Here is a 57,671-nt window from a genome sequence, read left to right as displayed (position 1 = left end):
TCGCTTGATTCTCCGGCTGCAGAACCTGCTGTTCCATGCCAGTGGCCATCTGGACAGCACCAGCCAGGCGATGCTCGCCCAGGTGATCGATGCACGCAGCAAAGCCGACTACCAGGCCAATGGTCGCGACCTGCGGTTGCTTTCCGCCCTTCTGACCAGTGGCGGAGCTGATACCAACGAACAACCAACAACACTCGCAGGCATCGTCTTCATCGAGGATCGAATCGGCAATACCACCGTGCTCTATCGGCCCGACCATCCCAGCAACCCGCTGTGTCAGTTCCCGGACCTGGAATCCGCGCGCCTGAGCCTGTTCGAGAGCAGCATCGACAACCGCGAGCGCGACTACCTGGCCAACCGGGCACTGCAAGGCAACCCTGCCGCCCATCGCTCGCGCCTGAACCAGGCGCACACCCATCGTTTCGACGGCATCATCGGCATCGGCGTCGAATGGCCTGCCACCAAGTCCCTTGCCGAGCTGCAACTGGACAGCCACATGGGGCAGTTACTGCAGGCCCATCGCAACACCTCGCGCTCCAACCTCGACCTGCACATCGAAAACCTCGCCGCGCAGGCCGGCAAACTACTGCTCGGATTCAAGATTGCCCTGGGCGTGATACCTGTCCTGGGGCTGCCGGTAAGCCTTTATGATCTCTACGATGCCTCTGCCGAACTGGTCAAAGCCATTTCCGAAGGTGGCACCCGCGACGTGCTCGATGCACTGCAGGCTGTGCTGGTAAGTGTGATCGACGTCGGCATGGACCTGCTCGGTAGCGGTGGCGGTATCAGCACTGCCGGGTTGCGTAAGGCGGCGACACGCTACCAACTGCGACAGCCCATGCCGCTCGACCTGAACAGCGCTCGGGAGCGTTTGGCGGGATTGCGTAGCTATCAGATGAACAAGCCAATTTCCCTCGATGGGCTGTCCGTCACCAGCGAAGGCCGTTATCGAGGTGTCTATCGCACCTCCCAAGGCACTTTCATCCAGTCCCATGGCCAGGCGTACAGGGTGCAATGGGATGAAACCAGTCACACCTGGGAGCTTTCAGGCAACACCGCAAACCGCTTCAGACGGGCCATAGCCCTGGACGAAAAGGGCAATTGGGATACCCACTTCGCCCTGTACGGCGTGCACCGTCTAGGCGGCGGCTCAGGTGGGGGCCAGGCGCTGGGGCACCTGGCCGCTACCCTCGACCCTCTCTGGCCCGCCGCCGTGAGGGAGCGCCTGCCACACTGGTGGAGGGACCTGGCCTACCAGCGGCATAACCGACTGCGCGACAGTATTGCCGGCGACCTGATCAGACTCCAGAACAAAAGCGACGCCATAAACCAGCGCATGAAGCGCTCGTTCACCGTTCAAGATGCCAACGACCCCAGCGTGACCCGCGAGCTGCAAGGCTGCCTCAGTGACGCCAAACGCATCCATGCCGACTGCATGGTGTTCAGCCAGGTATCGTCCCGCCGGCTCCGCAGCAATGCCCTGGCCCAAGCCAATGACCTAGCGATACTGACCTGCGATAGCTACAACCGCCTCGGCCAGATGGCACAGTTGCGCCTCGATGCCGCCCTGGACGATATAGACAAGCTCCGGCACCTGGCTCATGAAAAGTCCTTGGGGCTGCAGGCGGGCATGGGTAACGCCCGCTTCCTGGCCACTATCGAGGAAATACTTGCCCTGCGCGCCAGAATGGCAAGCACCCGTGCCCAGGCGTTGAAGGAAGTCGACGACATTCGCCACCAGGTCGAGGGGATGCGTGAATGGCGCCGCAAGTTCAAGCAGACCGGCGAGCGTCGTGAGGTGTTCAAACACATCGACAGTGAACTGGGGACCTTCACCGATCACATGCTGGACTACATGGAAATCGGCCAGTTGATGGGGTTGTTGACCAAGCCGGTGCGCTCACTGGACGGCGGCTGGATCAACCTGCAATACCTCATGCGCAACCCTCGAGCCGATCTGGACAGGGCGCTCTATGCCCTGCATCAGTTGGCCAACGCCCGGGCCAGCACCCGGCAACGCAGTGCCATCCTGACCGGTTCTTTCGAACAGATTCAGCAGTTCAGGAACCGACTGCGCTATTGGCAGGCCAGTTATGCCGAACATTTCGACCTGCCCTCGGTAGCCCGGTTCGAAAACGCCCTGGCCTCTTATGAGCGCTACTTCAAGGGCCTCAGGCAGGATGCTCCGCCACCCGCCGCAATGAGCAGGAAGGGCAAGAGCCAGCCACGGGTGTTCGAGACCTCGGAGCATCAATTCCTGATCGGCGAACCTGATCTGCAGCAGAGCAACACCTACCGCATCACCGGCGTGAACGGACGCACCGAGATCTATCGGCAGGATGCCTCAGGCAAATTCACCCTGACCAACCCTGATACCGGCGGCCAACCCCTGATACGCCAGGCAACCGTGACGGAGCTGCAAACCGAAGCTCAGCGGCACCTGGACGATCTCGCTGCGTTCACCCACAAGATAGAACGCTACGCAAGCCAGGGCATGGACGGCGCCAGCCTGGACGACCTGATGCAATTCAAGGCCGGCGATCTGGAAGGCTTCGCCACCCGGATCGGCCGTGAGTTCCCCCAGGATCCCTTGCTGGCAAGGCTGCGCAGCGCCTCGGCACGGTTGCTCGAACGCGGCAGGCAATTGCGCATCGACCGCATCATGCAGACCCTCGAGCCAAACGGTGGGCAACTGGACTACCTGGTGGAGCAGAATGCCGTAAGCATCGAGAAACACGGTGCACTGGTCGAACTCAGGCGCACCGCCGAAGGCCGCCGTGACTTCCTCCAGGAGTTCATCGTGCTCGACAAGCGCCAGGTGCCCGCGCGCGCCCTGTGGTACGCCCACGTGCATTTCAACAAAGAAGCGCCAACGTTCGAGGACTTCGTCAAGGCGCACCTCAAGACCCCCGGCCAGCGCTACCTTGGTCGCGAATGGCAAGGCAGCCACGTCGAAATTATCTGGCGTGGCGACCTGACCCGAGCACAGGCAGTGAAACACCTTTCGGCATACTTCTAAACCGCATTCGGGCACCCTCCGGGGTGCCCTTCCGCCATCTGCGCATCTCAGCGTCGACAGGCCCCTCAACATGAGGGAAACTCAACAGCACTTCACGCCAACCCCGTTATTGCTCACGGAGCCTTTCGTGCTGGAAATCCGCCACCTGAAAACCCTTCATGCCCTGCGCGAAGCCGACAGCCTCGTGGAGGCCGCCGAACGCCTGCACCTGACCCAGTCGGCGTTGTCGCACCAGTTCAAGGAGCTGGAAGAGCGCCTGGGCCTGCCGTTGTTCGTGCGCAAGACCAAACCCATCCGCTTCACCAGCGCCGGCCTGCGGCTGCTGCAATTGGCCGACGCCACCCTGCCGCTGCTGCGCGGCGCCGAACGTGACATCGCGCGCCTGGCCGGCGGCACCGCCGGGCGCCTGCACATGGCCATCGAATGCCACAGCTGCTTCCAGTGGCTGATGCCGACCATCGACCAGTTCCGCGACGCCTGGCCGGAAGTCGAGCTGGACCTGGCCTCGGGCTTCGCCTTCGCCCCGTTGCCAGCACTGGCCCGAGGCGACCTGGACCTGGTGGTGACCTCCGACCCGGTGGACCTGTCCGGTATCACCTACGTGCCCCTGTTCACCTACGAAGCCATGCTCGCCGTGGCCAACCAGCATCCGCTGGCCGGCAAACCCTATATCGTGCCCCAGGACCTGCTCGACCAGACCCTGATCACCTACCCGGTGGAACGCGACCGCCTGGACATCTTCACCCGCTTCCTCGAGCCGGCCGACATCGAGCCGGCCGCAGTGCGCACGTCGGAACTGACGGTGATGATGATGCAGCTGGTGGCCAGCGGCCGCGGCGTGTGCGGCATGCCGCACTGGGCGCTGCACGAGTACAGCTCGCGGGGCTACGTGAAAGGCAAGCGCCTGGGCGAGAAGGGGCTGTTCGCCACGCTCTACGCGGCGGTGCGCACCGATATGCTCGATGCACCGTACATGCGCGACTTCCTCCTGACCGCCAAGGATACTTCGTTCGCCACCCTGGACGGGGTCAGCGCAGTGCGTTGAGGCCTTCGCGCCACAGCGGCAGGATCAGGTCGCGGGTCAGGGGCGCCAGGTTCAGGTCGGGCGCCTGGTTCGCGGCCAGCCACAGCACTTCCTCGATTTCCGCCGCCGGGGCCACGGCCTCGGCGCTGTCGACACGGAACAGCTCGGCCTGGACGACGAAACCCGGTTCGTTGGCTGCGGGCGCGCTGAAGCTGCCCAGATGCACGGCCTGGCCAGGGTCGACTTGCAGCCCCAACTCTTCGTGCAGCTCACGCACCAGCGCCTGGGCGGGCGATTCGCCCGCATCGATCTTGCCGCCCGGCTGCATGAATGCCTGGGTGCCACGCTTGCGCACCAGCAGCGTGCGGCCTTGCGGGTCGATCAACAGGGCCGCGGCGATGCGGATAGTCTTGGACATGAGGGGCTCCTGGACGAACAAGGGCGCAGAGGATAACGCACATCACCCGCGAAGGGGCCGGAACAGGCAGACGAACGGCCCCTTGCCAATCCGCCCTCGCCCCGCCATAACCAACTCATGAACTTGCCAGCCCACCCGCACCCGGTGCTCGAGCTGTTCCACCCGGCCGTCGCCACCTGGTTCCGCCAGCGTTTCACCACGGTCACCGAAGCCCAGGCCGGCGCCTGGCCGTTGATCCACGGCGGCCAGTCGATGCTGCTCGCCGCGCCGACCGGCTCGGGCAAGACCCTGAGCGCCTTCCTCGCCGTGCTTGACGAACTGTTCCGCCAGGGCTTGGCGAACGACGGCGAACTGCCAGCCAACACCCAGGTGGTGTATGTCTCGCCGCTCAAGGCGCTGTCCAACGACATTCACCTGAACCTCGAGGCGCCTCTCGCCGGCATCACCGGGAGCCTTGAACAGCTTGGCCTGAAGGTGCCGCGTATCACCACCGCCGTGCGCACCGGCGACACCCCGCAGAAGGAGCGCGCCGCCATGCGCAAGCGGGCGCCGCACATCCTGGTGACCACGCCGGAGTCGCTGTACGTGCTCCTGGGCTCTGAGTCCGGCCGCCATGGCCTGGCCAGCGTGCACACGGTGATCGTCGACGAGATCCACGCCCTGGCCGGCAACAAGCGCGGCTGCCACCTGGCGTTGAGCCTGGAACGCCTGCAGGCCCTGGCCGGGCGGCCATTGCGGCGTATCGGGCTGTCCGCCACCCAGCGCCCGGTGGAGCGTGTGGCCGAGTTCCTGGTCGGGCACCAACGCCCCTGCGCCATCGTCGATATCGGCCATGCCCGTCATCGCGACCTGGCCCTGGAGGTGCCGCCGGTACCACTCGGTGCGGTGATGGCCACTGACGTCTGGAGCCTGGTCTACGACCGCCTCGCCACCCTCGCCCGCGAGCACCGCACTACCCTGGTGTTCGTCAACACCCGGCGCCTGGCCGAGCGCCTGACCCGCCATCTTGGTGAGCGCCTGGGCAACGACGCGGTGGCCGCGCACCACGGCAGCCTGGCCAAGGAGCATCGCCTGGCCGCCGAACAACGGCTCAAGGCCGGTGAGTTGCAGGTGCTTGTGGCCACCGCCTCGCTGGAACTGGGTATCGATATCGGCGAAGTCGACCTGGTCTGCCAGATCGCCTCGCCCGGCTCGATTGCAGCCCTGCTGCAAAGGGTCGGGCGTTCCGGCCACCAGGTCGACGGCGTACCCAAGGGGCGCCTGTTCCCCACCTCGCGCGACGACCTGATCGAGTGTGTGGCGCTGCTAGACTGCGTGCGCCAGGGTGAACTGGATGCGCTGCATGTTCCGCACGCGCCACTGGATGTACTGGCCCAGCAGATCGTCGCCGAAGTCAGCAATCAACCCTGGGGCGAGGTGGCGCTATTCGACCTGCTGCGCCAGGCCACACCTTATGCCGACCTCGACGAACGCCATTATCAAGCGCTGCTGCGCATGCTCGCCGAAGGCTACAACGGGCGCCAGGGCGTGCGCAGCGCCTACCTGCACCGCGACGCGGTGAGCGGCGCGCTGCGCGGGCGCCGAGGCAGCCAGCTGACCGCGCTGACCAGCGGCGGCACCATTCCGGAGACTGCCGACTACGCGGTGCTGCTGGAACCCCAGGCGCTGAACATCGGCAGCGTCAACGAGGACTTCGCGATAGAGAGCATTGCCGGCGATATCTTCCAGTTGGGCAATGCGTCCTACCGCATCCTGCGGGTCGAACCCGGGCGTGTGCGGGTGGAGGATGCCCATGGCCTGCCGCCGACCATCCCCTTCTGGCTGGGCGAGGCGCCCGGGCGAAGCGATGAACTGTCCGCCGCGGTGGCACGCCTGCAGGCGCGAATCGACGCGCAGCTGCAACACGGCGATCTCGACCAGGTGCTCGCCTGGTTGCAAACCGACTATGCGCTGGACGAAGACTGTGCCCGCCAACTGCTCGACTACCTGGGCCGCACCTGGCAGGTGCTGGGCGCCCTGCCCTCGCAGCAGACCCTGGTGATGGAGCGCTTCTTCGACGAGTCTGGCGGCACCCAACTGATCATCCACTCGCCCTACGGCAGCCGTATCAATCGCGCCTGGGGCCTGGCCTTGCGCAAGCGCTTCTGCCGCGCCTTCAACTTCGAATTGCAAGCGGCGGCCAGCGAGGACGCCATCGTGCTGTCGCTGTCCACCAGCCACAGCTTCGCGCTGGATGAAGTGTGGCGCTACCTGAACAGCCGCACGGCAGAACCGATCCTGGTCCAGGCCCTGCTCGACGCCCCGCTGTTCGGTGTGCGCTGGCGTTGGAACGCCTCGGTGGCCCTGGCCCTGCCGCGCTACGTGGGCGGGCGCAAGGTGGCGCCACAGATCCAGCGAATGAAGAGCGAGGACCTGGTGGCCGCGGTGTTCCCCGATCAGATCGCCTGCCTGGAGAATATCGTTGGCGAACGGCAGATCCCCGATCACCCACTGGTCGAACAGACCCTCGACGACTGCCTGCACGAAGCCATGGACAGCGATGGCTGGCTGGCCCTGCTGCGGCGCATGGAGGCCGGCCAGGTGCGCCTGCTCAGCCGCGACCTGCCGGCCCCCTCGCCGCTGGCCTCGGCGATCCTCAACGCGCGCCCCTACACCTTCCTCGACGACGCCCCGCTGGAAGAGCGGCGCACCCAGGCGGTGCTCAACCGGCGCTGGAACGAAGTGAGCAGCAGCGACGACCTCGGCGCGCTGGACGCCGACGCCATCACCGCCGTGCAGGCCGAGGCCTGGCCGCAACCGACCAACGCCGATGAAATGCATGAGGCGCTGATGAGCCTGGGGGGCATCACCCAAATCGAGGTACAGGCCAACCCTGGATGGGACGTCTTGCTGGACGCGCTCAGCGCGAGCGGACGCGCCTGCCGCTTGCAACACCTGTGGTTTGCCCGCGAACGGCAGAGCCAGCTCATGGCGCTATGTCCCACCGCCCAACCTGAACCCTGCCTGCCACTGCTACCAGGCTTTGATCAGCACTGCACGCCAGACAGCGCATTGACTGAGCTGCTGCGCGCGCGCCTGAGCGGTTTCGGCCCGCTGACCCTGGCACAGATCAGTTCACCCCTGGGGCTGGCACCCGGCGACTGCGAGCAAGCCCTCGCTCGCCTGGAAGGCGAAGGCTACGTGTTGCGCGGTCACTTCAGCCCTGGCCAAGGCGAACTGCAATGGTGCGAGCGGCACCTGCTCGCACGTATCCACCGCTACACGGTCAAGCGCCTGCGCCGGGAAATCGAACCCGTGAGCCTGCAGGACTTCATGCGGTTTCTGTTCGACTGGCAGCACCTGGCGGGTGAAAACCGTCTGCGCGGCCCCCAGGCAATCGCTGAAGTGCTCGGCCAACTGCAGGGCTACCCGTGCGCCGCCGGGGCCTGGGAAGCCGAACTGCTGCCGGCGCGGATCAAGGACTACAGCCCGAACTGGCTGGACGATGCCTGCCGCAGCGGCCTGTGGGCGTGGAGCCGGCTGGCGGCCACCGCCTCGGCCACCACCCTGGGCAGCACGCCGCTGGTGCTGTTGCCACGCGAGCACCTCGCGCTGTGGCGCAGCCTGGCCCCGACGGCCGATCCCGAACAACTGGGTTCACGGGCGCGGCGGGTCCTGCAAACCTTGCAGGAACAAGGCGCGCTGTTTTTCGACGAACTGACCCATGAGGCTCACCTGCTGCCCAGCGAGCTGGAGGCGGCCCTGCAGGAACTGGTCGGAGCCGGGCTGGCCAGCGCCGATGGTTTCAGTGGCCTGCGCAGCCTGATCACCCCGGCGGCCAAGCGCGGCCAGCGCAACAGCCGTCGCGGGCGCCAACCCGTGTCCAGCAGCATGGCCCATGCCGGGCGCTGGGCCTTGTTGCGCCGGGGTGCAGCCAGCGTGGACGAAGGCCAGCGCCTTGAACATGTGGCGCGTAGCCTGCTGCGCCGCTATGGGGTGGTGTGCTGGCGTTTGCTGGAGCGTGAAAGCGATGTGCTGCCGCCCTGGCGTGAGTTGCTGCGCTGCTATCACCGGCTGGAGGCACGCGGCGAAATTCGCGGCGGGCGCTTCATTGCCGGGCTGGCGGGCGAGCAGTTCGCCTTGCCGGAGGCAGTGGGGTTGTTGCGGCAAGTGCGCAGGCGGGCATTGGATGGCGCGCTGGTGGTGGTCAGTGCCTGCGACCCGTTGAACCTGGTCGGCGGTCTGTTGCCGGGGAGCAAGGTGCCAGCGGTGGGAGGCAACCGCTTGCTCTATCGAGATGGTGTGGCGGTGGCCAGCCGGGTAGCGGGCCTATACCAGTATCTGGTCGAAGCGCCGGCAACCGAGCAAGCGCAATGGCATCAACACCTGCTGCGCCAGGCGCCGCCCCTGTAGGAGCGGCTTCAGCCGCGATCACCCGCGAAGCGGGTGTCACACCGTGCCGCCTGTTTCGCGGCTAAAAGCCGCTCCTACAGGTTCAGCGCGAATGATTTTCGATACCCGAATTTTCATATTCGCGCCCGCCCCGAAACTGGCAATGCGTCGACCAACCGGGCTATGGTCGGGCCTTGCCAGGCCCTGAGCCTGACCGAGCCATCCGCAAGGAACCCGTATGAGCCTGTCACTTCTCAGTCGCTACGCCTTCTTCGCCGCCTGCGTGCTGTTCACCCTCGCCAGCCTGCCATTCCTCGAGCACGACTGGCTGTGGCCCTTCACCCTGGCCACTGGGGTGCTCAGCCTGATCGGCGTGTTCGACCTGCTGCAACAGCGCCACGCGGTACGCCGCAACTACCCGATCCTCGGCAATATCCGCTACCTGGTCGAAGGCATCCGCCCGGAAATCCGCCAGTACCTGCTGGAAGCCGACAGCGATGCCCTGCCCTTCTCCCGCGCCCAGCGCTCGCTGGTGTACGCCCGGGCCAAGAACGAAGCCTCGGACAAGCCCTTCGGCACGCTGATCGATGTGTACGAGTCAGGCTTCGAATTCATCGGCCACTCCATGCGCCCGGCGCCACTGGCCGACCCGGCAAGCTTCCGCGTCACCGTCGGCGGCCCGCAGTGCACCCAGCCATACTCGGCGTCGATCTTCAATATCTCGGCGATGAGCTTCGGCTCGCTCAGCGCCAATGCCATCCGCGCCCTCAACCAGGGCGCCAAGCTGGGCAACTTCCACCACGACACCGGCGAAGGCAGCATCAGCCCCTACCACCGTGAACACGAGGGCGACCTGGTGTGGGAGCTGGGCAGCGGCTACTTCGGTTGCCGTACGCCGGACGGGCGCTTCGACCCCGAGCGCTTCGCCGCCCAGGCGCAGACCCCGCAAGTGCGCATGATCGAAATCAAGATGAGCCAGGGCGCGAAACCCGGCCATGGCGGCATCCTGCCCAAGCACAAGGTCACCCGGGAAATCGCCGAAACCCGTGGCGTGATGATGGGTGAGGACTGCATTTCACCCTCGCGTCACAGTGCCTTCTCCACGCCAATCGAAATGATGCAGTTCATCGCCCAACTGCGCGAACTGTCCGGCGGCAAGCCGGTGGGCTTCAAGTTCTGCCTGGGGCACCCGTGGGAATTCATGGGCATCGCCAAGGCCATGCTGGAGACCGGCATCCTGCCCGACTTCATCGTCGTCGACGGCAAGGAAGGCGGCACCGGCGCCGCGCCGGTGGAGTTCACCGACCATATCGGCGTGCCGCTGCGCGAGGGCCTGTTGTTCGTGCACAACACCCTGGTGGGCCTGAACCTGCGCGACAAGATCAAGCTGGGCGCCAGCGGCAAGATCGTCAGCGCCTTCGACATCGCCAGCGTGCTGGCCATCGGCGCCGACTGGGCCAACTCGGCGCGTGGTTTCATGTTCGCCATCGGCTGCATCCAGTCGCAAAGCTGCCACACCAACAAGTGCCCGACCGGCGTCGCCACCCAGGATGCCCTGCGCCAGCGCGCGCTGGTGGTGCCGGACAAGGCCCAGCGGGTATTGAACTTTCACCACAACACCTTGCGCGCCTTGGCCGAGATGCTGGCCGCGGCGGGCCTGGAACATCCGGCGCAGCTGGAGGCCAAGCACCTGGTGCGGCGAATCTCGGCGACCGAGATCAAGCTGTTCTCGCAGATGCATGTGTTCCTCAAGCCGGGGGAGTTGCTGACCGGCGAGGTGAACGGGCAGTTCTATTCGCGGATGTGGCAGTTGGCGCGGGCCGACAGTTTCGAACCGCATAGCGAAGCGGCGGCCTGATGGATCCCGGGGCCGCTTTGCGGCCCTTTCGCGGCACAAGGCCGCTCCTACAGGGGGATACGTGAACCCTGTAGGAGCGGCCTTGTGCCGCGAAAGGGCTGCGCAGCAGCCCCAACACTTTCAGATCAGACGCTGCTCGCCACACCCTGTGCCTCTCTCGGCGCCAGTCGGAAGCTGTAGTACAGCGCCGTGAGCAGCACCAGGAACGCCGGGCCGATGTACAAGGCCACGCGGGTATCCTCGAAGTACGCCATCAAGCCCACCACCAGCACCAGGAACGCCAGCGCCAGGTACGAGCTCAGCGGCCACAGCCACATGCGGTATTTCAGCGCGTTGCGCTCGGCAGTGGACAGCCCGGCGCGGAACTTCAGCTGCGCCAGCAGGATCATCACCCAGGTCCAGATCGCGCCGAAGGTGGCGATCGAGGTCACCCAGACGAACACCTTCTCCGGCACCAGGTAGTTGGCCAGCACGCCCAGCAGCAGCGCGCCGATCGACAGCAGCAGCGCGTTGCGCGGCACGCCGCTCTTCGAGGTGCGGGCAAAGGCGGCCGGGGCCTGGCCATTTTGCGCCAGGCTGTAGAGCATGCGCCCGGTGCTGAAGATGCCACCGTTGCACGACGACAGCGCGGCGGTGATCACCACGAAGTTGATGATGCCTGCGGCGGTCTTGATCCCCAGGCGCTCGAAAGTCATGACGAAAGGGCTGCCCTGGCTGCCGATCTCGTTCCAGGGGTAGATCGACAGGATCACGAACAGCGCGCCCACGTAGAACAGCAGGATGCGCCAGAACACCGAGCCGATCGCCTGGGGGATGGTCTTCTGCGGGTTGCGCGCTTCGCCGGCGGTCAGGCCGATCATCTCCACGCCCAGGTAGGCGAACATCACCATCTGCAGCGACATCAGCACGCCGGTCACGCCATTGGGCATGAAGCCGCCGTTGCTCCACAGGTTGGAGATGCCCATGGCCACGCCGTCGTTACCGAAGCCGAAGGCGATGATGCCGATGCCTCCGAGCACCATGGCGATGATGGTGACGATCTTGATCAGGGCGAACCAGAACTCGAACTCGCCGAACGCCTTGACCGCGATCAGGTTGATCGCGCCCATGCTGCCCAGGGCCATCAACGCCCAGATCCAGCGCGGCACGTCGGGGAACCAGATGCCCATGTAGATGGCCACCGCGGTGATTTCGGCGACGCAGGTCACCAGCCACAGGAACCAGTAGTTCCAGCCGGTGAGAAAGCCCGCCAGCGGGCCGAGGTAGTCTTGCGCATAGCGGCTGAAAGAGCCGGCGACTGGGTTGTGCACCGCCATCTCGCCGAGGGCGCGCATGATCACCAGGATGGCCAGGCCACCGATGATGTAGGAAAGCATGATGGCGGGGCCGGCCATTTCGATGGCCTTGGCCGAACCGAGGAACAGGCCGACGCCGATACAGGCACCGAGGGCCATCAGGCGGATGTGCCGTTCGCCCAGTTCACGCTTGAGCGGGCCGCCCTGGGCGGACTCGCCATGGGCAGGATGGTTGCCGACTGGCATAGCAATACAACCTCATTTTGTTATTGGATTTGACCTTCGTGCGGCACCGGCCACGCCGATAGGCGGGGCGTCGTCTTGCCGGGCGGCCTTGTGGGCCGGCCCGCCCACCGTGCGCGTCAGGCGCCGGCTGGGCGAAGGGGGCGAGCAGTATAGGAAGCCATTTGCAGGGCTTTTCACTATATACAGCAGGAAATTTGGCGAGATTCCTCGGGCCAAAAGCCTCGAACGGAGTGGCATCTTCGTCTCGTTCCACCCATTCGCAGGAATGGGGCCGATACCATAGCAATATTGCCGAAGAATGGAAGTCACACCAAAGGCGCATGTCTGCACTGTTTTTTCGAGGCTTCCTACAAATTTTTCACCAACTCCGGCCATTGTCTAAGCTTCAGACAAGCAAGACGAAAATACCTGGCCGGACTCAAGACTATGGGCGCACTGTGGCAATCGGAACCAACCGGAACGGAAGCACCCAAGGCACCCCAGGCTGAAGCCCCATCGCAAAAATCCCCCCGCCAGCGCCGCCTGTGGTGGCGGCTGATCCTGCTCATCCTGATCGTGGCCATGGTGGCCGTGGGTTTCGCCGCCTGGGACGAAATCCAGACCTCGCGCCTGCAATCGCGCGAATTCAGCAAACTGGCCAGCACCCTCACCTACCAGCTCGAGCCCGGCCCCAGCGATGCCATCGTCTACCCCGGCGACGGCCCGTTCGACAAGCGCCTGGGCTACAGCGCGCTGGGCGAATTCCTGCCGCGCCTGCTCAAGCGCGACTACCTGATCAACCAGCAGGTGCGTTTCTCGCCCGCCTTGATGAACTACACCGACCATGGGCTGTTCGTGCCCTACGTGGAGAAGATCCAGGCCGGCCTGTCGATCACCGACTGCCGTGGCGACATGCTCTACCAATACAACTACCCCCAGCACCTGTACCCGAACTTCGCCGCGATCCCCCCCGTCATGGTCAACAGCCTGCTGTTCATCGAGAACCGCGAACTGCTCGACCCCAAGGACCCGCAGAACAACCCGGCGGTGGACTGGCCGCGCTTCGCCAAGGCCGCCTACAGCCAGGTGGCCAAATACCTGGCGTTGCCTGGCCAGTCGGCCGGTGGCAGCACCCTGGCGACGCAGCTGGAAAAATACCGCCACTCGCCCGATGGGCTGACCGTGTCCGGCGCCGAGAAGATTCGCCAGATGATCTCCGCCAGCGTGCGCGCCTACCAGGGCGGGCCAGACACCACCGAAGCGCGTGAACGCATCGTGCGCGACTACCTCAACAGCGTGCCGCTGTCGGCGGTGCCCGGGCATGGCGAGGTGCACGGCATGGCCGAAGGCCTGCGGGTGTGGTACGGCGCCGATTTCGACCAGGTCAACCAGGCGCTGGTGGCCACCACCACCGACGAGAAGAGCATGGCCGAGCGTGGCCTGGCCCTGCGCCAGGTACTGTCGCTGATGATCGCCCAGCGCCGCCCCTCGCATTACCTGTCCAAGGGCCGCATCGAGCTGGCCGAGCTCACCGATTCGCACATCCGCGTGCTGGCCGCCAACGGCATCATCGACCGCCCGCTGGCCGACGCGGCGTTGGCCAGCAAGGCGATCTACCGCGACTGGGTGGCCCAGCCGACCATCGTGCCGATCATCACCAACAAGGGCATCAGCCTGGCGCGCAACCGCATGGCGGCCATGCTCAACCGCCCGCTGTACGACCTCGACCGCCTCGACCTGTCGGCCACCAGCACGCTGCAGGCCGACCTGAACGTGCAGGTCAGCCAGTACCTGAAGAACCTCGCCGACCCGGCGTTCGCCGGGCAGATGGGGCTGATCGGCGAACGCCTGCTGACCAGCAAGACCACCGACCAGGTGAGCTACAGCTTCACCCTGTTCGAGCGCACCGCCGATGGCTCGCGGGTGCGGGTGCAGACCGACAGCACCAACCAGCCCTTCGACATCAACGAAGGCAGCAAACTGGAGCTGGGCTCCACCGCCAAGCTGCGGGTGCTCACCACCTACCTGGAAATCATCGCCGAACTGCACGACAAGTACGCTGGCAAACCCGCCGCCGAATTGAAGAAAGTGCCAGTGGCTGAACTCGACCGCATCACCCAGTGGTCGCTGGAATGGCTGATGCAGAACAGCAAGAACCAGAGCCTGGACGCCATGCTCGACGCGGCGCTGGAGCGCAAGTACTCGGCCAACACTGGCGAAGCGTTCTTCACCGGCGGTGGCATGCATGTGTTCAACAACTTTCGCAAGGAAGACAACAACCGCAACCCGACCCTCAAGGATGCGTTGCGCGAATCGATCAACCTGCCGTTCATCCGCCTGATGCGCGACCTGGTGCGCTACGTCACCTACCAGCAGCCGTTCAACCGCGAACCGCTGCTCAGGGATGACAGCGACCCACGGCGCCAGGAGTACCTGGCCCGCTTCGCCGATCGCGAAGGCACCAACTACATGATGCGGTTCTGGAAGAAGTACCAGCGCAAGACCTCCCAGCAACGCCTGGACACCTTCCTCGACAGCCTGCGCGTGACCCCGCAGCGCCTGGCCGCCGTGCACCGCTACCTGTTCCCCGAGGCCGGCCAGGAGACCTTCAACGCCTTCGTGCGCGCCCACAGCAAGGGTGACAAGCTGGCCATGGCCAAGCTCACCGACAGCCGCCTGGTGGAGATGTACGAGGCCTACGGCCCGGGCAAGTACGACCTGCCCGACCAGGGCTACATCGCCAAGGTCCACCCACTGGACCTGTGGATGCTCGGCTACCTGCTGAAGAACCCCGGCGCTTCGCTCAAGGATACCCTCAACGCCAGCCGCTTCGAGCGCCAGGAGGTGTACAGCTGGCTGTTCAAGAGCCGCCACCAGGGCGCCCGCGACAGCCGTATCCGCACCATGGTCGAGATCGAGGCGTTCACCGACATCCACCAGCGCTGGAAGCGCGTGGGCTACCCGTTCGACCACCTGGTGCCATCGCTGGCCACCGCCATCGGCAGCTCCGGCGACCGCCCCGCCGCCCTGTCCGAACTGGTCGGGATCATCCAGAACGACGGTGTGCGCCTGCCGACGCTGCGCATCGACACCCTGCACTTCGCCCAGGGCACCCCGTATGAAACCCAGCTGATCAGCGACCCGGACCGTGGCCAGCGGATTCTTCCGGTCGAGGTTGCCCGTGCGCTCAAGGGCGCCATGTCGCAAGTGGTCGACGCAGGTACCGCGCGGCGTATCTCCGGCAGCTTCAAGCTGCACGACGGCACGCCGCTGGTGATGGGCGGCAAGACCGGTACCGGCGACAACCGCATCGAGAGCTTCGGCGCCGGTGGCCGGCTGATCGGTTCGCGCTCGCTGAACCGTACCGCGACCTTCGTGTTCTACCTGGGCGACAACCACTTCGGCACCCTCACTGCCTTCGTCCCGGGCCGCAGCGCCGAGGCCTTCACCTTTACCTCGGCCTTGCCGGTGCAGGTGCTCAAGGGCATGGCGCCGATCCTCATGCCTTACCTGGAGCCCGGCAACCCCAATGCCTGCAAGGCCCCGCAGGTGGCAGCGGCACAACCTTGAGCCATGCCCTTGTAGGAGCCGGCTTGCCGGCGAACCGTTGCATGCCTTGGAATGCGATGGGGCGGTTCGCCAGCAAAGCTGGCTCCTACAGGGGGGTTGCGACCCGGCAGTCTAAATCGAACAGCTTTTTAGATGATAATCATCCGCATTTTAGGATTTGTCTTTAGATATATCTTGAGTAATATCTTGCGATATATCGAAACAGACAGAGCCCCAACATCATGCGCGACCATGCCCCGCACGATCCCTTCGAACGCCGCCCCGGCCGGGGCGAGCGCGGCCCGCGGGTATTCGCCCCCGGCGACCTGAAACTGCTGATGCTGTCGATGCTGGCCGACCAACCCGGCCACGGCTACGACCTGATCCGCCAGATCGAAAACCTCTTCGACGGCAGCTACAGCCCCAGCCCCGGGGTGATCTACCCGACCCTCAGCTACCTCGAGGAAGCCGAGCTGGTCACCGGCCAGGTCCAGGGCAGCAAGCGCCTCTACGCCATCACCGACGCCGGCCGCGCGGCCCTCGCCGAGCAGGCCGTGGCCCTCGACGGTGTGCGCATGCGCATCGAAGTCAGCAAACGCGCCCTGCGCGGCCATGACCGCCCGCCGGAAATCCACGAAGCCGTGGGCAACCTGCGCCACGCCCTGCACATGCACAGCGGCCGCTGGACGCCTGAAGAAATCGAGCGGGTCCGCACCCTGCTCAACGACACCGCCAAGGCCATCGCCTCCGGGCCGGCCGCGACCGTTACGGAGAACACCCCATGAGCGACACCATCCACCGCGTCAACCATGAAATCCGCCAACGCCGCCTGCAGGTGCTGCGGGTCACCGACCTTACCCCGCGCATGCGCCGGATCACCCTCGGCGGGCCGGAGCTGGCGGGCTTTACCAGCGTCGGCAGTGACGATCACATCAAGCTACTGTTCGCCACCACGCCTGAAGAGCAACTGGCCATCGACGCTCGCAGCCTTGGCCGCGACGGCGGCGCCCGGCCGACCATGCGCGAGTACACGCCACGGCGCATCGACCTGGCGGGCAATGAACTGGACATCGACTTCGTCCTGCATGGCGACGGCCCCGCCTCCACTTGGGCTGCTCAGGCAGCCCCCGGGCAGACCCTCGACATCGCCGGCCCGCGAGCCTCGATGGTGGTGCCGGACATTTTCGACAGCTACCTGTTGATCGGTGATGAAACGGCGATCCCGGCGATAGCCCGGCGCCTGGAAGAATTGCCTGCGGGCCGCCAGGTGCTGGCGGTGATCCAGATCGAGGATGAGCAGGAACGCCAACCGCTGGTGAGCCAGTCTCAGGTCGAGGTGATCTGGGTGCGCCGGCACGAGGAAGACGTGCTGGAGCGGGTGCGCCACCTGGCGCTGCCACAAGGCCGGCTGTATGGCTGGGTAGCACTGGAGAAGGCGCTGACCCGCCAGGCCAAGGCATTGCTGCTGGACAAAGGCGTGCCGGAAGACACCCTCAAGGCCGCCGCGTATTGGCGAGCGGATGGCACCGCCGACGACGAGTAGACACCTCGCCCACCTGTAGGAGCCAGCCTTGCTGGCGAACCGGACGCCGCGAATCCAGCGGTTCGCCAGCAAGGCTGGTCCTACAGGTGATCGATGCGCCGCCAGCGATCCAGCCCCAGCAACACCAGCCCGATCCCCCAGAACCCCGCCAGCACCGCCAGGGCGTTGAGCAGCACCTGCCCATACCCCAATCGCGCCACATCGACGAATGGATAGGGATAGACGCCTATCTCATGCCCGCGCAGCAACACGAACGCAAAATACGATGACGGATACAACGCCCATGCCGCCAGGTGCCAAAGACGCAATCGCCTCTTGGGCACTTCGAACCACCAGTAGAGGACAAACACCACCGGCATCACGTCATGCAGCAGTTCGTCCGCCAGCCACTGCCAGCCTTCGGGCTGCCACAGGTGCCTCAGCAGCAGACTGTAGGCCAGCGCCACCAGCACGATGCTGGCGGCCACGCATGAACTGACCGGCGCCGAGAGGAAAAACCGCCTGGCCGCCGATTCGCGGCCGAACGCGGCATGGCTCAGCACCGTGGCCACCAGGGTGTTGCTCAGGACGGTGAAATAACAGAACAGGTTGACCAGCCCGCCCACCAGGCTGGCCTGTTCCTGCCAACGCGCCACCAGCACCAGGTACAGCTGGATCGTCAGCCCCGCCCAGCCCAGGACAGCCGCCAGCGTCAACCAAGGGCGGCGCGGCATCAGCCTTTGCGCTGCAATTTCACGTACAACTGCTCGACTTTCTCGCGCGCCCAGGGCGTCTTGCGCAGGAAGGTCAGGCTCGACTTGATGGTCGGGTCGCTCTTGAAGCAACGGATGTCGATGCGCTCGGCCAGGCCCTGCCATTGGTAGTGCGCCACCAGCTCGGTGAGGATCTGCTCCAGGGTCTTGCCGTGCAGCGCGTTGTGTTGGGCCGTGCTCATGCCAATGCTCCAGGTTCGGGAAGGTGCGCACATTACACAAGTGTAGGAGCGGATTCATCCGCGATGCGCCGCACAAGCGGCGCTCGATCGCGCAGGCAGCACAGACCGTCGGCGAACGCATCGCGGATAAATCCGCGCCTACAGGCAAAAACCACTGGCGGTCCCGAAAAGCATTATGCTGAAATAGATACGTTATAAAGTAACAACAACGTTATCTGCCAAGGAACGTCACTCCCCATGCTGTGCTCCCCTCTGCGCCTCTCCCCCCTCGCCGTCGCGCTCTGGTTGGCCTCCACGTCCAGCCAGGCCATCGAACTGCAACCCCAGGTCATCACTGCCAACCCCCTGGGCAATGCCCAACTGGCCGCACCGAGCACCGTTCTCGAAGGCGACGACCTGCTGCAACAGCAGCACGGCAGCCTCGGTGAAACCCTCAACAAACAACCCGGCGTCGCCTCCACCTGGTTCGGCCCCGGCGCCAGCCGCCCGGTGATCCGTGGCCTGGACGGCGACCGCATTCGCATCCTGCGCAATGGCGTGGGCGCCCTCGATGCCTCGTCGCTCTCCTACGACCACGCCGTGCCGTTGGACCCGGTCAACGTCGAACGGGTCGAAATCGTCCGCGGCCCGGCCGCCTTGCTCTACGGCGGCAACGCCATCGGCGGCGTGGTGAACACCTTCGACAACCGCATTCCCGATTCGCCCATCGACGGTATCCACGGTGCCGGTGAACTACGCTACGGCGGCGCCGACACCACCCGCAGCAGCGCCGGCAAGCTGGAAGCCGGCAACGGCGCGTTCGCCCTGCATCTGGATGCCAACAGCCGCCAGTTCAACGACCTGCGCATCCCCGGTCATGCCCGCAGTTCGAAAGTGCGCGACGCCGACGACCCCGGCAGCAAGCACCGTCTGGAGAACAGTGACGGGCGCCAGGACGGCGGCGCAATCGGCGGTTCCTATCACTGGGAGCATGGCTACACCGGCCTGTCCTACAGCCGCTACGACAGCAACTACGGTTCGGTGGCCGAACCCGGCGTGCGCCTGGACATGCAGCAGGACCATTACGGTTTCGCCTCGGAACTGCGCGACCTCGACGGCCCCTTCAGCTCGGTCAAGGTCGATGCCGGCTACACCGACTACCAGCACCGCGAGATCGAGAGCGGCGAGGTGCACACCACCTTCAAGAACAAAGGCTACGAGGCCCGTATCGAAGCTCGCCACCAACCGCTCGGCCCGGTCGAAGGCGTGATCGGCGCCCAGGTCAGCCGCAACGAGTTCTCCGCCCTGGGTGAGGAAGCGTTCGTCCCGCACACCGATACCGACAGCCTGGCGCTGTTCCTGCTCGAGCAATGGCAGGCCACCGAACGCCTGAACCTGAGCCTGGGCGCGCGCCTGGAGCACACCCGCGTCGACCCGGACGCCAAGGGCAACGAGACCTTCGCCGGTGCCGACAGCGCCAGCAGTTTCAACGCCTTCAGCCTCTCGTCCGGCGCGGTGTACCAGCTCGATTCGGTGTGGGCGCTGGCAGCCAACCTGGGTTACACCGAACGCGCCCCGACCTTCTACGAGCTGTACGCCAACGGCGCCCACGTCGCCACCGGTGCCTACGAAGTGGGTGACCCGAACCTCAACAAAGAGAAGGCGATCTCCGGCGACCTGGCCCTGCGCTTCGACAACGGCACCCACAAGGGCAGTGTCGGCGTGTTCTACAGCCACTTCCGCAACTACATCGGCCTGATCGGCACCGGCAACCTGCGTGGCGGGCATGACCATGATCATGCTGATGAAGACCATGATCACGACCATGATCATGACCACGGGGAGTTCCCCGAGTACGCCTATCAAGGTGTGCGCGCGCGCTTCTACGGCATCGAGGCGCAAGACCGCTGGCAACTGCTGGAGAACCGCTATGGCCGCTTCGCCCTGGAATTGTCCGGCGACTACACCCGAGCCAAGAACCTCGACAGCGGCGAGCCGCTGCCACGTATCGCGCCGCTGCGCCTGAACAGCGGGCTGGTGTGGGAGCTGGATCGCTGGCAGGCGCGGGTCGACGTGCAACATGCCTCCGCGCAGCACCGCAAGCCGGCCAACGAGACCAGCACCGAGGGCTACACCACCCTGGGCGCCAGCGTCGGTTATCGCTTCGAGGTCGGCCAGAGCCAGTGGCTGGCGTTCGTGCGTGGGGAGAACCTGACGGACCAGACGGTGCGCTATGCCAGCTCGATCCTGCGGGATATTGCGCCGGCGCCGGGGCGCAGTGTCGAGGTCGGGTTGCGTACGACGTTCTGACCGGTAGGGGCCGGCTTGCCGGCGAACACAGGCAACGTGCTGCATGGCACCGGCCCTGCCGGTGTTCGCCGGCAAGCCGGCTCCTACGGGGGCTAGCACGCAATCACAGGGGACTCACCTGGCATTTCTGCCAGTTTTGCAAAGCCGGGCCGCTCCCTAGAATCCAGGCAATGTCGTTTTCTGGATGCCATTGCCTTGGAGGTGCCCTGTGCCTGAACAGTCTGCTTCGGTTCCAGAGGAAAGCCGCGCGCCCTTCTACACGCCGCCGACCCTCCCCAAAGGCGGCGGCACGGTCTCGGTGGGCGGCGGCATGCTGTCTGCCGGCGGCCCCGACGGCAGCGCCGGCTGGCAACTGCCGCTACCGTCCCCTGCCGGGCGGAGCCTGTCGGCCGCGTTGACCCTGCAATACTCCTCCGGCGGTGGCAACAGCGCGTTCGGCGCAGGCTGGGAATGCCCGTTGCCGGCGGTGTTCGTGATGACCCGGTTTGGTTTCCCCAAGTACGACGGCAATGACCGCATGGTGGGGCCATCAGGTGAGGAAATACTGAAAAGCGGTGAAGCCGCCGACGACGCACTGCTCAAACGCTCCGGCATTGCCGGTCAATACAACGGCACTTCATGGCGCGCACGTACCTTCAGCCAGGCAGAACGCCTGGAGCATTGGGTACCCAAAGCCACCCCGACTCACCCTGGCTTCTGGCTTCACGTTCTGCCAGACAACAGCCTGTCGCTCTATGGCTGGTCGCCATCGGCCCGCCTGCAAGAGACCGAAGAGCCAGGTAACCCTACCCCGAGGCGCGTCGCAGGCTGGTATATCGAAGAGACCCTCTCCTCCAGCAGCGACGACCATCTTGTGTACCGCTACCGCAATGAGGATGAAGAAGGCTGCAGTACGGAGGAAAAGCAGGCCCATCCGAGGGTCGCCAATGTTTATCCGGATACGGTCTACGCCAGATATTTCAACAACGTCTCGAAGACACTGCTGATCCCCACGGGTGCCTTCAAGGAGGGCGATTTCCTGGAGTTTGCCCAGTTCTATTACGGTGAATTCGAAACCGGCCCGGGCAACCCACCTCCCCCTCCACGGACTGGAGACCAGAAAATCGAATGGCCGGTTCGTGAGGATCCCCATTCATTCTGGCGTTATGGTTTTAACGTGCGTCTGCGTCGCCGTTGCCAAGATGTGTTGCTCTGGCGTCGCACGAATATCTTCAATGGCGATACTGACACTACACCTGAATGGGTCAGCCACCTTCACCTGAGCCATGACAGCAGCCCGCTGACCAGCCTCCTCGAATCCGCTGAACAAATCACCCACGATCCACGTTTTCGGATGCCGCCCCTCGAATTCTGGATGAGCCGCCCCGGCCGGAAAATCAGGAATCGGCAGGCAAACGACGTAAAGGCCAACGACTGGGAACCACTGCCGTCCCTGGACGGTTTCTGGCAACCCAACTGGCAGATGGCCGATCTGTATGGCGAAGGCATCCCCGGCATGCTGTACCTCGACAACGGCGCCTGGCATTACCGGGAACCGCAACGCCTGGACAACCCCGCCGGAAAGGACCTTGTCACCTGGGGCAAGGCCATGCCACTGGCGTTTCCCCTCCAAGGCAGCGACGGCATGTTGGCCGACCTGGACAGCGATGGCCAGCCGGAGTGGCTGGTCATCACAAACAGTCTGAGAGGCAGTTTCACGCTGGCGCCGGACGGTACCTGGGGCACGCTGGTGCCACTGGCGGGGCTGCCGGGGGAATATGCGCATCCGCTGGCGCGAAGGGCAGACCTCACCGGTAACAGCCAGGACGACGTCGTCCTGCTGAGGGCGCTGGGGCCCAGGACCGTTCGCCTGTACCCGGCAAACGGCACCAAAGGCTGGATGGCCGCGCTGAACGAGGAATATCAAGGCAGTGAACCGTTACCCTCGCTGGACGACTCCGAACATCAGCTGGTCGCCTTCGCCGACCCGGCAGGCAGCGGTCAACAGCATCTGGTAAGAATCACCGGCAACGGCGTTACCCTATGGCCGTCCTTGGGTCATGGCCGATTCGACAACGCGCTGAGGATCGACGGCTTCGCCGTCGAAAACTTCAACGCCTCGAGGGTATTCCTGGCCGACACCGATGGTTCCGGCACCACGGATATCCTCTACATGTCACCCGACGGTATCCAGGTGTTCGTCAGCCAGTGTGGCAACCAATACAGCAAAGGTGTTTTCATTCCTGCCCCGGTAGGCGTGGTACTGGATGAGACCTGCCAGCTACAGGTCGCCGACATCCATGGGCAGGGCACCGCCGACCTGTTGTTGACCCGGCTGCACGGTGGCGAGGGCAACCAACCGCAAAGCTGGCTGTACCGCTTCAACGACCATCGCCCCTGGTTACTGGGCAAGGTGTCCGACAATGCCGGTACCTGCACCCACCTGAGATACCGCAGCTCCGCACAGGCCTGGCTCGACCATAAGGCCGATGTGCTCGCCCGCACCGGGCGAGCGCCCGTGAGCTATCTGCCCTTCCCTGTGCACACAGTCAGCCGGGTGACGACAATCAACGAAATCACGGGGCTAAGCCTTGGCAGCGAAACGACTTACCTCGGTGGCGTATGGGATGGCCAGGAGCGCGAATTCGCCGGTTTCTCTCGGCTGATCCAACGCGACACCAACGAACAGGCACAGCTGGCGTCGGCAGACCTGTCACCGACCAGCCGCACCTGCACCTGGTTCCATACCGGGATCGAGGCACGCGATCTTGTCACGCAAGGTGCCTTTGTCGACATAGACGCACACTTCCCCCAGGAGCCGGTTCGCTTTACCCACTGGACCGGTGGCAGTGAACAGCCCTTGGAGCCAACGCCTTCGATACGCCCTTGGTTGTATCGCGCCGTGCGCGGCCAGGTACGGCGCATCGAAGTGTATGGCGAAGACAGCAGCGAGCAGGCCGACAAGCCCTATAGCGTTGTCACCAATCGCCTTCAAGTGCGCCTGCACGACACAGCCGACGCCGAACGCCCGGCAGCCTTGGTGACACCCGTTGAGATACTGACCTTCGCCTGCGAACGCATCACCGAGGACCCGGTGGTAAACCAAGCCATCGTCCTCGAGCAGGATGAGTACGGGAATGTTCTGCAGAGTGCCGCCATCAACTACCCTCGGCTGCTGTCTCCTGCCGCGCTGGCGGAGGAAGATACGGCGCGGCGCATCTACCCGAAAGCACTGCCCGAGGGGCTGATCACCGCCAGTTGCGATGACCAGCAGTACGGCTGCTGGATAAACCTTACCCGTGCAACCGTGCACAACCTGACGGCAGACGGTGACTGGGCGATCGGGCTTCCAGGCTCGACCCGATCGGATGCCGTGCTCATCCCCAGTTCCGAAATTCCAAAGGGTGGATACTCGATCGGGAATTGGCCGGACTTGCCATCGAAGTACGCCGACCGTTTCACGCTGACCGGCTATCAGAAAGTCCTCTGGCGAAAGACCGACGGCAGCGGCATCTCCGGCACCCCATCAGTTCCGGCGCTGGTGGCCTACACCCGCACGGCGATGTTGGACGAGGCCTCGGTCGAGGCCTTGCAACCCACGTTCGAACTCACCCTGCAGCAACTGGTCACGGACGCACTGAATACCCCGAATGCGGACCCAGCCGTCCTGACCCGCGTGCACCAGCGGGTGCCGACACCAGACGCGGAAACACTCTATGCCGTGTTGATGCTCTACCTGTCGCAGCGCAGCCCGCTGGATACGGAGGCCTGCCAGGTACTACGCGGCGCTTTGAAGCAGATCATCTCGGTTGCAAGCTTGTGCCAGAAGTTGAAGGACGCCACCGCGGGCACATTCTCCGAGGCATTGCGCACATCGCTGAGCCAGCAGAGCCGTGTACCGGATGCGGAGCTTGCGGGAGTAATGCTTTGGTATGCCCAACAACAGGAAGTACCTGAGAATGACCTGAAAACGCTCTATCTCACGTTGGCCAGTACGATGCCCGAGACTGTGTTCTGGCGCTGCGTCCTGTTCGGTTGCCAGTCGCAAGGTCCGTACCCTGCCGCCCACCTCCCCACTCGGGAATGGCTGGACGGTGTTCGGTCGGTGCTTGACGGCCAAGTGCAGGAGGAATCGCTTGAGGACTTGCTGAAACGGGGCGGCTACATCGCAATGCGCCGGCCAGCGGATGCACCAGAGCTGGATGAACCTCATGACCCAGCAGGCCTGGGTGCCCCCGGCATCCCGTTCGAACCCGCGATCGCAGGGGCCTATGCCGGACACCACGGCATCACCCTGTACCACGACGAAGCGCATTTCTGGTTGCCGAAAACCGTCCAGGAAAATACCGTCACCGGCCCTGTTCAGCTGGCGTACACCGCACATGACATTGCCGTGAACAAGGTGACCGACGCGGCTGGCCTGAGCAGTGAAGTGAAAGCCTATGACTGGCGATTCCTGACCCCCATCGAAATCCTCGATGCCAACGACAACACCAGCAAAGTCGCGCTGGATACGATGGGGCGGGTCAGGCATACGCGTTTTCATGGCACCGAGACCGCAGCCGGCGAGACGGTACCGAAAAATGCAGGCTACGACCCTGATCGCCCATTCGAGCCACCACTCACCGTCGAAGACGCCGTGAAACTGAACGACAGCAAGAACGTGCCTGTGGCGCAGGCATTCACGGTCATCGCCGACAGCTGGATGCCCCTGAAACTGCTGGCGGACGGCTCCCGTTCCGATCAGCGCTGCAGCGAGCGGGAGTGGCAACGCGACGCCGAGCGCCTGCAACGCGACGGTATCGTTGCACAGCCAACGATGGAAGGCCGTGCGCCCCCCCACGTCATTCAGATCCAGACCGATCGCTACGACGATGACCCACAGCAACAGGTGCGCGTGCAAGTGATGTTGAACGGCGGCGGGCAAGTACTGCAAACCGCCATCCGCAACCCGGAAGGTGAAGCCTTCGTTTTCGATACCGAAACGGGTGGGCTGAAGACGGACGACGATGGCAACGCACTGATCGAGCACGCGGCTGTCCGCTGGGCGGTGACCGGCAAGACCGAGTTCGACAACAAGGGCCAACCCGTGCGCGTCTGGCTGCCTTTCTATCTCAACGACTGGCATTGGGTGAGCAATGACAGCGCCCGCAAGAACAACGAAGGCATCTATGCCGATACTCACATCTACGACGCACTGGGCCGGGAATGCAAAGTCGTGCGAGCGGCCGGCGAAGCGGTTGACGGTGAATGGGCGAACTACGAGCAACGCGTGCAGGCCTACCCCTGGTTCACGGTCGCGGAGGATGAGAACGACACCTGGAAGGATGTGATCGAGCGGGCAAAGCGCAAGCGCGGCCAGTGACAACTGGAGCCGGGGGAACGGGCAGGGGCTGACCTGGAGAGAGCAGCCCTTGCCCGACTTGCCACTGACTGTTACCGCAGAAGCAACAATCCCCTGCGACATTTTGTCTTTTTTTCTTACAACTTCCCCTATATCCTCCCCGCCGCAAGCTGAATCGCTTCACCGACCACCTTTCGCAGCCATTCCCTTTTCGAAGACCCGCGTTTCGTCGCGCTTGCCGTTTCCTCAACAATCAAAAGATAGCGCTATCTCATGTTGCAACTGCCCAAGACCCGCTACTCCGGCCTCGCCCTAGCCACCCTGCTCGGCGGCCTCTCAACCACCACCACCGCCAACGAACTGTTCGCCAAGGATTCCCCCTGGATGCTCGGCGACTGGGGTGGCACCCGCAGCGAGCTGCTGGAGAAAGGCTACGACTTCACCCTCGGCTACACCGGCGAGATGGGCAGCAACCTGCACGGCGGCTACAGCCACGACCGCGCCGCGCGCTACAGCGACCAGTTCACCTTCGGCGTGAACATGGACCTGCAGAAGATCCTCGGCTGGCAGGACACCGAGTTCCAGCTCACCGTCACCGAGCGCCATGGCGACAACATCAGTAACGACCGCATCAACGACCCACGCGTCGGCGGCTTCACCTCGGCCCAGGAAGTCTGGGGCCGTGGCGAAACCTGGCGGCTGACGCAGATGTGGATCAAGCAGAAATACTTCGACGGCGCGCTGGATGTGAAATTCGGCCGCTTCGGCGAGGGCGAGGACTTCAACAGCTTCCCCTGCGACTTCCAGAACCTGGCCTTCTGCGGCTCGCAGGTGGGCAACTGGGTCGGTGGCATCTGGTACAACTGGCCGGTCAGCCAGTGGGCCCTGCGCGTGCGCTACAACCTGAACGACGAACTCTACGCCCAGGTCGGCGTGTACGAGCAGAACCCCTCCAACCTCGAAAGCAACAACGGCTTCAAGCTCAGCGGCAGCGGCACGCAAGGCGCGGTCATGCCGGTGGAACTGGTGTGGAGCCCGCGCCTCAACGGCCTGAAAGGGGAATATCGCGCCGGCTACTACTACAGTAATGCCAAGGCACAGGATGTACTCAAGGACAGCCACGGCACGCCAGCCGCCATCAGCGGCGCCGCCTATCGCAGCAGCTCGAGCAAGCACGGCCTGTGGCTGGGCGCCCAGCAGCAGGTGACCTCGCAGGCCAGCGACCAGTCCCGCGGCCTGAGCCTGTTCGCCAACGCCACGGTGCACGACAAGAAGACCAATGCCATCGACAACTATGTTCAGGCAGGTGTGGTTTACAAAGGGCCGTTCGATGCCCGCGCCAAGGACGACATCGGTTTCGCCCTGGCCCGCGTGCACGTCAACCCTGGCTACCGCAAGAACGCCCGCCTCATCAACCAGGCCAACGGCCTGGACGACTACGACAACCCCGGCTTCCAGCCCGTGCAAGACACCGAGTACAGCGCCGAACTCTACTACGGCATCCACCTGGCCGACTGGCTCACGGTGCGCCCGAACCTGCAGTACATCCGCCACCCGGGCGGCGTGTCGCACGTCGACGACGCGCTGATCGGTGGCCTGAAGATCCAGAGCACTTTCTAACCCGACCCTTCCACACTACGGAGAACAGACGATGAGCACTGACGGTGCCAAGAATGGAACCCGCTGGCTACCGCGCCTGATGGGCGTGCTGCTGTTGCTGATGGGCCTGGCCCTGCTGGCCGGCGGCATCAAGCTGAGCCAGCTGGGCGGTTCGCTTTACTACCTGATCGCCGGGATCGGCTTCGCCCTGTCCGGCATCCTGTTGCTGGCCAAGCGCCGCATCGCCCTGGGCCTATACGGCCTGGTGCTGCTGGGCAGCACCGTGTGGGCGCTGTGGGAAGTCGGCCTGGACTGGTGGCAACTGGTGCCGCGCCTGGCCATCTGGTTCGCCATCGGCGTGGTCCTGCTGCTGCCGTGGGCCCGTCGCCCGCTGCAAGGCCCGGCTTCGAAAATCAACACCGCCCTGCTCAGCGTGGCCGTGGTGGCCTCCGGCGCGACCGCGGTCGCCAGCCAGTTCACCCACCCGGGCGAAATCCGTGGCGCGTTCAGCCGCGACGACAGCGAGATGGGCAGCGCCGCGCCGGCCATGCCGGACGGTGAATGGCAGGCCTATGGCCGCACCGAACATGGCGACCGCTACTCGCCGCTGCGCCAGATCACCCCACAGAACGCCTACCGCCTGGAAGAAGCCTGGCGCATCCGCACCGGCGACCTGCCGAGCGAAAACGACCCGGTGGAGCTGACCAACCAGAACACCCCGCTGAAGGTCAACGGCATGCTCTATGCCTGCACTGCCCACAGCCGGCTGCTGGCCCTGGACCCGGACACCGGCGTCGAGATCTGGCGCTACGACCCACAGGTCAAGAGCCCCTCCGGCACCTTCAAGGGCTTTGCCCACATGACCTGCCGCGGTGTCTCGTACTACGACGAGAACAGCTACGTCAGCCGTGACGGCAGCCCGGCACCGAAGGTGTCCGACGCCGGCCAGGCCGTGGCCCAGGCCTGTCCGCGCCGCCTCTACCTGCCCACCGCCGACGCCCGCCTGATCGCCATCAACGCCGACAACGGCAAGGTCTGCGAAGGCTTCGCCAACCAGGGCGTGATCGACCTGACCCGCGGCATCGGCCCGTTCACCGCCGGTGGCTACTACTCCACCTCGCCGGCCGCGATCACTCGCAGCCTGGTGATCATCGGCGGCCACGTCACCGACAACGAGTCGACCAACGAGCCGTCCGGCGTGATCCGCGCCTACGATGTGCACGATGGCCACCTGGTGTGGAACTGGGACAGCAACAACCCGGACGACACCAAGCCCCTGGCCGACGGTAAGCTGTACAGCCGCAACTCGGCCAACATGTGGTCGATCGCCAGCGTCGATGAAGACCTCGGCATGATCTACCTGCCGCTGGGCAACCAGACGCCGGACCAGTGGGGCGCCGACCGCACCCCGGGCGCCGAGAAGTACAGCGCCGGCATCGTCGCCCTGGACCTGGCCACCGGCAAGGCGCGCTGGAACTACCAGTTCACCCACCACGACCTGTGGGACATGGACGTCGGCAGCCAGCCCACCCTGGTCCACCTGAAGACCGACGACGGCGTCAAGCCGGCGGTCATCGTGCCGACCAAGCAGGGCAGCCTGTACGTGCTCGACCGTCGTGACGGCACGCCGATCGTGCCGATCCGCGAGATCCCGGTACCGCAAGGCGCCGTGAAAGGCGACCACACCGCGCCGACCCAGGCCCGCTCCGACCTCAACCTGCTTGGCCCCGAGCTGACCGAGCAGGCCATGTGGGGCGCCACGCCGTTCGACCAGATGCTTTGCCGCATCCAGTTCCGCGGCCTGCGCTACGAAGGCCAGTACACCCCGCCGTCCGAACAGGGCAGCCTGGTCTACCCGGGCAACGTCGGCGTGTTCAACTGGGGCAGCGTGTCGGTCGACCCGGTGCGCCAGCTGCTGTTCACCTCGCCGAACTACATGGCCTTCGTGTCGAAGATGATCCCCCGCGAGCAGGTGGCCGAGGGCAGCAAGCGCGAAAGCGAGACCAGCGGCGTGCAACCAAACGCCGGCGCGCCGTACGCGGTGACCATGCACCCGTTCATGTCGCCGATCGGCATCCCGTGCCAGGCGCCAGCCTGGGGTTATGTGGCGGCCATCGACCTGTTCACCAACAAGGTGGTGTGGAAGCACAAGAACGGCACCACCCGTGACAGCACCCCGGTGCCGATCGGCATGCCGGTGGGCGTGCCCAGCATGGGCGGCTCGATCGTCACCGCCGGTGGCGTCGGCTTCCTCAGCGGAACCCTGGACCAGTACCTGCGCGCCTATGATGTGAAGAACGGCCAGGAGCTGTGGAAAGGCCGCCTGCCGGCAGGCGGCCAGGCCACGCCAATGACCTACACCGGCAAGGACGGCAAGCAGTATGTGCTGGTGACCGCTGGCGGCCACGGCTCGCTGGGCACCCGCATGGGCGACTACATCATCGCCTACAAGCTGGCTGAGTAAGCCCGCCTGAGCGGTGGTGCCCGCACCACCGTTTCAACGAACGAGGCCGCTGCCAGTCCCCTGGCAGCGGCCTCGTTGCGTTTCGGGCCGCAGGTGCACTCAACCGCGCGACTCGACCCCCAGCTCATCCCACACCGACTCCGCCAGGTGGAACGTGGCATTGGCTGCGGGAATCCCGCAGTAGATCGCGCTCTGCATGATCACTTCCTTGATCTCTTCCCGCGTCACGCCGTTGTTGGCCGCCGCGCGCAGGTGCAGCTTGAGTTCGTCGTTGCGGTTCATGCCGATCAGCATGGCGATGGTGATCAGGCTGCGGGTATGCCGGGGCAGCCCGGGGCGGGTCCAGATGTCACCCCAGGCATGGCGGGTGATCATCTCCTGGAACTCGCCATTGAAGTCGTTGAGCTTCTCCAGGCTGCGGTCGACATGGGCATCGCCCAGCACCGCGCGGCGCACCTTCATGCCTGCTTCGTAGCGTTGCTTCTCGTCCACGGTCGGCTCCTCAGCGGCTCAGCAGGAAATCGAGCACGCGGCGGCTGAACGGCGCGCCGACCTCGACGTTGGACAGGTGCGCCGCCGGGAACTCGACGTACTCGGCACCCAGGATACCGGCCTGCATGAAACGACCATGTTCGGGGGTGGTGACCGCATCGGCAGTGCCGGCGACGATCAAGGTTGGTACCTGGATATGGTTGAGCTGGTCACGCAGGTCGGTATCGCGCACCGCGCCACAGTTGGCCGCGTAGCCTTCGGGCGAAGTCTGCGCCAGCATCTGGCAGATGCGCTGGGCCTGCTCCGGCTCGGCTGCGGCGAAGGCCGGGGTGAACCAGCGGGCGATCGAGGCATCGCGCAATTCGCCCATGGCCTGCCGGCCGCCCTTGAGCACCGTGTCGATACGGGTGTTCCACACCTCGTCGCTGCCAATCTTCGCCGCCGTGTTGCACAGGGTCAGGCTGAGCAGGCGCTGGCCGGCGTTGATCGCCAGCCACTGGCCGATCAGGCCGCCCATGGACAGGCCGACGAAATGGGCTGTTTCGATATCCAAGGCATCGAGCAGGGCCAGCACATCACCACCCAATTGTTCGATGGTGTAGGGGCCAGCGGTCACCAACGACTCGCCATGGCCCCGGGTGTCGTAGCGCAGCACGCGAAAATGCTCACTCCACGCCGCGACCTGCGCATCCCACATGCGCAGATCGGTGCCCAGCGAGTTGGACAGCACCAGCACCGGGGCATCGGCCGGGCCGTCGAGTTGGTAATGCAGTACGCCATCGGCCAGTTGCACGTGCGCCACAGCGGTCTCCTTTCAGGCGGTGAAACGTTGATGTTCGGCCACGGCGCGCGCCACCCAGACGCGGGCCTGGCCAAGGTAATGAGTGGGGTCGAGCAAGCGGTCGAGTTCATCGGCAGACAATTCGGCGCTGACCTGCGGCTCATCGCCGAGCACGGCACGCAGGTGGCGTTGCTCGGCCACCGCGCGCTGGCAGCACTGCTCCAGCAGGTGATGGGCACGGTCACGGCCCAGGCGCTGGGCCAGGACGATGCTGACCGCCTCGGCCAGCACCAGGCCCTGGGTGAGATCAAGGTTGCGGCGCATGCGCGCGGCATCCACCTGCATGCCCTCGGCGATCACCTGGGCCTGGCGCAGGGCGCCGGAGACCAGGCAACAGATTTCCGGCAGGGTTTCCCACTCGGCATGCCACAGGCCCAGGCTGCGCTCATGCTCCTGGGGCATGGCGGCGAACAGCGTCGAGACCAGCCCCGGCACGCGGGTGGCGGCACCGATCAGTACCGCCGCGCCCACCGGGTTGCGCTTGTGCGGCATGGTCGAGGAGCCGCCCTTGCCTGGGGCTGAAGGTTCGAACAGCTCGCCCGCCTCGGTCTGCATCAGCAGGCTGACATCGCGCCCGAACTTGCCCAGGCTGCCGGCGACCAAACCCAGCACCGAGGCGAACTCCACCAGGCGGTCGCGCTGGGTGTGCCAGGGTTGCTCGGGCACGGTCAATTCAAGCTGTTCGGCCAGCGCCTCGGTCACCGACAGGGCCTTGCTGCCCAATGCCGCCAGGCTGCCGGAGGCGCCGCCGAACTGCAGCACCAGCAGGCGCGGGCGCAGTTCCTTGAGGCGCTGGCGATGACGAGTCAGGGCGCCGAGCACGCCAGCCAATTTCATCCCCAGCGTCACCGGTGTGGCGTGCTGCAACCAGGTACGCCCCACCAGCGGCGTGTCGGCATGCTGCAAGGCCTGGCGGGCCAAGCTACCGGCCAACTTGGCGAGATCGCTTTCGATCAGCGCCAAGGCATCGCGCAGTTGCAGTACCAGGCCGCTGTCCATCGCATCCTGGCTGGTGGCGCCCAGGTGCACATAGCGCTCGGCCTCGGGCACGCCGCTGGCGACCACCTTGCCCAGCGCCTTGACCAGCGGGATCGCCGAGTTGCCGGCGATGGCGATGGCCTGCGCCAGGGCCGGCACCTCGTAGCGCTCGGCCTTGCAGGCCGCCTCGATGGCCATCACCGCCGTGTGCGGCACCAACCCGACGGCCGCCTCGGCCCGAGCCAGCGCGGCCTCGAAGTCGAGCATGCCTTGCAGCCTTCCGCGATCGGAGAAGATCTCGCGCATGGCCGGCGCGGTGAAGTAGGCATCGAACAGCTGGTTGCTCATGCAATGTCCTTAGTGATCGTGGTGCAGGTACGCCGCCTGCTTCGGCAGGCGCAGGCTGAACAGGAAGGCGATCGCCATCATGGCGGTCACATACCAGTAGAAGGTGTTCTCCATGCCCATGTTTTTCAAGTTCAGGGCCACATACTCGGCCGAGCCGCCGAACACCGCGTTGGCCACCGCATAGGCCAGCCCGACGCCCAGGGCGCGCACCTGCGGCGGGAACATCTCGGCCTTCACCAGGCCGCTGATGGAGGTATAGAAACTGACGATGCACAGCGCCAGGGTCACCAGCACGAAGGCCATGAACGGGCTGGTGACAGTCTTCAGCGCCATCAGCAGCGGCACGGTGAAAATCGTCCCCAGGGCGCCGAACAGCAGCATCGAGTTACGTCGGCCGATACGGTCCGAGAGCATGCCGAACACCGGCTGCAGGATCATGAACAGGAACAGTGCGCCGGTCATCACGAAGCTGGCGCTCTTGGCGTTCATCCCGGCCGTGTTGACCAGGTACTTCTGCATGTAGGTGGTGAAGGTGTAGAAGATCAGCGAGCCACCGGCGGTGTAGCCGAGCACCGTGATGAAGGCGGCAGCGTGATGACGGAACAGACCACTGATGGTGCCCGCCTCCTTGTCCTGGCGGTTTTCAGCGCTGCTGGTCTCTTTCAGCGAACGGCGCAGCATCAGCGAGATCAGCGCGGCGATGGCGCCGACCACGAAGGGGATGCGCCAGCCATAGGCACGCAATTCTTCCTCGGTCAGCAGCTGTTGCAGGATCACCACCACCAGCACCGCCAGCAACTGCCCACCGATCAGGGTGACGTACTGGAACGAGGCGAAGAAACCACGCTGCCCGCGCAAGGCCACTTCGCTCATGTAGGTGGCGGTGGTGCCATATTCGCCGCCCACCGACAGCCCCTGGATCAGCCGCGCCAACAGCAGCAGGGCCGGCGCCCAGGCGCCGATGCTGGCGTAGGTGGGCAGGCAGGCGATGATCAGCGAGCCGAAGCACATCATCAGCACCGAAGTCATCAGCGAATTCTTGCGCCCATGGCGGTCGGCCAGGCGGCCGAAGATCCAGCCGCCGATGGGGCGCATCAGGAAGCCGGCGGCGAACACCCCGGCGGTGTTGAGCAATTGGACGGTGGGGTCATCGGAGGGGAAGAAGGCCGGGGCGAAGTAGATCGCGCAGAAGGCGTAGACATAGAAGTCGAACCATTCCACCAAGTTGCCCGACGAGGCGCCAACGATGGCGAAGATGCGCTTGCTGCGTTCTTCGCCGGTGTAATAGCTGGAAGTCATGGTGTTATTTACTCCTGGGGGGTCACTGCAAAGTCTAGACATACCCAGTAACAATCTTGTTCCACTTCAAGGTACAGGTCCCTTTGTAGGAGCGGCCTTGTGCCGCGAAAGGGGTGCAAGGCAGCCCCGGCAATCTTGAAGGGATCTTCAGATCCTGGGGCTGCTACGCAGCCCTTTCGCGGCACAAGGCCGCTCCTACAGGGGAGCGTGCCGTGTTCGAGATCACACCCGCTCGATGGCCAGCGCCAACCCTTGGCCAACCCCGACGCACATGGTCGCCAACCCTTTACGACCACCGCTCTTCTCCAACTGATGCAACGCCGTCAGTACCAGCCGCGCCCCGCTCATCCCCAGCGGATGCCCCAGGGCAATCGCGCCACCGTTGGGGTTCACCTGCGGCGCATCATCCGCCACCCCCAGCTCGCGCAGCACCGCCAGGCCCTGGCTGGCAAACGCTTCGTTCAACTCGATGACATCGAAATCCGCCACTGCCACGCCCAGGCGCTCGGTCAGCTTGCGTACCGCCGGCACCGGGCCGATCCCCATCACCCGAGGCGCCACACCGGCACTGGCCATGCCCAGCACCCGAGCACGCGGGGTCAGACCGTGCTTCTTCACGGCCTCGGCCGACGCGAGGATCAAGGCCGCCGCACCGTCGTTGACCCCCGAGGCATTGCCCGCCGTGACAGTCTTGTCCGGGCCATTCACCGGCTTGAGCTTGTTCAACGCCTCCAGCGTGGTGTCCGGACGTAGGTGCTCGTCACGCTCGACCACGGTTTCGCCTTTCTTGTGGGCGATACGCACGGGCACGATTTCCTCGGCGAAGAACCCCGCAGCCTGCGCGACGGCCGCCTTCTGCTGGCTGCGCAGGGCAAAGGCGTCCTGGTCGGCACGCGAGATTTTGTAGTCGTCGGCGACGTTGTCGGCGGTCTCGGGCATCGCGTCCACGCCGTACTGGGCTTTCATCAACGGGTTGACGAAGCGCCAACCGATGGTGGTGTCCTCCAGCTTCATGTTGCGCGAATAGCCGCTCTCGGCCTTGCCCATCACGAATGGCGCACGGGACATCGACTCGACACCACCGGCGATGGCCAGCTCCATCTCGCCACTGGCGATGGCACGGAAGGCGGTGCCGATGGCATCCATGCCCGAGGCGCACAAGCGGTTGAGGGTCACCCCGGGAATGCTCGCTGGCAGGCCGGCCAGCAACAGCGCCATGCGCGCGACGTTGCGGTTGTCTTCACCGGCCTGGTTGGCGCAACCGAAGAACACTTCGTCGAGCTGCTCCCACTGCACGCCCGGGTTGCGCTCTATCAGCGCCTTGAGCGGCACCGCCGCCAGGTCGTCGGCACGCACGCCGGCCAGGGCGCCGCCGAAACGGCCGATGGGGGTGCGGATGGCATCGCAGATGAATACATCACGCATCAGGCTTCTCCTGCCGTCTGACCATGGGCGGCGGCGGTGCGAGCTTCGAGGTCGCGCAGGGCGGACAGTTCGACGTCGCTCGGTGCGGCGGTTTCCTGCACGTCGTCGGCGAAGCGGATTGCCCAGCCGGTGGCGGCGATGATCTGCTCACGGGTCACGCCCGGATGGATCGCGGTGACCACGAACTCGTGGGTGCCCTCTTCCGGTTCCATGATGCACAGGTCGGTGATGATGCCGACCGGCCCCTCTCCCGGCAGGCCCAGGCGCTTGCGCGAATCGCCGCCTTCGCCATGGCCGACCGAAGTGATGAAGTCGAGCTTGTCGACGAACGCCCGTGGCGACTGCTTGAGGATGATCAGCACCTGCTTGGCGGAGCCGGCGATCTCCGGCGCGCCGCCAGCGCCCGGCAGGCGGGTCTTCGGCGCATGGTAGTCACCCACCACGGTGGTGTTGATGTTGCCGAAGCGGTCGACCTGGGCGGCGCCAAGGAAACCGACATCGATACGCCCGCCCTGCAGCCAGTAGCGGAAGATCTCGCCGGTCGGCACCACGGTGTCGGCGGTCTCGGCCAGCTCGCCATCGCCGATCGATAGCGGCAGCACGCTGGGCTTGGCACCGATCGGGCCGGACTCGTAGATCAGCACCACGTCGGGTGACGAGGTCAGGCGCGCCAGGTTGGCAGCCTTGGACGGCAAGCCGATGCCGACGAAGCAGACGGCGCCGTTGCGCAGGCGACGGGCAGCGGCGACGGTCATCATTTCGGAAGTGGAGTAGCTCATTGCGCGGCCTCCGCGGTGCTGGCCAGCCTGGCCTGGAATTCATTGAAGTCTGCGGTGCCGCGGATGTAGGTATCGATCCAGGCAGAGAACGACTCACGGTTGCGGGCGATCGGGTCCCAGGCCTGGTAGAAGCGGTTGTCGCGCTCGTAGTAACCGTGGGCATAGGACGGATGGGCGCCGCCAGGCACAAGGCATACCGCGCTGAGTGCCCAGGTCGGCAGCACGCAGGCGTTCATCGGCGCATTCAGTTCATCGACGATCTCTTCGACGGTGACGATGCAGCGCTTGGCCGCCAGGGCCGCTTCCTTCTGTACGCCCAGAATGCCCCACAGCAGCACATTGCCTTTGCGGTCGGCCTTCTGCGCGTGGATCACAGTGACGTCCGGACGTACCGACGGCACGGCGGCGAGCACTTCGCCGGTGAACGGGCAGGTGACACTCTTGATCAGCGGGTTGACCTTCGGCAGGTCGGAGCCGGCGTAGGCACGCAGTACCGCGAACGGCAGCCCGGAGGCACCGGCGACATAGGCGTTGGCCAGGTCGGCATGGCTGTGTTCCTCGATTTCGATCGCATGCGGCCATTGTTTCTCGACGGCGTCACGCAAGCGGTGCAGCGAACCGACACCGGGGTTGCCGCCCCAGGAGAAGATCAGCTTGCGCGCACAGCCGGCACCGATCAGTTGGTCGTAGATCAGGTCCGGGGTCATGCGCACCAGGGTCAGGTCGCGCTTGCCCTGGCGGATGATCTCGTGGCCCGCGGCGGTCGGGATCAGGTGGGTGAAGCCTTCGAGGGCGACGCTGTCGCCATCCTGGATGAACTGCTTCACGGCCTCGTGAAGCGAGAGGATTGCTGCCATTGGAGACTCCTGGTCAGGACGAGTCGGGTCAGTGAGCAGCGGGCCGATGCATCGCTGCGATGGGCCCAGATTAAGGAGAATGCTGGCAGCGTTACAATCCGATAATCGCACTAACGTTCGATTATCGAACGTTTTGTTACCTGATCGACATGTACTCAACTGTAGGAGCCGGCCTTGCCGGCGAACCAGGCAACGCGGTGGCTGGCACCGGCGTTGCCGGTGTTCGCCGGCAAGGCCGGCTCCTACAGGGAACAGCGCCAGGTCAGGTTGCGTCGGCGTGGCTCACCAGCCCTTTCACCACCACCCCCACGGTGGCCAAGGCCGCCGGCACCAGCAACGCCGTCAGCACCTGCTCGAAACTCCACCCCAGCCCAAGCAAGGTCGCCCCGCTCCAAGCCCCCAGAATCGCTCCGAACCGCCCGATCCCGAGCATCCACGACACCCCGGTGGCCCGCCCCTGGGTGGGGTAGAACCGTGCCGCCAGTGAAGGCATGGCCGACTGCGCCCCGTTGACGCACATGCCGGCGATCAGCACCAGGGTCGCCAGCAGGGTGATGTTGCCCAGGCTCTGCCCCACCGCATAGGCGAACACGCCAGCCAACAGGTAGAACAGGCCGATCACCTTGTGCGGATTGAAGCGGTCCATGGCCCAGCCCACCACCACCGCGCTGAGCACACCACCAAACTGGAACAACGCACCGATGAACGCGGCCTGCTCCATGCTCGCGCCGCTGTCGCGCATCAAGGTCGGCAGCCAGCTGGTCAGCAGGTAGACGATCACCAGGCCCATAAAGTAGGTCAGCCACAACAGCATGGTGCCCAAGCCATAGGTTGCAGAGAAGATCACGGCAAATACATTACGCGTGGCGACGGCCTTCTGCTCCGGCACACTGAAGCTCGACGCTTGCGCGACCACCGTCGGCGCAATGGGTGCCAGGGTCTTGCGAATCCTGTCCACACTGCGGTTGCGCACCACCAGGAAACGCGCCGACTCCGGCAGCCAGGCCAACAGCACCAGCGCCAGCAGCAAGGGCAGCACCCCGCCGATCACCAGCAGGCTGTGCCAGCCATAGGCCGGGATCAGCTTGGCGGACATGAAGCCGCCACCGGCCATGCCCAGGTTGAAACCACAGAACATGCTGGTCACCAGCAGCGACTTGAGACGCTCCGGCGTGTACTCGGAGAGCAACGTGGTGGCATTGGGCATGCCCGCGCCCAGGCCGAGGCCCGTGAGAAAGCGCAGTACCAACAACTGATCGACATTACTGGCGTAGGCCGAGGCCAGGCTGAAACCACCGAACACCAGCACTGCCGCCACCAGCACGCCCTTGCGCCCGAAACGGTCGGCCAGCGGGCCGGAACCCAGCGCGCCAAATACCATACCGATCAACGCGGCGCTCATCACTGGGCCAAGGCTGGCGCGGTCGATCCCCCACTCCTGGGACAACGCCGGGGCGATGAAGCCCATGGCCGCGGTGTCGAGGCCATCAAGAAAGACAATCAGGAAGCACAGGATGACCACCCGCCACTGATAACGCGACAGGGGCTGGTCATTGATGAACGTCTGGACGTCGAGGCAGCGGCCGACGGTGGATTGCGGTTTGTTCATTATTGTTATCCAGGAGAGAGGCGCAGGCAGGCGACTGCGTAAAAGTAAACGCAGGGGCAGGAAACTTCTCGGATATACAGGCGCGGGATCAGCCTGAGAGCAATGGCACCGTGCGCGGGTGCGGCCGCGACAACGATAGAGGCGTTTTCATGGGGAGCCCTTCTGGCCTGTTGTTATTGTCGGGTCGGCAAAGCCGACTCGTGCGACAGACATTAATCAGCAGGCGTGGACTGCGCAATTCACTGGAAACGAGATTGTGCGTTTATCGAACAGGAAAGCAGGTGAGCTGTTCGATTAGGTAATGCATAACTTACCTGTAGGAGCGGCTTCAGCCGCGATCACCCGCTAAGCGGGTGCCAGACACCGCGCTGCCTGCATCGCGGCTAAAGCCGCTCCTACAGATTTTTGCAAACCCGTGAGGCTCGGCGAGTCAACCGAACAACTGATGACAAAGGTCCCGGCTGGCCGCCAGCAGGATCGGCAGGAAACGCTGCTCCAGCTCGCTGCGGCTGACCCGCCCAACATGAGTACTGACATTCAGCGCCGCCAGCACCTGCCCGGAGGCATCGTAGATCGGCACGGCAATCGAGCGCAGCCCTTGCTCCAGCTCCTGGTCGACCACGCACCAACCCTGTTGACGTACCTGCTGGATGCAGGCGAACAACGACGCCGGATCATGCAGGGTACGACTGGTTCGGGCCTTGAGGTCGGCGCGCTCCAGGTATTCGTGAAGGCTGGCGTCGTCGAGCGCCGCCAGGAGAATGCGCCCCATCGACGTGCAGTAGGCCGGCAGCCGTCCGCCCACCGAAAGGTCCACCGAAATCAGCCGCTCCACCGTGGCCGAACGCGCTATATAAAGGATGTCGTCACCTTCGAGGGTAGCCATGTTGGCCGCCTCGTGGAGCTGGTCGCTGATCCGATCCAGGTAGGGTTGGGCCGAAACCGCCAGCGGGGTCGAGGACAGGTAGGCATGGCCCAGCGTCAGTACCTTGGGCAGCAGCGAGTAGGTACGGCCATCGGTGGTCGCATAGCCCAGCTTGATCAGGGTGTGCAGGCAACGGCGCACGGCCGCGCGGGGGATTTCCGTGCGATGGCTGATCTGGGCGATGGTCAGGTGCCGCTTGCGCTCCTGGAAGGCTTGGATCACCGCCAGGCCGCGGGCCAGGGAAGTCATGAAGTCCGGATCGCCAGTGAACGCCTGGATACGCTTGGCCGCCGAAGCCACGATCGGGGGTGCCATGGCAGGCGTCGCGCCCTTTGCGGGTTCGTTTGCCAAGGGGCCGTTGGTTTCTTCGCTCATGGACTCGCCTCAAAAAAACGCTGGTTTGTGCGATTATCGAACGAACGGCCGATAATCGCAATTGACCGCTGACACTTTTGCTTATACCTTTCCCCTGCCACATGTGGCTTCTTTGGAGAGACTGGTCAGGTACCCACCGCAGAAGTCCCAGGCAACGGCCTCGCCCTCCCGCGAGGCCGTTTTCATTTCAGCCGCTCGAAGTAAACTTCCACGCTTCACGGCGTTGAACTTCCTGACGACCGAAGGGACCAATGCCCACGCCAGTCATTGACAACTTCGGTGACCTTGTCAGTAACAAGTAAAGAACGATAGTCTTCGACTTGGCGATTGCTATAATCGACTCCGTTGATTGCCCACTCGCACTATTACGGATCCAATCGACCCACCTTCGTCGCTTTCCGACCTTCAGGCCCATTGCCTCAGGCATGGCTTGTCCAGTGGTGATCAAAGGCACTTTTCCAGGTCGCCCTTCACTCCCCACCGCGTGTCCTCGCGACGAATCATTTCGCGCTGGCGGTGCGCCCACACGTTAATTGTGTCCTTCAACGCCAGCGCCAAACTTCAACCTATTCAGGTATTACTGTGACGAAAGAAGAACTGCGCGCGGAACTCGAGCGCCAGGCCGAACGTTACAAGGATGTATACGGTGGCGAAGTCACCACCTATGCCGCGCAACCCGAACCAGAACGCAAACCCTGGCGTAAACGCGCCACTGTCCGTGACCAGGCCTTTGCCCAGGAACTGGAAAAGATGGAGAAGGAACTGCGCGCCGAAGGTGATGAACCTGCGTGATGCCATCGCGCCATCGGCGATCGCCCTGGCGCGCGTTGAGCGTGGTCGGAACAGCCTCGGTGAAATGGATTCACACAAATTTCATACAACCGTTTGAAATTTGAACCGCAATCAACCTACGCATCAAATCTCTGATTTTTATAGAAATTGCCGAATTTTCCGCGCACTTTCGCCAACCATCGTATTGCCAGCTTCACCGCCTGCAACAGATGCCTGCCTGCCATCGGTCAGCGGCGGGTGCATCGATTGCCATGGTTTTCTGGCATAATCCCGCCCCCCTAAGACCGCCAGAAAACCTTCATGATCGATTTATTCAGCGGACTGGATGCCTGGGTTATCGTGAGCCTGACGCTCGCTTTGACCTTCGTCCTCGCATTCGAGTTCATCAATGGCTTTCATGACACCGCCAACGCGGTAGCCACTGTCATCTATACCAAAGCCATGCCACCGCACCTGGCCGTGTTCTTCTCCGGTGTGTTCAACTTCCTCGGGGTTCTGCTCGGCGGTGTCGGGGTGGCCTACGCCATCGTCCACCTGCTGCCGGTCGAACTGCTGATCAATGTGAACACCGGGCACGGCCTGGCCATGGTCTTCTCGTTGCTGGCCGCGGCCATCACCTGGAACCTGGGCACCTGGTACTTCGGTATCCCGGCCTCCAGCTCGCATACCCTGATCGGTTCGATCCTCGGTGTCGGCCTGGCCAATGCACTGATCAGCGACATCCCACTGGGCGATGGCGTGAACTGGCAGAAGGCGATCGACATCGCCACGTCGCTGGTCCTCTCGCCAATGGCTGGCTTTGCCGTTGCAGCCCTGGTGCTGCTCGGCCTGAAGTGGTGGCGCCCGCTGTCGAAGATGCACAAGACGCCCGAACAGCGCCGCAAGCTCGACGACAAGAAGCACCCACCGTTCTGGAACCGCCTGGTGCTGGTGATCTCGGCCATGGGCGTGAGCTTCGTGCACGGCTCCAACGACGGCCAGAAAGGCATCGGCCTGATCATGCTGGTACTGATCGGTATCGTCCCGGCCAAGTTCGTCCTCGACCTGAACAGCACCACCTACCAGATCGAGCGTACCCGCGACGCGACGATGCACCTGAGCCAGTTCTACCAGCGCAACTCCGCCACCCTCGGCGAGTTCCTGGCACTGGGCAAGGCGCAATCCAGCGACCTGCCGGAGCAGTTCAGCTGCAACCCGCAGCAGACCGAACCGACCATCGCCGCCCTGCAGTCCTCGCTCGCCGGCGTGACCGACTACCGCGCCCTGAGCGCCGAGAAGCGCGTCGAAGTGCGCCGCTACCTGCTGTGCCTGGACGACACGGCGAAGAAGGTCGGCAAGCTGCCAGGCCTGGAAGCCCGTGAAAAGGCCGACCTGGAGAAGCTGCGCAAGGACCTGACCGCCACCACCGAGTACGCGCCGTTCTGGGTGATCGTTGCCGTCGCCCTGGCTCTGGGCCTGGGCACCATGGTCGGCTGGAAGCGCGTGGTGCTGACCGTCGGCGAGAAGATCGGCAAACAGGGCATGACCTATGCCCAGGGCATGTCGGCGCAGATCACCGCCGCCTGTGCCATCGGCATGGCCAACATCTTCAGCCTGCCGGTGTCCACCACCCATGTGCTCTCGTCAGGCGTGGCCGGTACCATGGTCGCCAACAAGAGCGGCCTGCAGGGCGGCACGGTGAAGACCATCCTGCTGGCCTGGGTCCTCACCCTGCCGGCCTCGATGGGCCTGGCGGCCGGCCTGTTCTGGCTGGCGTCCAAGGCCATCGGCTGAGTGACAGCACTGTAACGAAAAAGGCGCCTTCGGGCGCCTTCTTCGTTTTATAAGCCCCTACACCACCCGTGTAGGAGCGGCCTTGTGCCGCGAAAGGGGTGCGAAGCGCCCCCCTGATCTTCGATTCACCTCAAGACTGCCGGGGCTGCTGCGCAGCCCCTTCGCGGCACAAGGCCGCTCCTATAACCACAATCTGGCTTAGCGTTTTTTCCCGCCCAGCAACGACCCCATCAAACCACGCACCAACTGCCGCCCCAACTGATTGGCCGCCTGGCGTACCGCCGACTTGATCGCCTGCCCTGCCGCACTTTGCAGAAACTCCCCGGCCTTGTCGGCAAAACTGTCTTCATCCGCCTTGGGTTGCGGCGCCGGCTCCACCGGCTCACCCTTGCGCTGGGTGAGCATTTCGTAAGCCGATTCCCGATCGATCGGCTTGTCATAACGCCCCGCCAGAGGCGAGGCGCCGATCAACGCACTACGCTCGGCGGCGCTCAGTGGCCCGATCCGTGACTGGGGCGGCGCGATCAGCACCCGCTGAACCATCGCAGGCGTGCCTTTCTCCTCCAGCGTGCCCACCAGCGCTTCACCGATCCCCAGCTCGGTCAGCACCGCCAGGCTGTCGAATGCCGGGTTGGGGCGGAAACCATCGGCCACGGCGCGCAGCGACTTCTGCTCCTTGGCCGTGAACGCCCGCAGGCCGTGCTGGATACGCAGCCCCAACTGGGCGAGTACGGCATCAGGCAGGTCCCCGGGCGACTGGGTGACGAAATACACCCCCACGCCTTTGGAGCGGATCAGCCGCACCACTTGCTCCAGACGGTCTTGCAACGCCTTGGGGGTACCGTTGAACAGCAAGTGCGCCTCGTCGAAGAACAGCGCCAGCACCGGCTTGTCGGCATCACCACGTTCGGGCAACTGTTCGAACAGCTCGGCCAGCAGCCAAAGCAGGAAGGTCGCATACACCTTGGGCGCGTCGTGCACCAGGCGGCTGGCGTCAAGCAGGTGGATGCGCCCGCGACCGTCACCGTCGGCCCGCAGCAGATCCTCAAGCTGCAGGGCCGGCTCGCCGAACAACGCCTCGGCGCCCTGTTGCTCCAGGGTTGCCAACCGGCGCAGCAAGGCTTGGGTAGAGGCACTGGTCATCAGTGCGCTGTCCTCGCCCAGCAATTGGGGGTTGTCCTTCAGGTGCGCGAGCAACGCTTTGAGGTCTTTCAGATCAAGCAACAGCAGCCCTTCGCGGTCAGCCACCTTGAAGGCCGCATACAGCGCAGCCTGCTGGCTGTCGGTCAGCTCGAGCAGATTACCCAGCAACAAGGGGCCCATGTCGCTCAAGGTGGTGCGCAAGGGATGCCCGGATTGCCCGGCGACATCCCACAAGGTAACCGGATAAGCCTGAGGCCTGTGGTTCAACCACGACATCCCGGCGATCCGCTCGGCCACCTTGCCCTGGGGCGCGCCGCTGGCACCCAGGCCACACAGGTCACCCTTCACATCCGCGGCGAACACCGCGACACCGGCATCGCTGAACAGCTCGGCCAGGTGCTGCAAAGTGACTGTCTTGCCGGTACCGGTCGCCCCCGCCACCAGACCATGGCGATTGGCCAGGCGCATGGCCTGTGACACGGACTGGCCATCAGGGCCGGCCCCTATAACCATTTGCGAAGAATCTGACATCTTGCTTCATCCCCTACTCAAGTTCTGCCACCTGACTGCCGATATTTCAAAATGATTCCTCCCAGAAAGACAGTAACAACCCGAAAAGGACTCACGGGAATTGTTGCACTGTTTTCCAGCCGTGCTTTGTGCGAACGACCCGATAACAAAACCTTAGCGGACGCATCACGTCATGAATAAAAGCCTTCGTTTCAGCCACAAGATTCTTCTGGCGGCATCACTGATCGTGATCCTCGCCTTCAGCCTGTTCACCCTCTACAACGACTACCTCCAGCGTAATGCCATTCGCGCCAACCTGGAGAACTACCTGGCTGAAATGGGCGAATCGACGTCCACGAACATTCGCAACCTGTTCGAAGGGCGGATAAAACTGGTCGAGAACGTCGCCCAGAACCTCGCCCAGTCGCCACAGAACGCCGGCGCCCTGCTCGGCCAGAACGCCCTGACCTCGAGCTTCCTGACCATCTACCTGGGCCAGCCCGACGGTACCTTCACCGTGCGCCCCGACACCAAGATGCCCGACGGCTACGACCCGCGCGTACGCCCGTGGTACAAGGATGGCCTGAACGCCAATGGGCCGATGCTCACCGAGCCCTATATCGACATGGCCACCAACAAGATGGTCATCTCGATCGTCGCCACCGCCTCGCGCTCGGTCGGCGTGGTCGGTGGCGACCTGGCACTGGACGGCCTGGTGGAGATCATCAACGCGCTGAACTTCGGTGGCATGGGCTACGCCTTCCTGGTCAATGACCAGGGCAAGATCCTGGTGCACCCGGACAAGAACCTGGTGATGAAGTCGCTGTCGGACCTGTTCCCGCAGAACACCCCGCGCCTGTCCGGTGACCTGACCGAGGTCGAGCTCAACGGCCAGACCCGCCTGCTCACCTTCACCCCGGTCAAGGGCCTGCCTTCGGCCAACTGGTACATCGGCCTGTCGGTGGACAAGGACAAGGCTTTCTCGATGCTCAGCACCTTCCGCACCTCGGCGGTGATCGCCACCCTGGTGGCGGTGGTGATCATCATTGCCCTGCTGGGCTTGCTGATCAACGTGCTGATGCAACCGCTGCACACCATGACCCGCGCCATGGCGAACATCGCCGAGGGCGAAGGCGACCTGACCCGTCGCCTGGAGATCCACAACCACGACGAGTTCGGCATCCTCGGGACCGCCTTCAACCGTTTCGTCGAGCGTATCCACGGCTCGATCCGCGAAGTGTCGTCGGCCACCGAGCAGGTCAACGAAGTGGCCCTGCGGGTGATCAGCGCCTCCAACTCGTCGATGAGCAACTCCGACGAACAGTCCAACCGCACCAACAGCGTCGCCGCCGCCATCAACCAGCTCGGCGCCGCCGCCCAGGAAATTGCCGGCAACGCCGCCCAGGCCTCGCAACATGCCAGCTCCGCCCGTTTGCTGGCAGAGGAAGGTCAGCAAGTGGTGCAGCGCAACATCGATGCGATGAACCGCCTGTCGGACCTGATCGTCACGTCGAGCGAGCATATCGAGACGCTCAACAACAAGACCGTCAACATCGGCCAGATCCTCGAAGTGATCACCAGCATCTCCCAGCAGACCAACCTGCTGGCGCTGAATGCCGCGATCGAGGCCGCCCGCGCCGGCGAAGCCGGGCGTGGTTTCGCCGTGGTGGCAGACGAAGTACGCAACCTCGCCCACCGCACCCAGGAGTCGGCGCAACAGGTACAGAAGATGATCGAGGAGCTGCAGGTCGGCGCCCGCGAGTCGGTCGACACCATGGGCCAGAGCCAACGTCACAGCCAGGACAGCATGGACATCGCCAACCAGGCCGGTGAACGCCTGGGCAGCGTCACCCAGCGCATTGGCGAGATCGACGGCATGAACCAGTCGGTGGCCACCGCCACCGAGGAACAAACCGCCGTGGTCGACTCGATCAACATGGACATCAACGAAATCAACATGCTCAACCAGGAAGGGGTCGAGAACCTGCAGGCCACCCTGCGCGCGTGCTCGGACCTGGAGCAGCAGGCCGGGCGCCTGAAGCAGCTGGTCGGTAGCTTCCGGATCTGACCTGGAGCCGCCTGCGGGCGCTCCCATGGAGAACAGCGTTCGCTGTGGGAGCAAGTGCAGGCCGGCCCTGCCCAGGATAGGCACAGGATGCCCTCTGGCCCGGCTTTGCCGGGTTTCGCCAGCAAGGCTGACTCCTACAGGTCAAGTCACAGCAGTGATTTGGCAACCTGCCGAGCACAGGGCTCGTCAGCGCAATTCATCACATCCCAGAGCTCGGCGGCACCGGGGAACTCGGTGCCGTCTTCATCGCTCAGCGCATCCGGATCGAAACGGGCCAGGCAACCCTCGCCCAAGGTGGGCGGCGCCACGGCGCCGGCCTTGTCACGTGGGTCTGTCATAGGCCAATGCTCGCCTCAGTTGAACACGACAGTCTTGTTGCCGTGGACCAGCACGCGGTCTTCCAGGTGATAACGCAGGCCGCGGGCCAGGACCATCTTCTCCACGTCACGGCCGAAGCGGACCATGTCCTCGATGCTGTCGGCGTGGCTGACACGCACCACGTCCTGCTCGATGATCGGGCCGGCATCCAGCTCCTCGGTGACATAGTGGCAGGTCGCGCCGATCAGTTTCACGCCACGCAGGGCCGCCTGGTGGTAAGGCTTGGCACCAACGAACGAGGGCAGGAAACTGTGGTGGATGTTGATGACCTTTTCCGCGTATTCCTGGCACAGCTGCGGCGGAAGAATCTGCATGTAGCGCGCCAGCACCACGGCGTCGGCCGCGTATTCCTGAACCAGGCGCGAAACCTCGGCGAACGCCGGCTGCTTGTCCTTCGGGTCGACCGGCACATGGTGGAACGGAATACCGTGCCACTCGACCATGCTGCGCAGGTCGTTGTGGTTGGAGATCACGCAAGGGATCTCGCAGTCCAGCTCGTCGGTGTGCCAACGGTGCAGCAGGTCGGCCAGGCAGTGCGACTCACGGCTGGCCATCAGCACCACGCGTTTCTTCTGCGCGGAATCAGTGATACGCCAGGTCATGGAGAACTCTTCTGCGATCGGCGCGAAGGCCTCGCGGAAAGCCTCGATACCGAACGGCAGGGATTCTGCGCGGATCTCATGGCGCATGAAGAACCAGCCGCTCTGTTCGTCGGAGTGATGGCTGGCCTCGTTGATCCAGCCATTGTAGAGGGCCAGGAAATTACTGACTTTTGCCACGATGCCGACACGGTCGGGGCAGGCAATCACCAGTCGATAGGTGCGCATGAGAAAGACTCCAGAAACTTCGCAAAGGGCCCATTCTAGCGGGCCGCTGGGAAAAACGCAGTATCGATCGACACACTGCGCGGGCCAGCCATACTCCACGGCCAACGCAGGACATACCCCTTCTTTCAACGGGGAGATGACCCTGTCCCGCATGAATATGTAAATTTTTCTTAACCTAACAGTGGCGCTATCACTCGCCATCATTAATTGATTCAATATTTTTTTATTGTTTACTTGCGAGTATCGCCTGTCTATTATTGCCCTCACTGTCCCCTACACATGAATTAAGGAACGCTCCATGTCCCTGATCAACGAATACCGCGCCACCGAAGAAGCCATCAAGGAACTTCAAGCTCGCCTGGCCAACCTGTCGCAAGACGACAAGCTGAAGAAAGAGCTGGAATTCGAAGGCAAACTGCGCACCCTGATGGGCGAATACTCCAAGTCCCTGCGTGACGTGATCGCCCTGCTCGATCCGGAAAGCAAACTGAGCAAAGCGCCACGCGGCACTGCCAAAACCACCACTACCAAGCGCGCGCGCAAGGTCAAGCAGTACAAGAACCCGCACAATGGCGAGGTTATTGAAACCAAGGGTGGCAACCACAAGACCCTGAAAGAGTGGAAAGCCAAGTGGGGCGGCGACGTCGTCGAAAGCTGGGCCACCCTGCTGGACTGATTCGCGCACCGCGCTTCAGTTTCAACTTCAAGAACGCCGGCATTTGCCGGCGTTTTTGTTTATCCATTCCCTTCAGATCTGGAACTGCGCTTTCAGTTGTCCGGCATGGGCCCGCCAAGCCTCCAGCACCTTCCGGCCGGCCTCGTCGGCACTGGCCAAGCTGCTCTGGCACGCCACCTCGAAGTCGCCGAGTGTATTGGGGGCTCCCCACTTCGGGTCGCTCAGGCGTTGCTGACAGAAACCATGCCAACGTGCGAGCTCCTGCTCATCAAGCGTGTCGGCAAAGTTGCGTGCACGGTAGCGGAACAGTAACTCCGGCAAGCGCGGATCATCGAACATCCAGTGCCCTTGACCCAGTTGAGCTGGATCCACGCTTCGCACTTGCTCGCATAAGCGCCGATCGCGATCCCCGAAGAAACCGTCATACAGCTGTTGTTCCGGATCCTCCGTCGGGGCAAAAGCTTCTTCTTCGAAGATAATATCCAGCTTGTCGCGCCAGGTTGCCTGCTGATTGGCCAGATGGTCAGCATGCGACTGCAACGTCGACATATCGATCCCCAGCCGCTGCTGATCGTGGGCACGTATTACCGATAACGGGGCCACGACTGGGCAACGATTGATATGCACCAACTTCAACGGCACCGGTAATTCACCCTCGGCCATGTCTTCACGGCGCGTGTACAAGCGCTGACGCAACACTTGCGCACTTTCCTTCAGTAACGGCGCGCTGTCCTGACCCAGGTCACACACAATCAACGCGTTGCGATTGCGCGGGTGCCAGGCCAGCGGCAACACCACGCCGATATAGTTACGTTCCGCCGAAAAACGACCGGAGACATGCACCAAAGGCTGCAACAGACGAATCTGCTCCATCACTTTATGTTTGCTGCGCAACTGGAACAGCCAGTCATACAACTTCGGTTGCCGATCACGAATCAATCGGGCCAGGGCGATGGTTGCCCGCACGTCGGAAAGCGCTTCATGGGCATGGCCGTGCTCGATGCCATTGGCCTTGCTGAGCAACTCCAGGCGCAAGCTGGTGCGCCCGTCCTGCTGCGGCCAGACGATCCCCTCGGGGCGCAAGGCGTAGGCGGTACGCACGACGTCGATCAGGTCCCAGCGGCTGTTGCCGCCCTGCCACTCGCGGGCGTAGGGGTCGAAGAAGTTGCGATAGAGGCTGTAACGGGTAACCTCATCATCGAAGCGCAAGGTGTTGTAGCCGGCGCCACAGGTACCTGGGCGCGCCAGCTCGGTGTGCACGCGCGTCATGAACTCGGCCTCGCACAGCCCCTGGTTGGCTAGCTGCTGCGGCGTGATGCCAGTCACCAGGCAAGCGGCCGGGTGCGGGAGGATATCGTCCGAGGGGCGGCAGTAAAGGTTGATCGGCGCCTCGATCTCGTTGAGATCGAGGTCAGTGCGCACACCGGCCATCTGCAGCGGGCGGTCGCAACGCGGATTGATGCCGGTGGTTTCGTAGTCGTGCCAGAAGATGCTGGAGCTCACGGGGTCTTCCTGTAACAAGGTCGACCAGAGTCTAGCGGGCTGTGTGGGGCCTGGGCCAGCGCTCAGGCAGAAGCATTCACGGGGCGGAAGCTGAAGAAGACACGCAGGGAGCGCACGAACTCATCGTATTCCTGGGGGGCCTGCAGCAGCATGAAGCCGGCATCGTAGTGCCCCGGCGTCTCGTCTTCGCGGCACCACAGGCAACTGGCGGTGAGGTTGATGAACTGCAGCCCGCCGCCGGCCAGCGGCACGCGCAGTTGCAGCTCGAAGTCCGGCCCTACCAGGACCGGCAACTGGCTGATCAGCATCAGGCCATCTTCGGATGCGTTGCCCAGGTAACCGATCTGCTGGTCGGTGAAGCGGTTGAAGACCTTGAGCACGCAGGGGAGCTGATGGCGTTGGATATGGCGTTCGATGAACATGGTCGCAGCGCGTTCCTGTACCTGGAGCCAGGAAGACAAGGTACTGGCGATAATCGATACAACATGTTTAACAGATTAGCCCAGTCGGCGGCACCCTCTACATGAAATCATGGAAACCTTGGTATTAACGCCAAGGTGTAGTGTTCACCGGATTGGCCACCGCCGCTTCCGTGCCACGCAGGTGGCCCAGCTTCTCCAGCGTCTGCAGGCGGGCCTGGGCGCGGTAGGCGTATTCGTTGCGCGGGTACTGCTGGATCAGGTACTGATAAGTCTGCGCCGCATCGACGAAAAGCTGCTGGCGCTCCAGGCACTGGCCGCGCAGCAGCGACACTTCCGGGTGGATGAACGGGCGGGCGCGGCTGGTGCGGTCGACCTGCGACAGCTCCAGCATCACTTTCGAGCAGTCGCCACGGTCGTAAGCGCGGTAGGCGTTGTTCAGGTGATGGTCCATGGACCAGCGGGTGCAGCCGACGACACTGGCCGCCATGGTCAAAACGATCAGGGTGCGCATGGGAATTCTCCTTTGATGGCAGTGTATCGGCCTTTCTCGACAAATCTTCACAGGCATTTGCAAGCATACCTCGACCGTTCAAACGCCACCCACACGCGTGCACAGGTAGTGCAACGGAACAATGACTACAGCGAGATTCAGGAGTAGCCTTTCGCTGCGCTTCACTATAGGAGTCTGTGCATGTCCATCCGCCGCACCAAAATCGTCGCCACCCTTGGCCCCGCCAGCAACTCGCCGGAAGTGATCGAACAGCTGATCCTCGCCGGCCTCGACGTGGCACGTCTGAACTTCTCCCACGGCACGCCGGACGAGCACAAGGCCCGCGCCCGCCTGATCCGCGACATCGCCGCCAAGAACGGCCGCCACGTTGCGCTGCTGGGCGACCTGCAAGGTCCGAAGATCCGTATCGCCAAGTTCGCCAACAAGCGCATCGAACTGAAAGTCGGTGACACCTTCACCTTCTCCACCGCCCACCCGCTGACCGAAGGCAACCAGGACATCGTCGGCATCGACTACCCCGACCTGGTCAAGGACTGCGGCGTCGGTGACGAGCTGCTGCTCGACGACGGCCGCGTGGTCATGCGCGTCGAGACCGCCACCGCGGACGCCTTGCGCTGCGTGGTGATCGTCGGTGGCCCGCTGTCTGACCACAAAGGCATCAATCGCAAAGGTGGCGGCCTGACCGCGCCAGCCCTGACCGAAAAAGACAAGGCCGACATCAAGCTGGCCGCGGAAATGGACCTGGACTACCTGGCCGTGTCGTTCCCGCGTGACGCCAAGGACATGGAATACGCCCGCAAGCTGCGCGACGAAGCCGGCGGCAGCGCCTGGCTGGTGGCCAAGATCGAACGCGCCGAAGCCGTGGCCGATGACGAGACGCTGGACGGCCTGATCGCCGCCTCCGACGCCGTGATGGTGGCCCGTGGCGACTTGGGCGTGGAAATCGGCGACGCCGAGCTGATCGGTATCCAGAAGAAGATCATCCAGCACGCCCGCCGCAACAACAAGGCGGTGATCGTGGCGACCCAGATGATGGAGTCGATGATCCAGAACCCAATGCCGACCCGTGCCGAAGTGTCCGACGTGGCCAACGCCGTGCTCGACAACACCGACGCGGTAATGCTGTCGGCTGAAAGCGCCGCCGGTGCCTACCCGATCGAAGCCGTCCAGGCCATGGCGCGCATCTGCCTGGGCGCTGAAAAGCACCCGACCAACCAGAAGTCCAGCCACCGCCTGCACACCACTTTCGAGCGCTGCGACGAGAGCATCGCCCTGGCGGCCATGTACACCGCCAACCACTTCCCGGGCGTCAAGGCGATCATCGCCCTCACCGAAAGTGGCTACACCCCGCTGATCATGTCGCGCCTGCGTTCGCACGTGCCGATCTTCGCCCTGTCGCCGCACCGCGCAACGCAAGCGCGCGCCTCGATGTTCCGCGGCGTCTACCCGATCGCCTTCGACCCGGCTTCGCTGCCGGCCGACAAGGTGAGCCAGGCGGCCGTCGACGAACTGCTCAAGCGTGGGCTGGTGGAGCAAGGTGACTGGGTGATCCTGACCAAGGGCGACAGCTACCACACCATCGGTGGCACCAACGGCATGAAGATCCTGCACGTCGGTGATCCGCTGGTCGGCTGACCCCGCATTCGCCGGCAAGCCGGCTCCTACGGATACGGTGTATCCCCCGTAGGAGCCGGCTTGCCGGCGAAACGGCCAGCGCTGCTCACCGAGAAACGTCAGGCATGCTCGGTGAACACATCCGCCAAGACCTGATTGCGCGGCACCCCGGCAATGAACAGCCGCCGCGCAAACCGCTCGACACTCCCCGGCCTCCCGCACACCAGCGCCATCGTCTGCCGCGATGACAGCCGCAACCTCGCCAACGCGTCCTCCAGCTGATCCGCCAGCACCAGTTCGACACTCACACCCGCCATTTGCGACAACGGCTCGGCCAGGTAATGCCCTGCCTGATCGCGCGCCACGTGCAGCACCTTGATCTCCCCTTGATGCCCCTGGCGTAACGCCTCGCGCAGAATGCCCCACAACGGTGCAAGCCCAGTACCCGCCGCCAGCAGCCAGAGCGGGCGCCCATGCCAGTCCGGGTCGTAGTGCAATGCGCCACCGCGCAACTCGCCAAGCCTCATTGCGTCGCCCACCTGCAGTTGCCTGGCCCGGTCGCAGAATGCGCCGGGACGACTGCAATCGATGTGGAACTCCAGGAAGTCCTCTTCCCCAGGCAAGCTCGCCAATGAATAGGGCCGTGCTGCTTCACCGCACCACAGCACCAGGTGCTGCCCGGCCTGGTAGCGCAGCGGCCTGTCAGGTTGCAGGCGCAGGCGCAGCACATCGCCGAACCAGGCCAGTTCACGCACCAATGCTGGCAGGCCGTCGCGTTGCGGGTCGAACAAGGCCACCCGCAGGTCACCGCTGACCGAACACTGGCAGGCCAGCCGCCAGCCTTGCTCACGCTTGTCCATCGCCAGCGCCTCGGGCTTGGCGTCCTCGGGCAGCCCATCCAGGCAACGCACCAGGCAGGCATGGCAACTGCCGGCACGGCAGCTGTAAGGCACGGCACAGCCCGCGTCGTTGAGCGCGTCGAGCAAGTTGCTGGCGGCCGGCACTGTCCAGCGGTGTTCGCCCACGCAAAGTTCGGGCATGTGTTCTCCAGGGGGCTGATTCGAGATCGGTTCGCCGGCAAGCCGGCTCCTACGGGGTTGGGGTCGTTCTTTTCTCATTCTACGGCGCCAGCAAGAAGGATGCCCGCGCCCTGCCGACCTTGGTCCAGACCACGTGCAGGTGTTTCCCACGGCGGGGCACGGTATACTGCCGCGCCTTTTTTGTGCCGGCCCGACCAGCCGGCGCCTTGCCAGGCGTTCCTGACATACAGGTGTGCACTGTCGGAATGCCTTTTCGAATGTTCCCGTCTTCAAGAGGAGCGCGCTGCATGACCGTGATCAAGCAAGACGACCTGATTCAGAGCGTCGCCGACGCCCTGCAATTCATTTCGTACTACCACCCCGTCGACTTCATCCAGGCGATGCACGAGGCCTACCTGCGTGAAGAGTCGCCCGCCGCGCGCGACTCCATCGCCCAGATCCTGATCAACTCGCGCATGTGCGCCACCGGCCACCGCCCGATCTGCCAGGACACCGGCATCGTCACCGTGTTTATCCGCGTCGGTATGGACGTACGCTGGGACGGCGCCACCCTGAGCGTCGACGACATGATCAACGAAGGTGTGCGCCGCGCCTACAACCTGCCCGAGAACGTCCTGCGCGCCTCGATCCTGGCCGACCCGGCCGGTGCCCGCAAGAACACCAAGGACAACACTCCGGCCGTGATCCACTACTCGATCGTCCCTGGCGACAAGGTCGAAGTCGACGTGGCTGCCAAAGGCGGTGGTTCCGAGAACAAGTCGAAGATGGCCATGCTCAACCCGTCCGACTCGATCGTCGACTGGGTGCTCAAGACCGTGCCGACCATGGGCGCCGGCTGGTGCCCGCCTGGCATGCTGGGCATCGGCATCGGCGGCACCGCCGAGAAAGCCGCGGTGATGGCCAAGGAAGTGTTGATGGAGTCCATCGACATCCATGAGCTGAAGGCCCGTGGCCCGCAGAACCGCCTCGAAGAGATCCGTCTGGAGCTGTTCGACAAGGTCAACCAGCTGGGCATCGGCGCCCAGGGCCTGGGCGGCCTGACCACCGTGCTCGACGTCAAGATCATGGACTACCCGACCCACGCCGCCTCGCTGCCGGTGTGCATGATCCCCAACTGCGCCGCCACCCGCCACGCCCACTTCGTGCTCGATGGTTCCGGCCCGGCCGAGCTGGAAGCGCCGTCGCTGGACGCCTATCCGGAAATCGTCTGGGAAGCCGGCCCAAGCGCCCGCCGCGTCAACCTGGACGCCATCACCCCGGAAGAAGTCGCCAGCTGGAAACCGGGCGAGACCATCCTGCTCAACGGCAAGATGCTCACCGGCCGCGACGCCGCGCACAAGCGCATGGTCGAGATGCTCAACCGTGGCGAGGAGCTGCCGGTCGACCTCAAAGGCCGCTTCATCTACTACGTCGGCCCGGTCGATCCGGTCGGTGACGAAGTGGTAGGCCCTGCCGGCCCGACCACCGCCACCCGCATGGACAAGTTCACCCGCCAGATCCTCGAGCAGACCGGCCTGCTAGGCATGATCGGCAAGTCCGAGCGTGGCCCGACCGCCATCGAGGCGATCAAGGACAACAAAGCCGTGTACCTGATGGCCGTGGGTGGCGCCGCCTACCTGGTGGCCCAGGCCATCCGCAAGTCGAAGGTCCTGGCCTTCGCCGAGCTGGGCATGGAAGCGATCTACGAGTTCGAGGTCAAGGACATGCCGGTCACCGTCGCGGTGGACAGCCAGGGTGAGTCGGTACACATCACCGGCCCCGCGCTGTGGCAGAGCAAGATCGCCGAAAGCTTGGCGGTGGAAGTGAAGTAACCCCCCTGCCGTAGGCAAAAAGCCGCTCCCCTGGAGCGGTTTTTTTTTGCCCGTGCACTGGCTGTTGCACGAGGATTTCTATCCAGCGGCTGTGCCCCCCAAGCACTCGCGGCTGCCTCCCTGCGGCCTTCTTCTGGGTGATCACGCTGAGCTTTATGTAACGCAGCCAGCGGCCCTGTTCCCACTTTAATGAGGCCCTTCTCCCACGACAGGAAGCCCTCATGAACCACACGCAACAGGCCAATCAATGGCTCAGCCGCTTCGAAGTCGCCATCACCTCCAACGCCAACCGTGTCTATGCCAATGGTCGTCAGCAAGTCGAGGTCACCCTGAGTATCGAACCGCGCAAAGGCCAGGAGATCACCGCAGAACAGCTTGCCACCCTGCAGCTTGTCGTCCTCGATGACGACGGCATCCCACGCGACTTGCAAGGCGATCTTCAGGTCAGCGACCAGCGTGATCCACGCTTCGTCTACCATGCCGCCTCCGGTACGGCGCCAAGCGCCCTGCTGCAGTCGACCCCGCGAACCCTCCGGCGCCGCTTCTATGTCAGCTCCACCCTCGCCGGCGGCACGTTGAGCACCCTGTATGCCGGCATCTGGAAAGACCCCGAGACGCATTTCGAAACCACGCGCGCGCCCTTCCAGTCCTCCGTGATCATCGAATCCATTGCAGCGCCCGAGCCGCATATTTCAATGTTCAATCTGGAACTGGAGAAGACCAGCGAAACCTACCACGTAGAAGGTGCTCACGATGATGAGTTCGAGTACCAGATAGGCCACTTCGGCTGCAGCGACCCGCGCAACAGCATCGTTGAGAGCCGCGCCCATGCCACCCCCTCCGGCGAAGCGTTCTACTGGCGCCATAACTGGGAGCATGTGCTGATTTCGTTTACCGGCACCAATGACTACAGCCAGCATTGCCACGTGAAAGCCTATGGCGTGAACGAAACGGTTGAGCTCGACACGGGAGAGGCGCAACCGCTCTTCACCAACCGGCCCAACCATATGACCCTGAGCCTCTACCACCAGCGCTTCTACCGCCGCCATTACAGTGATCGGGCAGAACACGCCAGTCGATGGACCGTGCTGGACAAGCACGGCAATGCCTACGGCGTCGAATTTGTCGCCACCGAGTCAGGTCGCAGCGCCAAGTACCGTCTCATCCAGCCCCAAGCCTGAGATCAAGCTTCAGAGCCTCGCAATGAGGCTCTATTCCATCCTTCGTGTTTCTGAGACGCTCACCATGTCAAGCCTGCATACCCAGGCCAGTAATTTCCTGGACTTTATGAAAACCGGCGTGGACAACCGTACGGGTCAGTTCACCCTGGCGCTCGCCCTGCCACTCCCCCCAGCCAACCAGCTCCGTGGTCCCGCCCTGTCGGTCACCCTGGCCTTCAGCCTCCTGGCCTCCCGTGCCAACAGAGGTTACGGAATGGGCTGGACCCTGGGCCTGTCCGAACTGGACCAGCACAGACTCAGGCTCGCTTCCGGCGAACAGTACGCCATCGACCAGGAGGCCTCCACTTTCCTCCCCGGTACACCTTTGACCTTTATTGACCAGAAACTCAAGACACTGCGAGTCACCCCGCTGGCCGACGGTGATTTTCGAGTGGACAAGAAGTCCGGCGAACGTGAAATCCTGCGTGAGCAAGAAGCCACTGGCCGCTATCTGGTCGAGGAAATGCATTCCCCAGAAGGTAATCGACTGTTTATCGACTGGGCACCCTACGGCAATGACGGCTACTCCATTCTCCAGTGCATCCGCGATGAACAGCGCGATCTGCTGAGCGTGGAGCAGTTGGAAGATGAAATAGCGCTTACCATCAACCCGCACACCATCCAGGCGGCGGTGTTGCGCTTGGTGCTGAGCAATGAGCGATTGGTCGAGGTCCATCTGCCCAATGTTGACTCCCCAATCAGCATCGAATACGACACAGCGCCCCTGGCAGATGGCTCGCAGCTGTTATTGCCCTGTGAAGTGCACAGCCCGCTAGGTGCGCATGACACCATCACCTGGGCGACCGGTCGCCATGGGCACCAGCTGCCGTCCGATGCACCGTTCCCTTATTTGCCGCGGGTGCTGTCATGGAGCCACGGCACCGGCACGCCGGGTAACGAGCGGATACATCACTACCAATGGCTCGGTACGACCAATTACCTGGGTTTTGGCAGCCAGCAGGCCCTCTCCTGGCAAACAGGGCGGGACAACCTGTACCAGGTAGAGCGCGAGTATCAGTACCAGTGCATCGAAACGCTTGCCGATGCCAAAGGGCATGACCTGGGCAGTATCGAACGGGTATGGGACCGTTTTCACCTGCTGGTCAGTGAAACGACCCGCCTGGGCAACCACGAAACCCGCAAGAACACCCGCTATGGCATCGATCCCAAGCTGACCTGGGAACAGCAACCCCCCTGCTGCCAGCTAGCTCACGAGGTCTCGACCACCTGGACCGACCATGCCCACACTGGTGCCAGCCGCACGGAAACCACCCTCTACCGTTATGACGACTTCGGCAATATCACCTGTGTGAACTACCCGAGCGGTATCGAGGAAGTCACCCTGTACTATCCGGCCGAGGGTGCCGAAGGCTGCCCGCAGGACCCACTGGGCATGATCCGCTCGATCAAGAAGAAAATCACCCGGCCTGCCGCTGCCCCTGGCAACGCACCGACCCTGAGCACCGCCTACACCTACGAACTGCTCCCCTCGCTGATCGAGGGCGCGCCTGCGCATATCCTGGTTGCCAGTGAATGCTTGCTGG

General features: G+C 64.0%; 39 protein-coding genes and 1 pseudogene (2 of these 40 only partly in view). 20 read left to right on the top strand and 20 right to left on the bottom strand.

Annotation, left to right across the window (positions count from 1 at the left end; translation table 11 throughout):
* A protein-coding gene (locus tag P5705_RS07975) for a dermonecrotic toxin domain-containing protein (protein ID WP_277460305.1) crosses the window boundary here: on the top strand, positions 1–3,019 show its 3' portion. 2,399 nt of this gene lie to the left of the window's left edge; the window shows 3,019 of its 5,418 coding nt (coding positions 2,400–5,418); the start codon falls outside the window, past its left edge; its stop codon occupies positions 3,017–3,019.
* Between the two features lie 127 nt (positions 3,020–3,146).
* On the top strand, positions 3,147–4,064 hold the full coding sequence (gene metR, locus P5705_RS07970; RefSeq protein ID WP_277460310.1) for a transcriptional regulator MetR: 918 nt from the start codon (positions 3,147–3,149) through the stop codon (positions 4,062–4,064).
* On the opposite strand, the gene P5705_RS07965 is transcribed toward metR, so the two are convergent.
* Complete coding sequence (locus P5705_RS07965) at positions 4,048–4,461, bottom strand: NUDIX hydrolase (RefSeq protein WP_277460304.1); 414 nt, start codon at positions 4,459–4,461, stop codon at positions 4,048–4,050. The genes metR and P5705_RS07965 overlap by 17 nt on opposite strands.
* Before the next feature lie 117 nt (positions 4,462–4,578).
* Here P5705_RS07965 and P5705_RS07960 point away from each other — a divergent pair, with 117 nt between their 5' ends.
* Both P5705_RS07960 and P5705_RS07955 read left to right on the top strand, forming a co-directional pair.
* Complete coding sequence (locus P5705_RS07960; RefSeq protein WP_277460303.1) at positions 4,579–8,853, top strand: DEAD/DEAH box helicase; 4,275 nt, start codon at positions 4,579–4,581, stop codon at positions 8,851–8,853.
* A 217-nt stretch (positions 8,854–9,070) separates the two neighbouring features.
* Positions 9,071–10,690, top strand: coding sequence for an FMN-binding glutamate synthase family protein (locus tag P5705_RS07955; RefSeq protein ID WP_277460302.1), 1,620 nt, complete (start codon positions 9,071–9,073; stop codon positions 10,688–10,690).
* A gap of 125 nt (positions 10,691–10,815) precedes the next feature.
* On the opposite strand, the gene P5705_RS07950 is transcribed toward P5705_RS07955, so the two are convergent.
* Complete coding sequence (locus tag P5705_RS07950) at positions 10,816–12,231, bottom strand: amino acid permease (protein ID WP_277460301.1); 1,416 nt, start codon at positions 12,229–12,231, stop codon at positions 10,816–10,818.
* Between the two features lie 426 nt (positions 12,232–12,657).
* On the opposite strand from P5705_RS07950, the gene P5705_RS07945 reads away from it, so the two are divergent.
* The 3 genes from P5705_RS07945 (at position 12,658) to P5705_RS07935 (ending at position 17,302) form a co-directional block, all read left to right on the top strand.
* A complete protein-coding gene (locus tag P5705_RS07945; protein WP_277460299.1) occupies positions 12,658–15,780 on the top strand; it encodes a transglycosylase domain-containing protein in 3,123 nt (1,040 codons plus the stop codon).
* 221 nt (positions 15,781–16,001) lie between these two features.
* Positions 16,002–16,544 carry a PadR family transcriptional regulator gene (locus P5705_RS07940; RefSeq protein ID WP_277460298.1) on the top strand — a complete coding sequence of 181 codons (543 nt, stop codon included), beginning with the start codon at positions 16,002–16,004 and terminating at the stop codon, positions 16,542–16,544.
* Complete coding sequence (locus P5705_RS07935; protein WP_277460297.1) at positions 16,541–17,302, top strand: siderophore-interacting protein; 762 nt, start codon at positions 16,541–16,543, stop codon at positions 17,300–17,302. Before P5705_RS07940 ends, P5705_RS07935 begins: the two co-directional genes overlap by 4 nt.
* 80 nt (positions 17,303–17,382) lie before the next feature.
* On the opposite strand, the gene P5705_RS07930 is transcribed toward P5705_RS07935, so the two are convergent.
* Together P5705_RS07930 and P5705_RS07925 are read right to left on the bottom strand one after the other, a co-directional pair.
* Complete coding sequence (locus tag P5705_RS07930) at positions 17,383–18,015, bottom strand: Pr6Pr family membrane protein (protein ID WP_277460296.1); 633 nt, start codon at positions 18,013–18,015, stop codon at positions 17,383–17,385.
* Positions 18,015–18,236 (bottom strand): VF530 family DNA-binding protein, encoded by a 222-nt coding sequence (locus P5705_RS07925; RefSeq protein WP_011532490.1) that lies wholly within the window; start codon positions 18,234–18,236, stop codon positions 18,015–18,017. Before P5705_RS07925 ends, P5705_RS07930 begins: the two co-directional genes overlap by 1 nt.
* Before the next feature lie 237 nt (positions 18,237–18,473).
* On the opposite strand from P5705_RS07925, the gene P5705_RS07920 reads away from it, so the two are divergent.
* From P5705_RS07920 to P5705_RS07905, 4 genes are all read left to right on the top strand, one after another.
* Positions 18,474–20,525, top strand: a complete 2,052-nt coding sequence (locus P5705_RS07920) for a TonB-dependent receptor (protein ID WP_277460295.1) — start codon at positions 18,474–18,476, stop codon at positions 20,523–20,525.
* Between the two features lie 208 nt (positions 20,526–20,733).
* Positions 20,734–25,869, top strand: a complete 5,136-nt coding sequence (locus P5705_RS07915) for a SpvB/TcaC N-terminal domain-containing protein (protein WP_277460294.1) — start codon at positions 20,734–20,736, stop codon at positions 25,867–25,869.
* Positions 25,870–26,121: 252 nt separating this feature from the next.
* Positions 26,122–27,468, top strand: a complete 1,347-nt coding sequence (locus P5705_RS07910) for a carbohydrate porin (RefSeq protein ID WP_277460293.1) — start codon at positions 26,122–26,124, stop codon at positions 27,466–27,468.
* Between the two features lie 31 nt (positions 27,469–27,499).
* The gene (locus tag P5705_RS07905; RefSeq protein WP_277460292.1) at positions 27,500–29,911 is read left to right on the top strand and encodes a glucose/quinate/shikimate family membrane-bound PQQ-dependent dehydrogenase; all 2,412 of its coding nucleotides are present in this window, start codon (positions 27,500–27,502) and stop codon (positions 29,909–29,911) included.
* A 99-nt stretch (positions 29,912–30,010) separates the two neighbouring features.
* On the opposite strand, the gene pcaC is transcribed toward P5705_RS07905, so the two are convergent.
* The 9 genes from pcaC to pcaR form a co-directional block, all read right to left on the bottom strand.
* The gene (gene pcaC, locus P5705_RS07900) at positions 30,011–30,403 is read right to left on the bottom strand and encodes a 4-carboxymuconolactone decarboxylase (RefSeq protein ID WP_011532485.1); all 393 of its coding nucleotides are present in this window, start codon (positions 30,401–30,403) and stop codon (positions 30,011–30,013) included.
* A 10-nt stretch (positions 30,404–30,413) separates the two neighbouring features.
* Positions 30,414–31,205 (bottom strand): 3-oxoadipate enol-lactonase, encoded by a 792-nt coding sequence (gene pcaD / locus P5705_RS07895; protein WP_277460291.1) that lies wholly within the window; start codon positions 31,203–31,205, stop codon positions 30,414–30,416.
* A 12-nt stretch (positions 31,206–31,217) separates the two neighbouring features.
* Positions 31,218–32,570 (bottom strand): 3-carboxy-cis,cis-muconate cycloisomerase, encoded by a 1,353-nt coding sequence (locus P5705_RS07890; RefSeq protein WP_277460289.1) that lies wholly within the window; start codon positions 32,568–32,570, stop codon positions 31,218–31,220.
* 9 nt (positions 32,571–32,579) lie between these two features.
* Complete coding sequence (locus P5705_RS07885) at positions 32,580–33,869, bottom strand: MFS family transporter (protein WP_277460288.1); 1,290 nt, start codon at positions 33,867–33,869, stop codon at positions 32,580–32,582.
* A 222-nt stretch (positions 33,870–34,091) separates the two neighbouring features.
* Positions 34,092–35,297, bottom strand: coding sequence for a 3-oxoadipyl-CoA thiolase (gene pcaF, locus P5705_RS07880; RefSeq protein ID WP_277460309.1), 1,206 nt, complete (start codon positions 35,295–35,297; stop codon positions 34,092–34,094).
* Entirely contained in the window at positions 35,294–36,073 is a 780-nt protein-coding gene (locus tag P5705_RS07875; RefSeq protein ID WP_277460285.1) for a CoA-transferase subunit beta, read from the bottom strand. The genes pcaF and P5705_RS07875 overlap by 4 nt, the downstream gene beginning before the upstream one ends.
* Positions 36,070–36,930: a CoA transferase subunit A gene (locus P5705_RS07870; protein ID WP_277460284.1), complete on the bottom strand. Its 861-nt coding sequence runs from the start codon at positions 36,928–36,930 to the stop codon at positions 36,070–36,072. Before P5705_RS07870 ends, P5705_RS07875 begins: the two co-directional genes overlap by 4 nt.
* 262 nt (positions 36,931–37,192) lie before the next feature.
* On the bottom strand, positions 37,193–38,539 hold the full coding sequence (locus P5705_RS07865; RefSeq protein WP_277460283.1) for an MFS transporter: 1,347 nt from the start codon (positions 38,537–38,539) through the stop codon (positions 37,193–37,195).
* 430 nt (positions 38,540–38,969) lie between these two features.
* The gene (gene pcaR / locus P5705_RS07860; protein ID WP_277460282.1) at positions 38,970–39,839 is read right to left on the bottom strand and encodes a pca regulon transcriptional regulator PcaR; all 870 of its coding nucleotides are present in this window, start codon (positions 39,837–39,839) and stop codon (positions 38,970–38,972) included.
* Positions 39,840–40,421: 582 nt separating this feature from the next.
* Between pcaR and P5705_RS07855 the strand changes: the two genes are divergently transcribed.
* Positions 40,422–40,631, top strand: coding sequence for a hypothetical protein (locus tag P5705_RS07855; RefSeq protein ID WP_277460281.1), 210 nt, complete (start codon positions 40,422–40,424; stop codon positions 40,629–40,631).
* A 300-nt stretch (positions 40,632–40,931) separates the two neighbouring features.
* On the top strand, positions 40,932–42,404 hold the full coding sequence (locus P5705_RS07850) for an inorganic phosphate transporter (RefSeq protein ID WP_277460279.1): 1,473 nt from the start codon (positions 40,932–40,934) through the stop codon (positions 42,402–42,404).
* A 198-nt stretch (positions 42,405–42,602) separates the two neighbouring features.
* Here the strand turns inward: P5705_RS07850 and P5705_RS07845 are convergent, their stop codons facing one another.
* Positions 42,603–44,078: a helicase HerA-like domain-containing protein gene (locus P5705_RS07845; protein ID WP_277460278.1), complete on the bottom strand. Its 1,476-nt coding sequence runs from the start codon at positions 44,076–44,078 to the stop codon at positions 42,603–42,605.
* A gap of 172 nt (positions 44,079–44,250) precedes the next feature.
* Between P5705_RS07845 and P5705_RS26360 the strand changes: the two are divergent.
* Positions 44,251–45,267: pseudogene (locus tag P5705_RS26360) on the top strand (HAMP domain-containing protein); the annotation flags it as partial.
* 93 nt (positions 45,268–45,360) lie between these two features.
* Positions 45,361–46,125 carry a methyl-accepting chemotaxis protein gene (locus tag P5705_RS26355; protein ID WP_373694313.1) on the top strand — a complete coding sequence of 255 codons (765 nt, stop codon included), beginning with the start codon at positions 45,361–45,363 and terminating at the stop codon, positions 46,123–46,125.
* 146 nt (positions 46,126–46,271) lie between these two features.
* Here the strand turns inward: P5705_RS26355 and P5705_RS07835 are convergent, their stop codons facing one another.
* Complete coding sequence (locus P5705_RS07835) at positions 46,272–46,463, bottom strand: hypothetical protein (RefSeq protein ID WP_277460276.1); 192 nt, start codon at positions 46,461–46,463, stop codon at positions 46,272–46,274.
* Positions 46,464–46,478: 15 nt separating this feature from the next.
* The gene (gene purU / locus P5705_RS07830) at positions 46,479–47,330 is read right to left on the bottom strand and encodes a formyltetrahydrofolate deformylase (protein WP_277460275.1); all 852 of its coding nucleotides are present in this window, start codon (positions 47,328–47,330) and stop codon (positions 46,479–46,481) included.
* 298 nt (positions 47,331–47,628) lie between these two features.
* Between purU and mvaT the strand changes: the two genes are divergently transcribed.
* The gene (mvaT, locus tag P5705_RS07825; RefSeq protein ID WP_213659777.1) at positions 47,629–48,006 is read left to right on the top strand and encodes a histone-like nucleoid-structuring protein MvaT; all 378 of its coding nucleotides are present in this window, start codon (positions 47,629–47,631) and stop codon (positions 48,004–48,006) included.
* A 72-nt stretch (positions 48,007–48,078) separates the two neighbouring features.
* On the opposite strand, the gene sbcB is transcribed toward mvaT, so the two are convergent.
* From sbcB to P5705_RS07810, 3 genes are all read right to left on the bottom strand, one after another.
* Positions 48,079–49,509: an exodeoxyribonuclease I gene (gene sbcB / locus P5705_RS07820; protein WP_277460274.1), complete on the bottom strand. Its 1,431-nt coding sequence runs from the start codon at positions 49,507–49,509 to the stop codon at positions 48,079–48,081.
* A 62-nt stretch (positions 49,510–49,571) separates the two neighbouring features.
* Positions 49,572–49,931 (bottom strand): PilZ domain-containing protein, encoded by a 360-nt coding sequence (locus P5705_RS07815; protein WP_277460273.1) that lies wholly within the window; start codon positions 49,929–49,931, stop codon positions 49,572–49,574.
* Between the two features lie 124 nt (positions 49,932–50,055).
* Positions 50,056–50,442 carry a tetratricopeptide repeat protein gene (locus tag P5705_RS07810; protein ID WP_277460272.1) on the bottom strand — a complete coding sequence of 129 codons (387 nt, stop codon included), beginning with the start codon at positions 50,440–50,442 and terminating at the stop codon, positions 50,056–50,058.
* A 180-nt stretch (positions 50,443–50,622) separates the two neighbouring features.
* Between P5705_RS07810 and pyk the strand changes: the two genes are divergently transcribed.
* On the top strand, positions 50,623–52,077 hold the full coding sequence (pyk, locus tag P5705_RS07805; RefSeq protein WP_277460271.1) for a pyruvate kinase: 1,455 nt from the start codon (positions 50,623–50,625) through the stop codon (positions 52,075–52,077).
* A gap of 98 nt (positions 52,078–52,175) precedes the next feature.
* On the opposite strand, the gene P5705_RS07800 is transcribed toward pyk, so the two are convergent.
* On the bottom strand, positions 52,176–53,096 hold the full coding sequence (locus P5705_RS07800) for an iron-sulfur-binding ferredoxin reductase (RefSeq protein ID WP_277460269.1): 921 nt from the start codon (positions 53,094–53,096) through the stop codon (positions 52,176–52,178).
* A 287-nt stretch (positions 53,097–53,383) separates the two neighbouring features.
* Here P5705_RS07800 and P5705_RS07795 point away from each other — a divergent pair, with 287 nt between their 5' ends.
* The 3 genes from P5705_RS07795 to P5705_RS07785 form a co-directional block, all read left to right on the top strand.
* The gene (locus P5705_RS07795; RefSeq protein ID WP_277460268.1) at positions 53,384–54,907 is read left to right on the top strand and encodes a fumarate hydratase; all 1,524 of its coding nucleotides are present in this window, start codon (positions 53,384–53,386) and stop codon (positions 54,905–54,907) included.
* A gap of 221 nt (positions 54,908–55,128) precedes the next feature.
* Positions 55,129–56,088 carry a hypothetical protein gene (locus tag P5705_RS07790; protein ID WP_277460266.1) on the top strand — a complete coding sequence of 320 codons (960 nt, stop codon included), beginning with the start codon at positions 55,129–55,131 and terminating at the stop codon, positions 56,086–56,088.
* A 64-nt stretch (positions 56,089–56,152) separates the two neighbouring features.
* Positions 56,153–57,671 carry the 5' portion of a hypothetical protein gene (locus P5705_RS07785; RefSeq protein WP_277460265.1) on the top strand. The gene runs 1,070 nt beyond the window's last position, so only the first 1,519 of its 2,589 coding nucleotides appear in the window; the start codon lies at positions 56,153–56,155; the stop codon falls past the right edge of the window.

The organism is Pseudomonas entomophila (assembly GCF_029478665.1).
Taxonomy (GTDB): domain Bacteria; phylum Pseudomonadota; class Gammaproteobacteria; order Pseudomonadales; family Pseudomonadaceae; genus Aquipseudomonas; species Aquipseudomonas entomophila_F.
The sequence above is the reverse complement of the archived record's forward strand: the minus strand, read 5'-3'. Positions and strand labels throughout refer to the sequence as shown.

Coding starts and splice junctions, on each gene's coding strand:
- P5705_RS26355 (WP_373694313.1), top strand. CDS start 45,361: ATGAGCAACTCCGACGAACAGTCCAACCGCACCAACAGCGTCGCCGCC.
- P5705_RS07810 (WP_277460272.1), bottom strand. CDS start 50,442: ATGCGCACCCTGATCGTTTTGACCATGGCGGCCAGTGTCGTCGGCTGC.
- pcaR (WP_277460282.1), bottom strand. CDS start 39,839: ATGAGCGAAGAAACCAACGGCCCCTTGGCAAACGAACCCGCAAAGGGC.
- P5705_RS07965 (WP_277460304.1), bottom strand. CDS start 4,461: ATGTCCAAGACTATCCGCATCGCCGCGGCCCTGTTGATCGACCCGCAA.
- P5705_RS07930 (WP_277460296.1), bottom strand. CDS start 18,015: ATGCCGCGCCGCCCTTGGTTGACGCTGGCGGCTGTCCTGGGCTGGGCG.
- P5705_RS07885 (WP_277460288.1), bottom strand. CDS start 33,869: ATGACTTCCAGCTATTACACCGGCGAAGAACGCAGCAAGCGCATCTTC.
- P5705_RS07790 (WP_277460266.1), top strand. CDS start 55,129: ATGAACCACACGCAACAGGCCAATCAATGGCTCAGCCGCTTCGAAGTC.
- pyk (WP_277460271.1), top strand. CDS start 50,623: ATGTCCATCCGCCGCACCAAAATCGTCGCCACCCTTGGCCCCGCCAGC.
- purU (WP_277460275.1), bottom strand. CDS start 47,330: ATGCGCACCTATCGACTGGTGATTGCCTGCCCCGACCGTGTCGGCATC.
- P5705_RS07960 (WP_277460303.1), top strand. CDS start 4,579: ATGAACTTGCCAGCCCACCCGCACCCGGTGCTCGAGCTGTTCCACCCG.
- mvaT (WP_213659777.1), top strand. CDS start 47,629: ATGTCCCTGATCAACGAATACCGCGCCACCGAAGAAGCCATCAAGGAA.
- P5705_RS07945 (WP_277460299.1), top strand. CDS start 12,658: ATGGGCGCACTGTGGCAATCGGAACCAACCGGAACGGAAGCACCCAAG.
- P5705_RS07905 (WP_277460292.1), top strand. CDS start 27,500: ATGAGCACTGACGGTGCCAAGAATGGAACCCGCTGGCTACCGCGCCTG.
- P5705_RS07955 (WP_277460302.1), top strand. CDS start 9,071: ATGAGCCTGTCACTTCTCAGTCGCTACGCCTTCTTCGCCGCCTGCGTG.
- P5705_RS07800 (WP_277460269.1), bottom strand. CDS start 53,096: ATGCCCGAACTTTGCGTGGGCGAACACCGCTGGACAGTGCCGGCCGCC.
- P5705_RS07870 (WP_277460284.1), bottom strand. CDS start 36,930: ATGGCAGCAATCCTCTCGCTTCACGAGGCCGTGAAGCAGTTCATCCAG.
- P5705_RS07940 (WP_277460298.1), top strand. CDS start 16,002: ATGCGCGACCATGCCCCGCACGATCCCTTCGAACGCCGCCCCGGCCGG.
- P5705_RS07875 (WP_277460285.1), bottom strand. CDS start 36,073: ATGAGCTACTCCACTTCCGAAATGATGACCGTCGCCGCTGCCCGTCGC.
- P5705_RS07920 (WP_277460295.1), top strand. CDS start 18,474: ATGCTGTGCTCCCCTCTGCGCCTCTCCCCCCTCGCCGTCGCGCTCTGG.
- P5705_RS07815 (WP_277460273.1), bottom strand. CDS start 49,931: ATGTTCATCGAACGCCATATCCAACGCCATCAGCTCCCCTGCGTGCTC.
- P5705_RS07950 (WP_277460301.1), bottom strand. CDS start 12,231: ATGCCAGTCGGCAACCATCCTGCCCATGGCGAGTCCGCCCAGGGCGGC.
- P5705_RS07925 (WP_011532490.1), bottom strand. CDS start 18,236: ATGAGCACGGCCCAACACAACGCGCTGCACGGCAAGACCCTGGAGCAG.
- P5705_RS07795 (WP_277460268.1), top strand. CDS start 53,384: ATGACCGTGATCAAGCAAGACGACCTGATTCAGAGCGTCGCCGACGCC.
- P5705_RS07890 (WP_277460289.1), bottom strand. CDS start 32,570: ATGAGCAACCAGCTGTTCGATGCCTACTTCACCGCGCCGGCCATGCGC.
- P5705_RS07850 (WP_277460279.1), top strand. CDS start 40,932: ATGATCGATTTATTCAGCGGACTGGATGCCTGGGTTATCGTGAGCCTG.
- P5705_RS07845 (WP_277460278.1), bottom strand. CDS start 44,078: ATGTCAGATTCTTCGCAAATGGTTATAGGGGCCGGCCCTGATGGCCAG.
- P5705_RS07935 (WP_277460297.1), top strand. CDS start 16,541: ATGAGCGACACCATCCACCGCGTCAACCATGAAATCCGCCAACGCCGC.
- P5705_RS07865 (WP_277460283.1), bottom strand. CDS start 38,539: ATGAACAAACCGCAATCCACCGTCGGCCGCTGCCTCGACGTCCAGACG.
- P5705_RS07835 (WP_277460276.1), bottom strand. CDS start 46,463: ATGACAGACCCACGTGACAAGGCCGGCGCCGTGGCGCCGCCCACCTTG.
- P5705_RS07910 (WP_277460293.1), top strand. CDS start 26,122: ATGTTGCAACTGCCCAAGACCCGCTACTCCGGCCTCGCCCTAGCCACC.